43 protein-coding genes (1 of these 43 running past the window's edge) are annotated in these 57,671 nt (G+C 61.2%); 20 read left to right on the forward strand and 23 right to left on the reverse strand.

The window, feature by feature from the left end:
- Positions 1 to 488 precede the first annotated feature (488 nt).
- Together uvrD and H3Z84_RS08000 are read right to left on the reverse strand one after the other, a co-directional pair.
- Positions 489 to 2,654: a DNA helicase II gene (gene uvrD / locus H3Z84_RS07995; protein ID WP_199457095.1), complete on the reverse strand. Its 2,166-nt coding sequence runs from the start codon at positions 2,652 to 2,654 to the stop codon at positions 489 to 491.
- 297 nt (positions 2,655 to 2,951) lie between these two features.
- Positions 2,952 to 4,400 (reverse strand): NAD-dependent succinate-semialdehyde dehydrogenase, encoded by a 1,449-nt coding sequence (locus H3Z84_RS08000; protein ID WP_199457096.1) that lies wholly within the window; start codon positions 4,398 to 4,400, stop codon positions 2,952 to 2,954.
- 168 nt (positions 4,401 to 4,568) lie between these two features.
- On the opposite strand from H3Z84_RS08000, the gene H3Z84_RS08005 reads away from it, so the two are divergent.
- Positions 4,569 to 5,582 carry a histone deacetylase family protein gene (locus H3Z84_RS08005; RefSeq protein WP_199457097.1) on the forward strand — a complete coding sequence of 338 codons (1,014 nt, stop codon included), beginning with the start codon at positions 4,569 to 4,571 and terminating at the stop codon, positions 5,580 to 5,582.
- On the opposite strand, the gene thiI is transcribed toward H3Z84_RS08005, so the two are convergent.
- Positions 5,579 to 7,033 (reverse strand): tRNA uracil 4-sulfurtransferase ThiI, encoded by a 1,455-nt coding sequence (thiI, locus tag H3Z84_RS08010; RefSeq protein ID WP_199457098.1) that lies wholly within the window; start codon positions 7,031 to 7,033, stop codon positions 5,579 to 5,581. The genes H3Z84_RS08005 and thiI overlap by 4 nt on opposite strands.
- A gap of 121 nt (positions 7,034 to 7,154) precedes the next feature.
- On the opposite strand from thiI, the gene ppnN reads away from it, so the two are divergent.
- Positions 7,155 to 8,537 carry a nucleotide 5'-monophosphate nucleosidase PpnN gene (ppnN, locus tag H3Z84_RS08015; protein ID WP_022988538.1) on the forward strand — a complete coding sequence of 461 codons (1,383 nt, stop codon included), beginning with the start codon at positions 7,155 to 7,157 and terminating at the stop codon, positions 8,535 to 8,537.
- A gap of 20 nt (positions 8,538 to 8,557) precedes the next feature.
- On the opposite strand, the gene H3Z84_RS08020 is transcribed toward ppnN, so the two are convergent.
- Positions 8,558 to 8,890 (reverse strand): c-type cytochrome, encoded by a 333-nt coding sequence (locus H3Z84_RS08020; protein WP_022988539.1) that lies wholly within the window; start codon positions 8,888 to 8,890, stop codon positions 8,558 to 8,560.
- Between the two features lie 230 nt (positions 8,891 to 9,120).
- Between H3Z84_RS08020 and H3Z84_RS08025 the strand changes: the two genes are divergently transcribed.
- Positions 9,121 to 10,224 (forward strand): enoyl-CoA hydratase/isomerase family protein, encoded by a 1,104-nt coding sequence (locus tag H3Z84_RS08025; RefSeq protein ID WP_199457099.1) that lies wholly within the window; start codon positions 9,121 to 9,123, stop codon positions 10,222 to 10,224.
- A 15-nt stretch (positions 10,225 to 10,239) separates the two neighbouring features.
- Here the strand turns inward: H3Z84_RS08025 and H3Z84_RS08030 are convergent, their stop codons facing one another.
- A complete protein-coding gene (locus H3Z84_RS08030) occupies positions 10,240 to 10,821 on the reverse strand; it encodes an ankyrin repeat domain-containing protein (RefSeq protein ID WP_228285803.1) in 582 nt (193 codons plus the stop codon).
- Between the two features lie 67 nt (positions 10,822 to 10,888).
- Positions 10,889 to 13,021 (reverse strand): tRNA(Met) cytidine acetyltransferase TmcA, encoded by a 2,133-nt coding sequence (locus H3Z84_RS08035; protein WP_199457100.1) that lies wholly within the window; start codon positions 13,019 to 13,021, stop codon positions 10,889 to 10,891.
- A 298-nt stretch (positions 13,022 to 13,319) separates the two neighbouring features.
- On the opposite strand from H3Z84_RS08035, the gene H3Z84_RS08040 reads away from it, so the two are divergent.
- A complete protein-coding gene (locus H3Z84_RS08040) occupies positions 13,320 to 15,599 on the forward strand; it encodes an ATP-dependent helicase (RefSeq protein WP_199457101.1) in 2,280 nt (759 codons plus the stop codon).
- A gap of 166 nt (positions 15,600 to 15,765) precedes the next feature.
- On the forward strand, positions 15,766 to 16,953 hold the full coding sequence (locus tag H3Z84_RS08045; RefSeq protein WP_199457102.1) for an OmpA family protein: 1,188 nt from the start codon (positions 15,766 to 15,768) through the stop codon (positions 16,951 to 16,953).
- A 64-nt stretch (positions 16,954 to 17,017) separates the two neighbouring features.
- On the opposite strand, the gene H3Z84_RS08050 is transcribed toward H3Z84_RS08045, so the two are convergent.
- Entirely contained in the window at positions 17,018 to 18,259 is a 1,242-nt protein-coding gene (locus H3Z84_RS08050; RefSeq protein ID WP_199457103.1) for a methyltransferase, read from the reverse strand.
- Positions 18,260 to 18,351: 92 nt separating this feature from the next.
- On the opposite strand from H3Z84_RS08050, the gene H3Z84_RS08055 reads away from it, so the two are divergent.
- Entirely contained in the window at positions 18,352 to 18,723 is a 372-nt protein-coding gene (locus H3Z84_RS08055) for a TrmH family RNA methyltransferase (protein ID WP_323126976.1), read from the forward strand.
- A gap of 1 nt (position 18,724) precedes the next feature.
- On the opposite strand, the gene H3Z84_RS08060 is transcribed toward H3Z84_RS08055, so the two are convergent.
- On the reverse strand, positions 18,725 to 19,996 hold the full coding sequence (locus H3Z84_RS08060; protein ID WP_199457104.1) for a D-amino acid dehydrogenase: 1,272 nt from the start codon (positions 19,994 to 19,996) through the stop codon (positions 18,725 to 18,727).
- Positions 19,997 to 20,008: 12 nt separating this feature from the next.
- Positions 20,009 to 20,839 (reverse strand): polyphosphate kinase 2 family protein, encoded by an 831-nt coding sequence (locus tag H3Z84_RS08065; protein WP_199457105.1) that lies wholly within the window; start codon positions 20,837 to 20,839, stop codon positions 20,009 to 20,011.
- A gap of 117 nt (positions 20,840 to 20,956) precedes the next feature.
- Here H3Z84_RS08065 and H3Z84_RS08070 point away from each other — a divergent pair, with 117 nt between their 5' ends.
- Both H3Z84_RS08070 and H3Z84_RS08075 read left to right on the forward strand, forming a co-directional pair.
- Positions 20,957 to 21,766 carry a TatD family hydrolase gene (locus tag H3Z84_RS08070; RefSeq protein ID WP_199457106.1) on the forward strand — a complete coding sequence of 270 codons (810 nt, stop codon included), beginning with the start codon at positions 20,957 to 20,959 and terminating at the stop codon, positions 21,764 to 21,766.
- Positions 21,763 to 23,382, forward strand: a complete 1,620-nt coding sequence (locus H3Z84_RS08075; RefSeq protein ID WP_094624888.1) for a Na/Pi cotransporter family protein — start codon at positions 21,763 to 21,765, stop codon at positions 23,380 to 23,382. Before H3Z84_RS08070 ends, H3Z84_RS08075 begins: the two co-directional genes overlap by 4 nt.
- Here H3Z84_RS08075 and H3Z84_RS08080 read toward each other — a convergent pair.
- The 4 genes from H3Z84_RS08080 to acnA all read right to left on the reverse strand — a co-directional run bounded on the left by H3Z84_RS08080 (position 23,352) and on the right by acnA (position 30,029).
- The gene (locus H3Z84_RS08080; protein ID WP_323126977.1) at positions 23,352 to 25,646 is read right to left on the reverse strand and encodes a diguanylate cyclase domain-containing protein; all 2,295 of its coding nucleotides are present in this window, start codon (positions 25,644 to 25,646) and stop codon (positions 23,352 to 23,354) included. The two genes, H3Z84_RS08075 and H3Z84_RS08080, sit on opposite strands and share 31 nt — an antisense overlap.
- A gap of 259 nt (positions 25,647 to 25,905) precedes the next feature.
- Positions 25,906 to 26,814, reverse strand: a complete 909-nt coding sequence (locus H3Z84_RS08085; protein ID WP_199457107.1) for a lysine exporter LysO family protein — start codon at positions 26,812 to 26,814, stop codon at positions 25,906 to 25,908.
- A gap of 34 nt (positions 26,815 to 26,848) precedes the next feature.
- Entirely contained in the window at positions 26,849 to 27,166 is a 318-nt protein-coding gene (locus H3Z84_RS08090) for a DUF2288 domain-containing protein (protein ID WP_022988554.1), read from the reverse strand.
- Positions 27,167 to 27,266: 100 nt separating this feature from the next.
- Entirely contained in the window at positions 27,267 to 30,029 is a 2,763-nt protein-coding gene (acnA, locus tag H3Z84_RS08095; protein WP_199457108.1) for an aconitate hydratase AcnA, read from the reverse strand.
- A 215-nt stretch (positions 30,030 to 30,244) separates the two neighbouring features.
- Between acnA and H3Z84_RS08100 the strand changes: the two genes are divergently transcribed.
- The 6 genes from H3Z84_RS08100 to H3Z84_RS08125 all read left to right on the forward strand — a co-directional run bounded on the left by H3Z84_RS08100 (position 30,245) and on the right by H3Z84_RS08125 (position 42,594).
- Positions 30,245 to 33,145, forward strand: a complete 2,901-nt coding sequence (locus tag H3Z84_RS08100; RefSeq protein ID WP_199457109.1) for an MHYT domain-containing protein — start codon at positions 30,245 to 30,247, stop codon at positions 33,143 to 33,145.
- Positions 33,139 to 34,125: an HD-GYP domain-containing protein gene (locus H3Z84_RS08105; RefSeq protein WP_199457110.1), complete on the forward strand. Its 987-nt coding sequence runs from the start codon at positions 33,139 to 33,141 to the stop codon at positions 34,123 to 34,125. The genes H3Z84_RS08100 and H3Z84_RS08105 overlap by 7 nt, the downstream gene beginning before the upstream one ends.
- A gap of 398 nt (positions 34,126 to 34,523) precedes the next feature.
- The gene (locus H3Z84_RS08110; RefSeq protein ID WP_199457111.1) at positions 34,524 to 39,008 is read left to right on the forward strand and encodes an EAL domain-containing protein; all 4,485 of its coding nucleotides are present in this window, start codon (positions 34,524 to 34,526) and stop codon (positions 39,006 to 39,008) included.
- A complete protein-coding gene (locus H3Z84_RS08115) occupies positions 39,005 to 40,474 on the forward strand; it encodes a GAF domain-containing protein (RefSeq protein WP_199457112.1) in 1,470 nt (489 codons plus the stop codon). Before H3Z84_RS08110 ends, H3Z84_RS08115 begins: the two co-directional genes overlap by 4 nt.
- Positions 40,475 to 40,486: 12 nt before the next feature.
- Complete coding sequence (locus tag H3Z84_RS08120; protein ID WP_199457113.1) at positions 40,487 to 41,050, forward strand: biliverdin-producing heme oxygenase; 564 nt, start codon at positions 40,487 to 40,489, stop codon at positions 41,048 to 41,050.
- 89 nt (positions 41,051 to 41,139) lie between these two features.
- The gene (locus tag H3Z84_RS08125; protein WP_199457114.1) at positions 41,140 to 42,594 is read left to right on the forward strand and encodes a B-box zinc finger protein; all 1,455 of its coding nucleotides are present in this window, start codon (positions 41,140 to 41,142) and stop codon (positions 42,592 to 42,594) included.
- On the opposite strand, the gene H3Z84_RS08130 is transcribed toward H3Z84_RS08125, so the two are convergent.
- A complete protein-coding gene (locus tag H3Z84_RS08130) occupies positions 42,591 to 44,036 on the reverse strand; it encodes a rhomboid family intramembrane serine protease (RefSeq protein ID WP_199457115.1) in 1,446 nt (481 codons plus the stop codon). The genes H3Z84_RS08125 and H3Z84_RS08130 overlap by 4 nt on opposite strands.
- Before the next feature lie 232 nt (positions 44,037 to 44,268).
- Here H3Z84_RS08130 and H3Z84_RS08135 point away from each other — a divergent pair, with 232 nt between their 5' ends.
- Positions 44,269 to 44,709 carry an OmpA family protein gene (locus H3Z84_RS08135; protein ID WP_058342040.1) on the forward strand — a complete coding sequence of 147 codons (441 nt, stop codon included), beginning with the start codon at positions 44,269 to 44,271 and terminating at the stop codon, positions 44,707 to 44,709.
- A 64-nt stretch (positions 44,710 to 44,773) separates the two neighbouring features.
- Here the strand turns inward: H3Z84_RS08135 and H3Z84_RS08140 are convergent, their stop codons facing one another.
- The 5 genes from H3Z84_RS08140 to H3Z84_RS08160 all read right to left on the reverse strand — a co-directional run bounded on the left by H3Z84_RS08140 (position 44,774) and on the right by H3Z84_RS08160 (position 48,982).
- A complete protein-coding gene (locus tag H3Z84_RS08140; protein WP_022988559.1) occupies positions 44,774 to 45,175 on the reverse strand; it encodes an MAPEG family protein in 402 nt (133 codons plus the stop codon).
- Position 45,176: 1 nt separating this feature from the next.
- A complete protein-coding gene (locus H3Z84_RS08145) occupies positions 45,177 to 45,419 on the reverse strand; it encodes a GlsB/YeaQ/YmgE family stress response membrane protein (RefSeq protein ID WP_199457116.1) in 243 nt (80 codons plus the stop codon).
- Between the two features lie 63 nt (positions 45,420 to 45,482).
- Positions 45,483 to 46,202, reverse strand: coding sequence for a lysophospholipid acyltransferase family protein (locus H3Z84_RS08150; protein ID WP_199457117.1), 720 nt, complete (start codon positions 46,200 to 46,202; stop codon positions 45,483 to 45,485).
- Between the two features lie 48 nt (positions 46,203 to 46,250).
- Positions 46,251 to 46,835: a class GN sortase gene (locus tag H3Z84_RS08155; protein WP_227508352.1), complete on the reverse strand. Its 585-nt coding sequence runs from the start codon at positions 46,833 to 46,835 to the stop codon at positions 46,251 to 46,253.
- Complete coding sequence (locus tag H3Z84_RS08160; RefSeq protein ID WP_199457118.1) at positions 46,832 to 48,982, reverse strand: marine proteobacterial sortase target protein; 2,151 nt, start codon at positions 48,980 to 48,982, stop codon at positions 46,832 to 46,834. The genes H3Z84_RS08155 and H3Z84_RS08160 overlap by 4 nt, the downstream gene beginning before the upstream one ends.
- A 180-nt stretch (positions 48,983 to 49,162) precedes the next feature.
- On the opposite strand from H3Z84_RS08160, the gene pdsR reads away from it, so the two are divergent.
- The 3 genes from pdsR to H3Z84_RS08175 are packed head-to-tail and all read left to right on the forward strand — an operon-like array spanning position 49,163 to position 53,199.
- Positions 49,163 to 49,864: a proteobacterial dedicated sortase system response regulator gene (pdsR, locus tag H3Z84_RS08165; protein WP_199457119.1), complete on the forward strand. Its 702-nt coding sequence runs from the start codon at positions 49,163 to 49,165 to the stop codon at positions 49,862 to 49,864.
- A 3-nt stretch (positions 49,865 to 49,867) separates the two neighbouring features.
- Positions 49,868 to 51,877, forward strand: coding sequence for an ATP-binding protein (locus H3Z84_RS08170; protein ID WP_199457120.1), 2,010 nt, complete (start codon positions 49,868 to 49,870; stop codon positions 51,875 to 51,877).
- A 14-nt stretch (positions 51,878 to 51,891) separates the two neighbouring features.
- Entirely contained in the window at positions 51,892 to 53,199 is a 1,308-nt protein-coding gene (locus H3Z84_RS08175; protein WP_199457121.1) for a DUF3422 family protein, read from the forward strand.
- Between the two features lie 6 nt (positions 53,200 to 53,205).
- On the opposite strand, the gene H3Z84_RS08180 is transcribed toward H3Z84_RS08175, so the two are convergent.
- Positions 53,206 to 53,985 (reverse strand): ATP-binding protein, encoded by a 780-nt coding sequence (locus H3Z84_RS08180; RefSeq protein ID WP_199457122.1) that lies wholly within the window; start codon positions 53,983 to 53,985, stop codon positions 53,206 to 53,208.
- Between the two features lie 103 nt (positions 53,986 to 54,088).
- Between H3Z84_RS08180 and cysK the strand changes: the two genes are divergently transcribed.
- A complete protein-coding gene (cysK, locus tag H3Z84_RS08185; protein ID WP_199457123.1) occupies positions 54,089 to 55,060 on the forward strand; it encodes a cysteine synthase A in 972 nt (323 codons plus the stop codon).
- A gap of 63 nt (positions 55,061 to 55,123) precedes the next feature.
- Here the strand turns inward: cysK and H3Z84_RS08190 are convergent, their stop codons facing one another.
- The 3 genes from H3Z84_RS08190 to H3Z84_RS08200 form a co-directional block, all read right to left on the reverse strand.
- Positions 55,124 to 55,702 carry a porin family protein gene (locus tag H3Z84_RS08190; RefSeq protein WP_058342050.1) on the reverse strand — a complete coding sequence of 193 codons (579 nt, stop codon included), beginning with the start codon at positions 55,700 to 55,702 and terminating at the stop codon, positions 55,124 to 55,126.
- Between the two features lie 119 nt (positions 55,703 to 55,821).
- On the reverse strand, positions 55,822 to 56,127 hold the full coding sequence (locus tag H3Z84_RS08195) for a hypothetical protein (protein WP_199457124.1): 306 nt from the start codon (positions 56,125 to 56,127) through the stop codon (positions 55,822 to 55,824).
- A complete protein-coding gene (locus tag H3Z84_RS08200) occupies positions 56,124 to 57,035 on the reverse strand; it encodes an esterase/lipase family protein (protein ID WP_199457125.1) in 912 nt (303 codons plus the stop codon). Before H3Z84_RS08200 ends, H3Z84_RS08195 begins: the two co-directional genes overlap by 4 nt.
- Positions 57,036 to 57,260: 225 nt before the next feature.
- Between H3Z84_RS08200 and H3Z84_RS08205 the strand changes: the two genes are divergently transcribed.
- Positions 57,261 to 57,671: the 5' portion of an ATP-dependent zinc protease gene (locus H3Z84_RS08205; RefSeq protein ID WP_199457126.1), read on the forward strand. 183 nt of this gene lie beyond the right edge of the window; 411 of the gene's 594 nt are visible here — the first part of the coding sequence; its start codon is at positions 57,261 to 57,263; its stop codon lies beyond the right edge, outside the window.

Consider the following 57,671-nt stretch of genomic DNA (forward strand, 5'->3'; position numbering starts at 1 on the left):
ACGGATTCCGGCATGGTGAACACCGATTCCGGAAAATCACCAGAAAGTGTTCATCTTCGACCGGAATGACTGTTCACGTTGAACCAGAATAGGTGTTCATGTTCGTCCGGAATGGGTGTTCACGATGGGCCGGAATATGCAATCGGGGTGGGCCTTCCAAAAACCGCTCCTTACGGCACATCCCTATGGCGCTTCTGCTCCGCCATCCATGGCTCCGCACATTTTTGGAAGGCCCACCCCGATACCAGCCCCAAACCTCTCAGCTGGCTTTCAACGCAACCTCTTAGCCTTGCCTATGTAGCGTCTGCAAGCCGATTGGGATTTGAGAAACGCCGAAGCATGGCGGTGGGACGGTCTTTCCAAAAATTTGTGGAGCCATGGATGGCGGAACACAAGCGCCCATGGACGGCTAGAGCGCTTTTTGGAAAGACCGTCCCACCGTCATGCCACCACCGAGCCAGAAGGCTAGGGGTAAAAAGCACCGACGTCTAACAAGCCTCCAACGGCGCATAGGCCAGAACCAGCCACTTGGCGCCCTCGTCGAAGTTTACCTGCACACGGGTGTGGTGCCCGGTGCCCTCGGAGTTCATTACGATACCCTCGCCGAACTTCGGATGACGCACCCGCTGCCCCAGACTGAAACCCGATTGCTGCGCCGAATCCTGGCTGAACATGCTCTCATTGGGGCGGGACACCATCGCCGGCCGGGTCACCGTATTGCGTAACCGCACTTCCTGCAGGCAGTCACCCGGAATCTCCCGAACGAAGCGGGACAGCGCGTGGAATTTTTCCTGCCCGTACAAGCGGCGGGATTCGGCGTAAGTGAGCACCAGCTTTTTCATGGCACGGGTAATGCCCACGTAGGCCAGCCGGCGTTCTTCTTCCATACGCCCCGGCTCTTCCAGCGACATGCTGTGGGGGAACAAACCTTCTTCCACACCGGCCAGGAACACCAGCGGGAATTCCAGGCCCTTGGCGGAGTGCAGGGTCATCAGCTGGACGCTGTCTTCATGGGCATCGGCCTGGGCTTCGCCGGCATCCAGTGCCGCCTGGGCGATGAATTCTGCCAGCGGGTCGACGCCGTCTTCCACCTCGAAATCGGACAGCGCATTTACCAGCTCTTCCAGGTTCTCTACCCTTGCCTGACCTTTCTCGCCTTTTTCGCTGGCGTGGTAGTCCTTCAGGCCACTGGCTTCGATGGCCTGCTTCATCAGCCCCTGCAATGAGGCTTCGCCCACCATTGCAGACAGGCCGTTGATGATTTCCATAAACGACTGCAGCCCGGTTTTCGCCCGGCCTTTCACCTGCCCTGCTGCCAGCAGGCGTTCGGCAGATTCCCACAGGGAAATGCCCTGCTCTGTGGCGTATTCACGTAGCTCCGCCAGGCTCTTGGCGCCGATGCCGCGGGTCGGGATGTTCACCACCCGTTCGAAGGCGGCATCATCACGGTGGTACTGCACCAGGCGCAGGTAGGCGAGGGCGTTGCGGATTTCCTGGCGGTCGTAGAACCGCAGGCCACCATACACCCGGTAGGGAATGCCCTGGCGCATCAGGGCTTCTTCCAGTACCCGGGACTGGGCGTTGGAGCGGTACAGGATGGCGGATTCGCTGCGCAGGTTGCCGTCGTTGACCCAGGCGGTGATGGAGTCAGCGATGTAATTGGCTTCGTCCTGTTCGTTAAAGGCCGCGTACAGGCTGATCGGTTCGCCTTCGGGGCCGTCGGTCCACAGCTCTTTACCGAGGCGGCCCTGGTTGTTGGCGATCACCGCGTTGGCGGCCTTCAGGATCATCTGGGTGGAGCGGTAGTTTTGCTCCAGCCGCACCAGACGAGCGTTGGGGAAGTCCCGCTGGTACTGCTGGATGTTTTCGATCTTGGCACCACGCCAGCCGTAGATGGACTGGTCGTCGTCACCCACCACGGTGAGCGGCACGCGGTTGCTGGCCAGTACCTGAAGCCAGGCGTACTGGATGGTGTTGGTGTCCTGGAACTCGTCCACCAGGATGTGCTGGAAGCGCTGCTGGTAGTGACTCAGTAGCTCCGGCCGGTGCAGCCACAGCTCGTGGGAGCGCAGCAGCAGTTCGCCAAAGTCCACCAGGCCGCCCTGCTGGCAGAGTTTTTCGTACTGGCGGTAGATTTTCAGCATGGTGCTCGTGAAGTGGTCACCGGGGTTTTCCTGGATATGGTCCGCCCGCAGGCCTTCGTCTTTCTGGCTGTTGATAAACCACTGGGCCTGTTTCGGCGGCCACTGGCTTTCATCAATCTGGAACTCCCGCATCACCCGCTTGACCATGCGCAGCTGGTCGTCGCTGTCGAGGACCTGGAAGTTCTCCGGCAGGCCGGCGTCTTTCCAGTGCGAGCGCAGCAGGCGGTGGGCGATGCCATGGAAGGTGCCGAACCACAGTCCCCGGGAGGGGATGTTCATCATTTCTTCGATGCGGTAGCGCATTTCCTTGGCGGCTTTGTTGGTAAAGGTCACCGCCAGGATGCCGGTCGGCGGCACCCGATCCACAGTCATCAGCCAGGCAATCCGGTGCACCAGCACCCGCGTTTTGCCACTGCCCGCGCCGGCCAGTACCAGCAGGTGATCGTTCTGGGCGGTAACGGCCTCGCGCTGGGCATCGTTCAGGGGGTCAATAATGTGGGAAACGTCCATAGCACCTGGCTTTTTACTGGTTAAATAAACAGGCCTGAGAGTATAACAGGAGAAAAGCAGGTTTGTCGGGCAGGGATTGGCGCCTCTCTTTTGGAGTTAACGCTCAGGATCTTTGGAGTTAACGCACAGGAACGGGGACTTCTTCCCAGGACACGCTACGAGCACATCCCTGTGCGCTTGACTGTGGCCATCCATGGCCACAGACAGTCCTGGGAAGAAGTCCCCGTTCCTGCGCTGTCTGGCAACGAAGGGGCACCTCCCCCGTGCGACAACTCCAGGAGATGAGGGCTCAGGGCTTTAGAAGCCTCGTGGAACCGTCTGCGCTTCCACAAACTCAAACAAGCCTTCCAAGCCACCTTCCCGGCCAATACCAGACGCCTTCATACCACCAAACGGCGCTTCCGGAGTAGGCCCGGTGCCGGTGTTCCAGCCTACGTGGCCGAAACGCAGGCCGGCGGCTACGCGCTGGGCGCGCTCGGCATCGGCGGTGAAGACGTAGGAGGCCAGGCCGAATTCGGTGTCGTTGCCGGCTTCGATGACTTCTTCTTCGGTGCGGAACAGGGCCATGGGCACCAGCGGGCCGAAGGTTTCTTCCTGGTAGCAGGCCATGTTGCGGTCAACGCCCTGCACCACAGTAGGCGGGAAGAACAGGCCTTCACCCAACTCATCCGGCTGCTTGCCGGCAACCAGTTTGCCGCCTTTGGCCAGGGCATCCTCCAGGTGGCGCTTGACCTTGTCGAAGCCGGCTTTGTTGACCAACGGGCCGATGTCGACGCCATCGTTCATGCCGTCACCGACGGTCATTTTATTCACTCGCTCGGCGAGTTTTTCGCCGAAGGCGTCGGCCACTTTTTCATGGACGAAGATGCGGTTGGCGCAGACGCAGGTCTGGCCGCCACCACGGAATTTGTTGGCGATCAGGTTGTCGGCGGCGGCGTCCAGGTCGGCGTCGTCGAAGACGATATACGGGGCGTTGCCACCCAGTTCCAGGGACAGCTTTTTCACCTGCTCGGCGGTGTCGACGATCAGTTTTCGGCCCACTTCGGTGGAGCCGGTGAAGCTGAGCATGGGTACGTCTTTGTGTTCACACAGCACTTTGCCGATGACGCTGGCCTTGCCCATCACCAGGTTGACCATGCCATCGGGCAGGCCGAGCTTGTCCATGATGCTGAAGAAGGCAACCATGGTGAGCGGGGTTTCACTGGCCGGTTTGATGACCGAGGGGCAGCCGGCCGCCAGGGCCGCCGAGAGCTTCTTGGCGATCATGCCGATGGGGAAGTTCCAGGGCACAATCAGGCCGGTGACGCCGATGGGGCGGTAGTGAACCGTCCAGGTGCAGTCTTTCGGCTTTTCCGCAATGGTGTGGGCATCCAGCGCCTGGATATGTCTGGCGCAGTAATCGAAGAAGCCGGCGGCGTAGTCTACTTCGCCCTGGCCTTCTTTCCAGGGCTTGCCGTGCTCCATGCACAGGATGCGACCGATTTCCTCGCGGTTGTCCTTCAGGGCATCGCGGATGTCTTCCAGCCATTTGCGGCGGGTTTCAAGGGGATAGGGGTTGGTCAGCCGCAGGGCCTGCTTGCCGGCTTCGACCGCATCCAGTATGTCTTGCTCCGGCATCGAAGGCACTTTGGCAATCACCCCGCCCGTGGCCGGATTGTAGACATCAAAGGTGCTGTCACCGGCGCTGTCTGTCCAGCGCCCGCCAATGTAGCCGGTAAGATTCTGCAACAGTGGTGATTCGATCATCTCGACTCCTTTTCTGTGCCTGATCACGCCCGGTTGCGGGCCGGGATCCAGGGTTCGGGTTCTGCCTTCATAGTGGTAGCTGGGGGCCGGCCTGTAAAGTCAGCGGGGATTTTTTGACCCATCCCGGTCTCTGCCTATACTCGAGGGAGTGAATCAAGGAGGCCGGACATGAAAGCATTTTTCCATCCGTCACAGGATCTGCACATCCCGAAGACGTATTTCACCCGGGGCCAGATGCGCCAGCCCCAGGAGGTGCCGGATCGTACCGGTCAGATGGTGGAAGGCCTGAAAGCGCTGGGCATTCCAGTGTTCCAGCCTGCCGACCAGGGTGCGGCGCCAATCTCGAAGGTGCATGACCTGGGCTATCTGCGGTTCCTGGAATCCGCCCACCGGCGCTGGATGGAAATGGAAGACTGGGGCGACGAGGTGATGTCCAACATCTTCGTGCGCTCCCCCAATGCCCTGCGGGGTGTCCTGGCGGAAGCAGCCTGTTACCTGGCCGATGGCAGTTGTCCGATTGGCGAGAATACCTGGAAGGCCGCCTACTGGTCGGCCCAGACCGCTCTCGGGGCGGCCGATGCCCTGATTGCCGGCGAGCGCTATGCCTATGCCGTGTGCCGCCCGCCCGGCCACCACGCTCGCAAAGATGCCGCCGGGGGATTCTGCTACCTGAACAATGCCGCCATTGCCGCCGAACACCTGAAAAGCCGGTTCCCGCGTACGGTGATCCTGGATACCGATATGCACCACGGCCAGGGCATCCAGGAAATCTTCTACGATCGCAGCGATGTGCTGTATGTCTCCATCCATGGCGACCCCACCAACTTCTACCCGGTGGTGAGCGGCTTCGAGGACGAGCGCGGCGAAGGCGAAGGCTACGGTTACAACATCAACCTGCCCATGCCCCACGGCTCCAGCGAGGAGGATTTCTTTGCCCGCGTGGAGGAAGCACTGGCGGCCGTGCGGCTGTACCAGCCCGATGTGCTGATCCTGCCGCTGGGCTTCGATATCTACAAAAACGACCCGCAGGCCAAGGTGTCGGTGTCATCCGAGGGCTTCTGCCGGCTCAGCACCCACATCCGTCAGCTGGGGCTGCCGACGCTGATCGTACAGGAGGGGGGATATGACCTGGACGCCCTCAGCGAGAACGTCCAGCAGTTCTTCAGGGGGCTGGAAGGCTAGGCGCCCGGAGCGTAAACCTTCACGTTGTTAAGGCCTTCCGCCTTCAGGTGACCGGCGTGCATGCGGCTCATGGTGCCCCGGTCACAGTACAACAGGTACTGGCGGCCTGCCGGTAGCCCCGGCACCTGCTGGTTGAGCTCGTAGAACGGGATTTTCAGGATCTCGTTGTTGGTAAGCGTCAGCGGCGCCCGCTCTTCCTCGGAAGGGTGGCGCACGTCGATGATCACATCGTCTACCGCCGGGGTCTGCACCAGTTCCACCTCTTCCGGAGTCACCACGCTGTCCAGCAGTTCGCTCACCTTGGTGTGCTCGCTGTTGGCGATGGCGCTGGCCAGCACTTGCAGATCCATGTGGGTTTCTTCTTCCTCTACCCGGTGCAGCTTGGCGCGGGTGACCGGCTTGCTGGAAATCACGCCACAGTATTCCGGCATGTTGCGGGCAAAGGGCTCGGTACCGATGTCCCGGGCAATGCGGATGATTTCCTGCTTGTCCATGGCAATCAGCGGGCGCAGCACCACTTCATCGCTGGCGCGATCGACCACGTTCAGGTTGGTCAGGGTCTGGCTCGACACCTGGGCCACGGCATCGCCCATCACCAGGCCGGTGGCGGTGTAATCCCGGGCAATTTCGGCAGCGGCTTTCAGCATCATGCGCTTGAGCACCACGCCCCAGTGGCGATGGTTTACCGAACGCATGATTTCTGCCACCACGCCCTCGAAGGGCACCGAGATAAACTTCACATTGTGGGAGGCGCCGTAACGCTGCCACAGGTAGTGCACCACCTGGCGCACGCCCACCTCATGGGCAGTGCCGCCGAGGTTGAAGAACAGGAAATGGCTGCGGATACCGCGGCGCATCATCAGGTAAGCCGCTACCGACGAATCGTAGCCACCGGAGATCAATGTCATCACGGTTTCCACGGTACCCAGCGGATAGCCGCCCAAGCCCTCGTGACGGCGATGGGCAATGTGGAACTGGTCATCGTTCACTTCGATGCGCACTTCCACTTCCGGATTTTTCAGATCGACCCCACGGGCCTCGGAGGCTTGCATCAGCGCGCCGCCGACCAGTCGCTCCAGGTCAATCGAACGGAAATCGTGCTGGCCATGGCGCCGTGCACGTACTGCAAAGGTTTTGCCTTTCAGTCGACCGGCAAAGGCCTGTATGGCCTTGGCGCCCACGTCGTCCAGGTCCACAAACGGGTAAACCGCGATTTCCTGGATGGTGGAAATGCCGGAAATTCGGGTAAGCTCATCAATCACCGCGCCGGTCAGGCCCCGGCCTTCGGGCACCTCCACATCAACCCGGTCCCAGCTGCCATCCACCCGGATGTCGGCATCCAGCCGGGCCAGGAGTTTCCGGATATTCTGCCGCAACTGGCGCATTTGCTGCTGGCGAACGGGTTTGCTTTTGATGGCCACTTCAGCGGCAGGACGAATCAGTAATTTCATAAAAAAGGACTTTGATCGGAGGAACGTCGGGTAGCGTAAAAGGCGAAAAGCGCTTAGTGTACCCTTTCGCCTGAGTGGCTCAAAATCCGTCATTGCCGAAACAGCAGGAGTTCCAACACCGATGACCGAACCCACCATGAATGCCCTGGTCTCTCCGGAGGGCAGCCTCGAAATTCTCTCCACCCACGAGGTAAACCGGCTCAAGGACAAGAGTGAAGGTGGCTTGTACCGATTGTTCAGGCAATGCGCCCTGGCGGTGCTGAATACCGGCATGGAAACCGACGACTGCAAGGAACTGATGGAAGCCCACGGCGATTTCGATGTGCGACTGGTTCCCCAGCCCCGGGGCCTGAAGCTGGAGCTGATCAATGCCCCGGCGCACGCCTTTGTTGACGGCGAAATGCTGCGGGCCATCCGGGAACACCTGTTCTCGGTGTTGCGGGATATTGTCTACAGCCACTCGCTGCCCGACACCGTCTCCGGCTTCCGCAAGGATAATCCGGAAGACATTACCAACCTGGTGTTCCATATCCTGCGCAATGCCCGGGCCCTGGAGCCCGGCCGCCAGCCCGACATGGTGGTGTGCTGGGGTGGCCACTCCATCAGCCATGACGAGTACCAGTACAGCAAGGAAGTGGGGCACCAGCTGGGGCTTCGGGGAATGAGCATCTGCACCGGCTGCGGCCCGGGCGCCATGAAAGGCCCCATGAAAGGCGCGACCATTGCCCACGCCAAGCAGCGGATCAAGAACGGTCGTTACATTGGCATTACCGAACCGGGCATCATCGGGGCGGAAGCGCCCAACCCGATTGTCAACGAACTGGTGATCATGCCGGATATCGAAAAGCGCCTGGAAGCCTTTGTGCGCTGTGGCCACGGGGTGATCGTTTTCCCCGGTGGCGTGGGTACGGCCGAAGAGATTCTGTATCTTCTGGGCATTCTGCTACATCCGGACAACGCCGACCTGCCGTTCCCGGTGGTGTTTACCGGCCGCCGGGAAAACGCGGAATACTTCGAGATGATCGACAAGTTCATCCGCAATGCCCTGGGCGACGAAGCCGCCAGCAAGTACGACATCATCATTGATGACCCGGTACGGGTAGCCCAGACCATGAAGCAGGGCATCAAGGATGTGGAGACCTTCCGCCGTGCCATGCAGGATGCCTACTACTTCAACTGGATGCTGAAGATCGACCCGGTGTTCCAGTTACCGTTCGAGCCCAACCACAGCAATATGCGGGCGCTGGAATTACACAGGGATCAACCGGCACACCTGATTGCGGCGAATCTGCGCAAGGCGTTCAGCGGTATCGTGGCGGGAAATGTGAAGGAAAGCGGAATTCGGCAGATTCAGGAGAAGGGACCGTTTGAAATTGCCGGAGACCCGACACTGATCAAACCCCTTGAGGCCATGCTGGAGCAGTTTATTGCCCAGGACCGGATGAAACTGCCGGGATCATCCGCTTATCGGCCCAGTTACCGGATTGTCAGTGGTGCGGCCTGAGCCGCACCACTGCCGGGCAATTACTTGCCGCCAGCCGGCAGGCTTGCGTAGTAAGCCGCCAGGTTAGCGATGTCTTCATCGCTCAGGGCAGTTGCCTGGCCCTGCATGACCGGAGCCTGGCCACCCTGACGCTGACCAGCCTTGTAGGCTTTCAGGGCAGCAACCAGGTACTGCTCTTTCTGGCCTGCCAGGTTCGGGTAGATGGGCACCTGGGAGATACCGTTCTGGCCGTGGCATGCGGCACAAACGCCAGCCTTGGCCTTACCGGCTTCGGCGTCGGCTGCCATGGAAGCGGCAGGCGCAGCAGCACCCAGTGCGAACAGACCAGCAACTGCGAAGTGTTTCAGGTTCATAGAGTTCATCCTCTCATCGTTTTTACGTTTACAATTCAGTTTTTTATAAACCGGACCGTAAGTCAGACTTACTTTATAGCACAGCCATCCAAGGCCTCAAATGTGATAGGTCAAGGACATTAGTGCGACCATAGTGCTGTTTTACTCTTGTGCTGACTATAGGACAGTACGAACAAACCGCAAAAATACATTAATTAACAAAATCACTTGCCCACCGGAGATCACACCACATGTCTGTAGAGGTTCAGGAACTCGCCTGCCGCCAGGGCCACATCGGTCTGCTTACCCTGAATGCAGCCCAGACCCTCAACGCCCTGACCGAGGACATGGTCAACCAGGCCCAGGAAACCCTGGATCGCTGGGCCACAGACGACCGCATCTGCATGGTGGTGTTGCAAGGCAGCGGCGAACGGGCCTTCTGTGCCGGCGGTAACATCCGCAACCTGTACCAGGCCCTGAAAGGCGAAGGTGACACCTCTGCCCCGGAACGCTTCTTCACCCGGGAGTACCGGCTTGACTACAGCCTGCACCGTTTCCCGAAGCCGGTGGTGGGCCTGGCCCGGGGCATTGTGATGGGGGGCGGCCTGGGCCTGCTGTCGGCCTGCCGCTACCGGCTGGTCACACCCGATGTCACCCTGGCCATGCCGGAAATCAGCATCGGCCTGTTCCCGGATGTCGGTGCCAGCTGGTTCCTGAACCGTCTGCCGGGGCGCCTCGGGCTGTTTATGGGGCTGACCGGGGCCCGCCTGAACGTGGCCGACACCCTGCGGGTGGGGCTGGCAGACCTGGTGATTGATGCGGGCCAGATCGAAACCCTGCTGGCCCGCCTGCAGGATGAGCGCTGGACCGGCGAGGCCGCCGCCGATGACAACCGGCTGTTCCGCCTGCTGAACCAGGTGGAAGCCCTGGATTACCGGAGCCTGGCGCCGGGCCACCTGGAGCGGCACGAACAGACCATCGCCCGGCTGACCGCAGGCACCGAGCTGCCCGCCATCATCGAACAGATACTCGCCGCCGACATTGACGACCCCTGGTGGCAAAGCTGTGCGGAAAACCTGAAGAATGGCTGCCCGGTGACCGCCTGGCTGGTCTGGCACCAGCTGCGCAAGGGTCAGCAGATGTCACTGAAGGATATTTTCCGGATGGAACTGGCCATGGCACTGGAATGCACCCGCCGCCCCGACCTCGCCGAAGGCATCCGGGCATTGCTGGTGGACAAAGATAAAGCGCCGGTGTGGTCGTTCAAATCCGCCGGGGAGGTACCGGAAGAGGTGATCGAAAGGCATTTCGAGCCGGTTTGGGACGACCTGAACGACCCGATGCAGCTGGACTGACACCGGGCCGGGAAATCAGCGGGCCGCGCCCGCTTGCACCAGCAGCATTTCCAGGTCCTGGTTATTGCGGGCCCGGGCAATGTCGAGGGCCGTGGTGCCATCGGTGCGCCGGTAGTGCACATCAGCACCAGCGGCCAGCAGCATCTCGGCGGTCAGCAGGTCGCCGGCTTCCACCACTTTCATCAGCAGGGATTCGCCGTCCTGGCTGACATTGACGTTGGCTCCCGCCGCCAGCAAGGCCCGAACCACCGACAAATGCCCGTTTTCCGCCGCATGGATCACCGGCGTGTAACCGCTGTTGTCTTCGCTGTTCACATCGGCACCGGCCGCCAGCAGCAAGCGGACAATACGCCGGTTACCTTCCGCCGCTGCCAGCATCAGCGGGGTTTTGGAAGAACCTGCCCTTGGGTCTGGGTCCACGCCCTGCGACAGCATATCCAGCACCGCCCGGTCTTCATTGGCCGCAACCGCTGCCAGCAAATCCGCGCCGGTGGCCCCGGTATCGCCTACCTCGCCCGTGCTGCTGCAACCGGCCAGCAACGACAGCACCACCAAAACCACAAAATGAAAGCGACTGCCCGCACCCCTGCTCATCATTCGTACTCTCTTGTTTGATTTTTTCAGCTATTTTGCGGGCCGGGTGGTCATAATTAAATCGAAACGGTCACAACTCCGACACTTGTGCCGACCAGCGGGCCACGATTTGTCTCAGCCGCATTTCACCCTCCCCCTTGCCGGTGACCAGCCCAAGCGCCTGCAACTGCGGCCAGGCCCAACCCTGAAGCACCGCACGGCACCAGAGCCCGGCATCCTCCTGCCCGGCCAGCCAGGCCATCCAGCCAGGCCAGCTGCAGACTTCACGCAGCAGCGGCAAAGTCACTTCAAACCCCCGGTAGCCCTCTGCAAAGCTCCGCAAATCCTGCCAGTCGTCCGGCCCGGGCTCTGCCGTGGCAGGCAGGTCTGCGGCAAGCTGCGCCAGCAATTCCTGGGGCATGTCGGCCCAGTGCCGGGGAATCAGCACCTGCCAGTGCCTGGCAAACCGGCGGCGCAGGCGCTGCTCCAGGTCGCAGCCCGCCGGGGATACACCCTTGAACAGTTGCACCGGAAACTCGCCAGTAGAACGCTCCCGGGTCAGCCCGATACGCGCCAGGCGTAATCCACAACCTTGCCAGAACGACTGCAAACCCGCTTCGCCACCAAAACTGGTACCCAGCGAATCCAGCTCCTGGCTCCGGCAAAACTCTTCCGCCGCCGCCACCAGCGCCCGGCCCACGCCCAGCTGCCGGGCCGGCTCTGCCACGGCAATGCGCACCACCCGAAAACACCGCTGCTGCGCCGCCTCCGCAAAGCCACCATGGCTGGCCAGGGACTGCGCCAGCAAATGCCCCCGCAAACGGCGCTGGCCCATGGCCACCTGGGCGGCCAGGTCCTGATCCAGGCCGCCTTCCACACATCCCCAGAGCACACCCACGGTTTTGCCCTGCACCACCGCCCGCCAGCTGCTGGCGGCCGGATCGTCCAGCCACTGCCGCAAGTCCGCCGGCGTGGTGCGGTAATGGGCATCCACCAGCAAGCCGAAGGCCTCGGCAAGTTCCGCCTCGCTGGCCTGTGCCGGATTCCAGGGTTCGACAGACACTGCACCGGGTTTCGGCTTGCTGCTGTCCGGCCCCCGGGCACCCAGCAGAAACATCCGGAACAACACCCGCTCCAGGGGATCACCCTGCGCCCAGCGCACCGGCTGCTTCAGCTCCACCGATTGCCAGTGCGGCGCCTCCCGGTCCAGCACCTGCCGGAACCGGATCGCAAAGCCCCGCCCGGTGCCCTCATAGCCATGCACCGTGCTGGCAAACGCCACCCGCGGCCAGCCCAGCAAAACCTCCCGCAGCCAGCTAGCCGGCAAACCGGCGGCCTCATCCACCATCACCACCTCGGCCTCCGGCTTCTGCGCCAGCAACTCCGGCACCGGCAGAAAACGAATCGCCTGCCCGCCCGGCAGCACAAGCTCCGACTCCGACCGGCTCTCAACCCGGTCGCCCATAACCTCCGCCGCATGCCGGAAAAAACTCTGCAGATTGTCCACCGAAGGCGACGTCACCAACACCTGCTGCCGCCCCGCCAGCAACAACTCCGCCGCCGCCATCCCCAACGCCGCCGACTTCCCCCGGCCCCGGTCTGACGTCACCACCACCGGCCGCCGACGCCGCCCCAACCCGAAACGCACCAGCCGCGCCACCAGCTCCGACTGCTCCGGCGTCGACCCCGGCCTGAAAGCCAACCCGTCACCCCGGACATCCGGCAGCACCGGGCATTCATCAATACCCTGCCGAACCCGGACCACCGCACCGTCAGACGCCACAACCTCCGCCAACCGCGCCAAAAACCGATGCTCCCCCGCCCCATCCAGCCCCGTGCGCGAGTAATCCGGATCCTCAAACCCCGGCCAGTCCGCCAGCGGCGGCATCAACCAGAACAACAACCCACCGGCCCTCAACGTACCCGCCAACCCGGCAAACCCATCCGGCGGATTCCCCTGCCAGCCATCCCAAACCAACACCCCGGTCTCCCGCCCCAGCCACCGCTTGTACTGCGCTGCCGAGACGCCACGGACACCCGCACGCCCGGCATCCTCGTCACGACCAACCCACAGCGCCCCGGCGACATCAAAACCACCCAACCGCTCCTGCACCCAGCCCCGGGCCCACTCCTGTTCACCCTCCACCAGAACGAGGCGGCGTTGACCGGTATGGGCCAATTGAGCCGAAAAGGTTTGCCAGTTCTGTGTGATCGAGGAAGGCATAATCTGAAGGCAACTCCGATGGAGCGCTGCGCCGGGGGTGGCCTTCAAAAAATTTGCGGAGCCATGGATGGCGGAGCAGAAGCGCCACATGGGCTCAGCCGAGCTCTTATGAAGCGAAGCTTCATGCGAAAGCTGAGCGACCGCAATCTGTGATTGCGGGCCGGACCCCGTAGGGGTGCCGACAGGAGCGTTTTTTTGAAGGCCACCCCCGGCGCAGTGCGGGCATGAATGACAAAAGTCTCAGGCAATTATGCGGCACGGCTACTCCCGCTGCCAGCAGCCAAGTACAATACCCACCATGCCAAACCAGCCCCAAACGCCAGACACCAGCTACCTGCCAGACCACCTAACCGACGAACAGCGGGCCATCATCACCGCCGGCTACGAACACTCGGTAATCACCGCCGTGGCCGGCAGCGGCAAAACCTCCACCCTGGCCTGGCGCATACGCCACCTGCTGCAACAGGGCCACGACCCGGACCGCATGCTGGTACTCATGTTCAACCGCAGCGCCCGCATCGACTTCCAGCGCAAACTGCAGCAAGTGTGCCACCAGTCCGGCCTGGCCCTGCCGGAAATCCGCACCTATCACGCCATGGGCCTGCGGCTGTACAAACGCTTCGTGCGGGAAGGCTACCTGCCGGGATTCTCTGAAAAAATCCTCACCGAACAGGAAATCGGCTACCAGGCCTGGCTGCTCACCCGCCGGCTGGCACCGGAAGACCTGGCCGATGAAATACGCCGCAACAAGAAAGACTATGTGGAAACCGCCACCGGCTTTATCGACCTGGTCAAAACCTGCCTGTCGCCGGCAGAAATCGTATTCGAAGAACTGGGCTACTCGGAAAAACACAAATACCTGATCGACCTGTTCCACTGCTTTGAGCAATGGCGCAAAAGCCAGAGCCGCATCAGCTACGCCGACATGCTGTACGAACCGGTCATGGCTATTCACCAGAACCCGCCATTGCAGCGCCTCGTCGGAAATAAAATGGACCTGATCCTGGTGGACGAATACCAGGACACCAACGAAATCCAGCACTTGCTGCTGCGCTACGTGGCCGGCGACCGCGCCCGGGTGACCGTGGTCGGCGACCCGGACCAGACCATCTACGAATTCCGCGGCGCCAAGCCTGAATTTATCCTGCGCCGGTTCAGCGACGAGTTCGAAAGCCCCCTGGAACAGACCCTGAGCTACACCTTCCGGTACGGCCACCAGGTCGCCTTGCTGGCCAACCACCTGATTTGCCACAACACCGGCCGCAAAGATGTGCTGTGCCACTCCCACTCATCTACTCCGGCTACGGAGGTAAACCTGCACCGGGCAGACAACGACAGCGACCAGATCCTGAAAATTCTGCAGCAACAAAGCCCGGAGCAAACCAGCCAGACCGCCATCCTGTTCCGGGTCTGGAGCCAGAGTGTGCCGATCGAGCTGAAACTGCTGGCCCGGCAGATCCCCTATCGCATCGACAGCGGCAAAGGGGCCCTGTTCAGCCGGGAAGTGCAGGCCATTATCGCCCTGCTGATGGTGGTCAGCGGCCGCCTGCACCAGCTGCCCGACAGCGACCGGCTGGACCTGGCCCGGCAACTGCTGCGCTTTCCCCACGTCGGCCTGAAAGAGCCGGAGCTGGAAAACCTGGCGCAGTTCCTCGCCGGCTTCGACAGCGACTGGCACGAACGCCTGCTGGCCATGGACTTCAACGCCCTGGCCCCCATGGCCGCGCGCAAGCTGAAAAAACTGGGCGAAGTGTTGATGCAGCTGCGCAACTACAAGGGCCCCGTGGCCGGGCTGATCAGCGTCTACGCCGACCATACCGATCTGTATGAAGGCATTCGCAGCCTCGCCCTGACCCACGACAGCGCCGAAGAGCGCATCGACACCATCCAGGGCTTCCGCGACTACCTGAAAAGCCTGGATGTTGACGCCACCGGTGCGCTGGACCATCTCAAGGCCCTGAAACAGCAGGCCGGCGAGCAGCGTGAACAAGGTGTACTGTTATCCACCATCCACCGCACCAAGGGCCTGGAGTGGCCGGTGGTCATCATTCCCGGCCTGCAGGAAAAGTACCTGCCCTACAGCCCCCGCCCGCAGGACGATGCCCGAGCCCTGCTGGAGAGTGAACGGCGGCTGCTCTACGTGGGCATGACCCGTTGCCGGGAGCAGCTGCACCTGATTACCCGCCCCGACAGCAGCCACCCGCACCTGGATGGTGATCAGGGCCCCAGCCGCTTCGTGGCAGAATTCTGCTTCCCCCTGGCCCGGGAGCTGGGGCAGGTTCTCGATGCAGGTAACCCCGCCTCCGGCCAGCCCATAACGCTCCGGCATCCCCTCACCCCGGTCAGCCTGCGCTATGCCGAAAGGGCCAAAATCACCCTGGATGGCCAGGCGCCAGCCAGCACCCCGGACACGTCACAACCCGTATGGCACCAGCCCCGGCTCATTCACGCCATCTTTGGCGCCGGCCGCGTAACCGGGGAAGACGAAAGCTCATTCGAGGTGCGCTTTGATAATGGCGACACCCTGAATTTCAGCAAGAAAAGCGCCCACCTGTACTTCACCCCGGTAACAGACTGATCCATAAGTGGAATCCCCTGCGTACAAATCCTGACCCCGGTACGGGTGTAATTTTTTGTATTTTTTGGCTTACTAATCTAGATTCCAGATTAGGCTTTGTATCTAGGGATTTGTCTGCGTTCCTGATGAGAGAACGGGAACATAAAAATGAAACAGGAGGTTCTGCATGAACATCGTGCGCCCGGTCGCTTTGGCCGTATTAGCTTCATCCCTGTCTGCGCCAGCCCTGGCCGCCGACAAGCAATCCATTTACCTGAACCCGTTCGCCGGTTACCAACTGTTTGACGACAAGCGTGACCTGAGCGAAACCGACACCTACGGCGTTGGTATTGAATATCGGTTCAAACCCCACTGGGCGGTAGAAGCGGTTTACTCACGCGCTGATGCAGACCGCAAGTACGTAAACGGCGATTCCGAGTTCGAAGAACTGCGCCTGGACGGCCTGTATTACTTCCGTGGCCAGGATTCTGCCTGGAACCCGTACCTGGCCTTCGGTGCCGGCCATGCTGATTTCGGTGACGGCCCGGTATTTACCGCTGGCACCAACCATGACGAAACCCGTGTAAACGTGGGCGCCGGTGTGCGTTACAACATCAGCGACATGATTTCCCTGCGCGGTGACCTGCGCGAGTTCCACGGCATCGACGAAAGCACCTTCGACACCATGGTGTCTCTGGGCCTGAGTCTGGCCTTCCACCACACCACCACCGAGCCCAAACCGGCGGATGCGGACAACGACGGTGTGCCCGATTCCCGTGACCAGTGCGCCAACACCCCGGCCGGTGCCCAGGTAGACAGCCGCGGCTGTGAACTGGATGCCGACAACGATGGCGTTGCCGACAGCAAGGATCAGTGCCCGAACACCCCGGCTGGCGCTGAAGTAAACAGCCGTGGTTGTGAGCTGGACAGCGACAACGATGGCGTGGTGAACAGCAAGGACCAGTGCCCGAACACGGCCGCTGGTACTGAAGTGGATGAAACCGGCTGCGAAGGTGTCACCGAGACCATCGAAACCATCGAGCTGCGGGTTCAGTTCCCCACCAACAGTTCCGTGATTGACGCCACCTACGACGCCGAAATCCGCAAGGCTGCGGACTTCATGGAAGAGTACCCGGAAACTACCGTTGAGATTGCCGGACACTCCGACAGCATTGGTGATGCCGAGTACAACCGCGCCCTGTCCCAGCGCCGTGCCGAAGCCGTGGCTGATCGCCTGACTTCCGTACTGGGTGTGGATCCGGACCGTGTAACTGCAGTTGGTTACGGTGAAGTCGAGCCGATTGCCAGCAACGACACTGCAGCTGGCCGTGCCCAGAACCGCCGTGTAGAAGCCCGCATCCAGGTTCGTCGCTAAGACCAACCGGACGGGTAGTGAATAAGTAAGGCGCCTTCGGGCGCCTTACTTGTTTCAACCGCAGTCATTCCACCCGAACCGCATCCACCAGCAGGTTTCTGGGCGTCAGTTCCCGTGCACAGAAACGGCCCAGGCGCACCCTGTAGCCCTGCTCCTCCAGAAACACCGCGTAATCCAGCACCATCCAGAGCTCCAGTGGCCGGCGGAACAGATGCCGCAGTAACTCGTGGCGCTGAACCTGCAACGCCCGCTGTTCACCCCGCGTCGACCAGTGCTGCCAGTCCAGGTTATCCGGCAAGTCCAGCTGTTTCTTGCCCGCAGCCCAGCGGCAGAAGCCTTCGAAGTCACCGTTATTCAGGGACGGCGGATGGGAAGGCACCGGCAGATAGCTGTCTGCTGCCCGCAGATGGCGCTGAAGGGCATCAAAGCCCAGCCGCCATGCCGTCACTCGGGCCGTCTGCTCCCGCACCCTTGCGGGCGCTGTGACCGTTTCCCGCACGGCCAGGCGCAGGGTGTTACGGCCTGGCCTCAGGGCGGGTGCGTGGTTTCGGCTGCCTTGTGCCAGGGGTTGATACGGCTCCTGGGCCGTCAGGTGATAACAGCAGGGGGAAAAACTCAGTCTCGGCGTACCGGCCGCCGCGCCGCGCTTCAGCAGTTGCCGGTGCAGGTCGCCACAGGCATGCAGCGCCACGCCATGCACTCCCGCAGGCCAGTTCAGGGAATCGGCCATCACATCCTGGTGGTGCAACTGCACCGGATCGCCGTAATGCCGGGCCAGCCGGTTGCCGTCCTGAACCAGTTCATCATTCCACTCGAAGCCCCGCACGCGCGCCGCCCCCCGGGCCGCCAGCGTTCGTGCCAGGTGGCCTTTGCCACAGCACCAATCCAGCACAGGCTGTTGCAGCGGCAGCACCGCGGCGGCAAAGGCACCGGCCTGCAAACGCTTGCGACCGGGCATATCCACGGCCTGCAGCTCCGACAGTGCCGACCGGGCCCCGCTGTCGGGAGGTGACAGTTCCGGCAGCTCTACCAGGGGCCCGTAGTCAGCAAGGCCCGGCACAAACCGGGCAGCTTCGACGGCAAACGCCGCCAGGTTTTCTTCAAAGGCTTCGCAGGCGTCCAGCGTCAGCGTGTCCAGCCAGTGTGCAAGCTCCGGATAACGTTCGCACCAGGCCGGTTCCGGCTCCATAAACGGTGCCGGTTGCCACAACTCCTGGTGCCGGACCAGCCAGTCATTCACCTGCTGCCAGTGGCTGTAAAAAGATCTCGCTGGCTGGTGTAAACTCGCCGCCGGAGGTAACGTCATGAAACTGGCCTTTGTACTGGTTGAACCAAAAGTTCCGGAAAACGTAGGCGCGGCTGCCCGGGCCCTGGGTACTGGCCAACAAGGGCGCGGCAGTGGCTACCGCGGCCCTGGTGTTCGGGCGGGAAGACCGGGGCCTGTCGAACGACGAACTGGCCCTGTGTGACCTGCTGACCGGCTTCCCCATGGCGGTCAGTTATCCGTCACTGAACCTGGCCCAGTCGGTGATGCTCTACGCCTGGGAACTATCGGGGCTCGCCGCTGCCGGCACCGACAGCCCTGCCGAAGAAACGGAAGCCGCCGGTCTTGGCGCCCTGCGTACCCGGCTGGAAACCCTGTTGCCGAAACTGGATGCCCCAGCCGATGAAAAGCTGTCGCAATGGGTGTTCGAGCGCCTGCCCCTGCTGTCGGAGCGGGATATCGGCTTTGTGCACACCCTGTGCGGCAACATCGAGCGCAAGCTCTGAGCTATTCTGAAAACCGCCCGGGCCGGAAGGCGTCCAGTTGCACCGCCGGCTCCTCGCCATCAATTACCTGGGCAATCACCGCCGCGCTGCCTGCCGACAGGGTCCAGCCGAAGGTACCGTGCCCGGTATTCAGGAACAGGTTGTCCCTGGGGCCCCGCCCGATAATGGCGGGGCCGTCCGGCGTCATCGGCCGGAACCCGGTCCAGGTTTCGGCGTCATCCAGGTTCGCGCACCCCGGAAAGCGCGACTGCACGGATTTTTTAATGGTGGCAATGCGGGCCCCGGGGATATCCCGGTTGAAGTCCGCCAGCTCCACAAACCCGGTGGCCCGCAAGCGGTTACCCAGCCGGGTGGAAACCACCTTGAAGTTGTCATCGTGAATGGTGCTCACCGGCGCCCGGCCAGGCTCGCTGAGTGGCACGGTAATGCTGTAACCCTTGACCGGGTATATCGGCAGCTTCAGCCCCAACGGCCGCACCAGCTCCGGCGACCAGCAGCCCGCAGACACCACGAAGGCATCCCCCTCAACAATCTCAGTACGGCCATCAGCCCGACGGATCTGCACGCCATTCACCCGCTGCTGGTCCGCCAGCAGGTGTTCCACTGACACTTCATAGCGGAATTCGGCCCCCAGCTCCTGGCAGGCCCGGGCCAGTTCCTGGCTGAACAGGTGGCAGTCACCGGTTCCGTCAGTGTCGTAGCGAATGGCACCGTACAGGGGGCCGCCGCCGGTCATGCCCGGCTCCACCTGCCGCACCTGCTCCGGGGTCAGCAGGCTTGAGGCAATGCCCATGCCGGCCAGCAATTCATGCAGCTTGCGGTAGTCTTCCATAGCGCCGGGCGTGCTGGCCAGGTGCAGCAGGCCCTGATGGGCACCGTCAAAGGCCAGCTTGTGTTCCTGTTCCAGGGCCAGGAAACGTTCCCGGCTGTAGATACCAAGGCGCAACATGGCCCGCTTGTTCAGCCCGAATAACCCCGGCGACCAGGCGTAGCGCAGGGTGGCAAACATGAACCGCAAGGCATCCAGTGACGGCGGCAGGCCCAGTTTCAGCGGGCCGTCCTGTTGCAACAGCCATGGCAGGGACTTGAACACCATGGAGGGGTCCGCCCAGGGATACACCACCCCGTAGGAGCGCTGGGCCGCATTGCCCTTGCTGGTTTCGTTACCCGCCACCGGGTGCCGTTCCAGTACCGTTACCCTGTGGCCCCGCCGTATCAGCTCCCGGGCAGTGGTTACACCCACCACACCGCCGCCTATCACCACAATGTGCATGACTTGCCTCCGTTAACTCACGCCATTCTCGGCCAGCAACTGCCGATACTCTTCCAGCACCTCCGGATGTTCCGCCGGATACTCCGGTGCCAGCTGCTTTAACACTTCCGCCACCAGTGCCGCCACGATAGCACGGGCCACCGGCTTGCTGTCGCCGGGCACAACAAACCAGGGTGCATCGCCGGTATGGGTTGCCGCCAGCGCCTGCTCGGCATACTCCCGGTATGTGGCCCGCTGCTTCCAGCCTTCGATATCGGAATGATCGAATTTCCAGCGTTTCCTGGGCTTGTCCAGGCGCTTCAGCAACCGCCGTTTGTGCTCATCTTCCGACAGGTTGAGCCAGACTTTCACAATACAGGTGCCTTCAGACACCAGGTGCCGTTCGAAGTCACAGACTGCCTGGTACCGGGCCGGCCAGTTGTAGGTGTCTTCGGCCCGCACCGGCCACACCCGTTCGCCAATCACCGCTTCATGGTGGCTGCGGTTGAAGGCCACCATCTGGCCATAGGCCGGCAGGTAAGGCGTCACCCGCCACAGAAAATCATGGGCGGCCTCGGCCCCGGTTGGCCGGCTGAACGACCAGGCATGAAAGCCGGCAGGGTCTGCATAGGTGGCGAGTGTGCGGATCAGGCTGTCCTTGCCACTGGTATCCGGGCCATGGACCACCAGCAACAGCGCCTGCTTGCGGTTGGCCCAGAGCCTGCGCTGGTATTCCCCGATGTCTTCCAGGCTGGCCTCAAGCGATGGCACATCAGCGCTGTCATCCAGCTCTGTGGGGTAATGCCCCAGCCCCGGTTGTTTCGGGTTCAGAAACCAGGAACGGGCAAAGGCCGTGTACTTCATCAAGGAAACTCCCTAGGCCTGCCGGGCAGGTCAAGCTGTATGCAAACTGTTAAACTCAGGGTATCAACTTTCAGGATAGCAGCCAGCCCTGTGCTGCGATGGAGCCAGAACCCGGATATGAGCAAAAAACGTCGCGAGATTCCCGTTTTCGATCACCCGATCATTGAGACCCACTGCCACCTGGACTATCTGAAAGACCAGCCCCTGGCGGATATTCTCGATCACAGCCGGAACGTCAACATCGAAAAGGTCATCACCATCGCGGTGTCGCCGGACAACCTGGCGGCAGTGCGGGAACTGAGCCAGGCTGCCGACTGGGTGTACGGCACCCAGGGTGTCCACCCCCATGAAGCCGAGAGCTACACCGATGCGGTGGAAGCCGAAATCCGCCAGCACGCGGGCGACAGCAAGGTCGTCGCCATTGGCGAGATCGGCCTGGATTATTACTACGACAACGCCGACCGCGAAGTGCAGCGGGAAGTGTTCCGCCGCCAGCTGCAAATTGCCTGCGACACCAATCGCCCGGTGGTGATTCACAGCCGGGATGCCGATGACGACACCATCGCCATCCTCAAGGAATTCGAAAACACCCTGGAACGGCGCGGCGTCATTCACAGCTTTACCTCCGGCCCTGGCCTGGCGCAATACGCCCTGGACCAGGGCTGGTGTCTGGGCTTTAACGGCATCACCACCTTCAACAAGGCGGAGAACGTGCGGGACATCGTGCGCATGACACCCATCGAGCAGATTCTGCTGGAAACCGATGCCCCGTTCCTGACGCCGGTGCCCTACCGCGGGCGGGAGAACGCGCCCTTCTACCTGCCGTTCGTGGCGGAAAAAATCGCCGAGGTTAAAGAACTACCGCTCGGGCAGGTTGTGAGCCAGACTTATCAAAACAGTCTCAGGGTGTTTTTCCCGCAACCATGATCTCATCCGTTTTTCAGGTACTCGGCGGGCTGGCGTTGTTCATGCTGGCCATGGAAATGATGACCAACGGCCTGAAAAACGCCGCCGGCCATTCCCTGCGCCACCTGCTCGGCCACTGGACGCGCACCCCGATGCGAGGGCTGATGGCCGGCTTTGTGATTACCGGTATTGTGCAGCACTCCGGCGCGGTCACCGTGGCCACCATCGGCTTTGTTAACGCCGGCTTGCTGTCCCTGAAACACTCCCTGGGGGTGATCTTCGGCTCCAACATCGGCACCACCATGACCGGTTGGCTGGTGAGCCTGGTGGGCTTCGGTTTCAAAATCGAAGCCATTGCACTGCCCCTGCTGGCGGCGGGCGTGGGATTCCGCACCATCAGCCGCACGCCCCGAAACCAGTTTCTGGGAGAGGCCCTGGCCGGCTTTGCGCTGTTTTTCCTGGGCCTGTCGATTCTGAAAACCGCACTGGAATCCGCCGCCGGCGGCCTTACCAGCGGCGACATCATCAGCCCGGACTACGGCCTGCCAGCGTTCTTCATGATTGGCCTGATCGCCACCGTTCTGACCCAGTCCTCCAGTGCCTCGCTGGCCATTGTGCTGACTGCAGCTGCCGGTGGACTGATCCCGCTCGATAATGCCGCAGCAGCCGTGGTGGGTGCCAACCTGGGGTCTACCTCCACCGCTGCGCTGTCGGCCCTGAAAGCCACCGCCAACGCCCGGCGCCTGGCCATCGGCCATATTCTGTTCAACGTGGTGACCGGCATCATCGCCCTGCTGATCCTGCCGGTGATGCTCTGGATGGTCGCCACACTGACCGACCTGCTGGACCTGGAAGCCAACCCGGCAGTGTCGCTGGCCCTGTTCCACACCCTGTTCAACGTGTTGGGCGCCGCGGTAATGCTGCCGTTTATCACACCCTTTGCCCGTTTTCTGGGCCGGCTGTTCCGCAGCAAGGAAGAAGACAATGCCGAACCCCGGCACCTGGATGACACCCTGATCACCACCCCGGAACTGGCGATCGGTGCCGTGGACCAGGAGATGAAACGGCTGATCGGCCATACCCGGGGCCTGCTGAGGGTATGCCTGGACCGGGAAGGCCTGAATGTCGCCCAGATCCGCCCGAAAATGGAGGCCATCAAGTCCCTGAACAGCGCCATTACCGACTATATCGGGCGGTTGCGGGCGGAGAAAATGCAGGTCTCCATTGTCGATGCCCTGACGATCAGCGTTCGCACCTGTCGCTACCTGGCCGAAGCCACCGACCTGGCAGACCGGTTGCTGACCCTCAGGGAACTGGCAGACCGCACCGAATTTGCCGGTTCCAAACAGGCCTACAGCGACTATCTGGACACCCTGCGGGCACTGGTGGCGTCGGAAGAACCGGCTCCGGAATTGCTGGCGAAAACCGAACAGGTTTATCACAGCCTGAAGAACGACACCCTGCAGAAAATTGTCTGGCAGCGGCTGGCCACCACCCTCGGGGACCGGATGCTGGATACCCTCAGCTCGGTACGCCGGCTGAGCGACCAGTGGGCCAAGTCACTCTACTGGCGCGCCGGCACCGATATCCTGAACGGCTACCACCATCAGGAGCCGGTGCCGGAAAACCCGCAATAACCGTTACGGCCCGTGTTCTTGGCCTGGTACATGGCCTGGTCGGCCTGGCGCAGCAGCTGGTCGCCGTCGAGCTCCACAGGCTGGGGATACAGGGTGTAGCCGACACTGGCAGAGACTTCCACCATGTGGTCAGCCACCCAGACCGGCTCGGCAACCGCCGTCAGCAGCCTGTCCATCAGGTTTTCAATAGCATCCACATCGGCCACGTTCACTACGATGGCCGCAAACTCGTCGCCACCCAGCCGTGCCAGGGTATCTTCTTCCCGCAGCACCGTGCGCAGTCGCCGGGCCACTTCCACCAGTAACTGGTCACCGGCGTCATGGCCGAAGGCATCATTCACCGGTTTGAATTTATCCAGGTCGATATAAAGCACCGCCAACCGGTACTCCTGCCGCCGGGCCTGGGCCATGGCCTGCTGCAGGCGCTCGGCAAACAGCACCCGGTTGGGCAGGTTGGTGAGGGCGTCATAGTGCGCCATGGTGCGAAGCTTCTTCTCGGTTTCCTTGAGCCGGGTGATATCACTGAACACACCCACGAAATGGCTTTGCTCGCCCTGGTCATCCACCACGCTGCTCAGGGTCAGGCTCAGGATCAGCCGCCGGCCATCCCGGTTACGGCTGGCGAACTCGCCGCTCCATACTCCGTGTTTGCGGGCAGCCACCAGTATCGAGCTGCCTTCATCCACCGGCAGCGGTGGCAGGCGGCCTATTGCGGTGTTGCGGTCCCAGCCGGTAATCAGGAAGTAGGCCTCGTTGGTGTCGATGACCACACCATGGGCATCGGTGATAAAGATCGCTTCCCGGGCATTTTCAAACACCTTCAGGGCCAGCCGCTGGCGTTCTTCGGCCTGTTTCCGCCGGGTGATGTTGTACCAGGAACACAGCACCGAAGGTGTGTCGTCATCATTTTCGTAGACCGGGGCCAGGGTCATGTCCACCCACACGTGGCTGCCATCCTCCCGGCAGAAGAGCCATTCGGATTGCGCCACATCTCCTACCTGAACCCGCTGCAGCAGTCCCGCCAGCTTTCGGGCGGAGTCCTGGCCATCCGGCTGGCTCTCCGGGGAAAACCGCTCCAGGGGCTGGCCCAGCATGTCGGCGGCGGAGCGGCACTCCAGCAGCTCCACTGCGGCCCGGTTACAGTCACTCAGGGCCCGGCCACGGATCATCAGCATGGGCTGGGGCCAGCTTGCCACCAGCTCCTGAAGCCGGCGGCTTTCCCGGGACAGCTGGCGCTTCTTGCGGCCCAGCCAGATGCTGGTAGCCAGCAATAACAGCACCAACACGGTTACCACCGCTACCCATAGCCGGTACTGATGGAGTACATCCAGCCAGGTTACCTGGGGGACCTGGTCGTAAGGCGGCAGGCGCAGGCTGCGAGTCAGGTGTTCCACCGACTGGTAATCGGCCGGGGGCGCGAAGGAAGCCAGGCCTGCGGCCACGGCAGCCGGGTCGTCCGGTTCCAGGGCAAACAGGGCGGAGGCAATCTGGCGAATGGTGCGGGAATCCACATGGGGCAGCGACACCAGTGGCCATTCCGGATACAGGCGGGTTGAAAGCCGGAACGGATAGCCCCGGAGGTTCTGGGCGTTGATCACCTTCAGCGCGGTTTCCAGCCCCGGGTCTTCCTGCAGAAGTTCTTCCAGAACACCGGTGCGGATAAAGCCGATGTCGGTGTCTCCCGCCAGCACAGCCCGAACCACCCGGTCATGGTTACCCAGATAGATGATCCGGTTATCCCGCCGGATATCCAGGCCTGCCGACTGCAGCTCCAGGGCCTGGGCCTGGTAGCCTCCCAGATAGTGAAGGCCCGGGGTAGCAATGCTTTTGCCGCGCAAGTCTTCCAGAGTTTGAATATCGCTGCGCCCGGCTCGGGCGATGATCACACCGCCAATGCTGCCGGTAGTGATGCCGTTCCAGTCGCGCTGCAGGGTAGCCAGTACGCCGGTCAGGCTGCGCTCGCTGCGGATCATCAGGAAGTGGGCCGGATTGGTCAGGAAAAAATCAATGCGGTTGGAGGCAACCGCACGGTCCATTTCTTCCTGGGCCAGCACACGGATGGTGATATCCCTGCCGGTCTCCCGGCTCAGATAGTCCGCCAGCGGCTGATACTTTGCCATCACCAGGGGGTCGGGGCGGTATCCCAGCACCCCCAGCGTCACGCTATCCGCTTCTGCCGCCACCGGGAGCGGCGCCAGAACCAGCAGCACCAACAGCGCAATCGCCCGCCCCGGATTACCTGCAAGAACCGATAACCAACTCACTCTGCCCGCCTTGGCAGAAACTGCTGGCTGGCGATCCGTTCGTGTTCCGGGTGCTTGTCCATCAGTCCTTCCCGTTCCAGAAGCCCGGCCAGGCGTAGGGCCGTTGTTTCAATTGTTCCGTTCTTGGCGAGAGCTGGAGGAAGCGACGGCGGTGCATGAAAGGCTCCGAATAACACAATGTGTCGGATAGTAATACAGATGTCCTGCAGCCGCCTACCCGCAAGGGCCATCGGACCCAACCAGAACCCTGTTATTCAGCTTAGCCGAAAGACAGGAACACGCCCATCAACACCGGAGACAGAAACGACAGCAGGAAACCGGAGGCAATGGCCACCGGCACACAGGCCAGGCCGCCACTGCTGCGGATAACCGGCAAAGTAAAGTCCATCGCGGTGGCGCCGCCGTAACCGATGGCCATGGCCGGGCGAGCGGTGATCACCAGCGGAATCAACGCCAGGGCAATGATTTCCCGCAGCACGTCGTTCAGAAACGCCACGCCACCCCAGGCCGGGCCCAGGGCATCGCCAATGACAATGCCGGACAGGGAATACCAGCCGAAACCCGACGCCAGCGCCAGGGCCTGGTGCCAGGGCACCTGCAATACCGGAATCAACACCAGGCCCGCCACCAGGGAGCTTGCCACCAGCGCCAGGGCAATGCCCAGCCCCTGACGGTTCATCAGCAACTTGCGCAGGGAAAGGCCGGCATTACGTAATTGCAGGCCAATCAGAAACAGCAGAAACATCAAGGCACCGGTGGCCACATCGTCCACCAGCGGCAGCTCCGGAAACAGGAAATAACCCAGCAAAGCCCCCACAAGCACCGCCAACAGGGGTTTCAGCCCGGCCAGGAACAGGCGCCGGTAGCCCGGCCGGCCCTCGCCGGTTTGTTCCCCGGTATCCAGTGGCGCCCAGCGATGAAACAGCCACAGCCCCAGCATGTTCACTACCAGTAACACCAGTACCAGCGCGCTGACCTGTCCCGCCATGGTGCCCAGTTGCCCCAACAGCCCTTCCATCTGCCCAAGGCTCAGGCCCAGCAGTGCCAGAATGAAATACACCAGCCCTTCCACGGTGTAGTGAATCACCGTCATCAACCGGCGATTGGACAGGGCAAAGGCAAAGCCCAGAAATAATGGGGCAAGAATCAGCAAAGCGCCGGTGAGCATGGCAACCTCGGAAAAGAACGGCTAAGGGAAAGGATCAGTGCAGGCTGGCGCCCGAGCGATCCTGCACCAGTACCCAGGGCGCAATGACCACGGCCCAGAGTTCCGCGTTGCGGTCGTACCAGCCGCGCGCCAGGTCCGGTGCCACTTCACCCACCTGCCCGGAGGTCATCCACTGTTCGAACTGCGCCTTGTTGTCGGCGGTCAGTTCTGCGGCTACGTCCAGCAAGTCCAGCTCCGGCGCAACCCGCACAACTTGCCCGCGGGCGTAGTAGGTCTGCAGCTCGTGCCAGTGAATTCGGGAGGTTTCGAGGTTGAGTTTGGCTTTGATGTCGTCGCGTGGGGAGTCAGCCATGGCACCTTGTCTTCATTCAGGGATTAAGAAAAGGCCGCCAGCTTACCTGAAAATGCGGGGCAGGACACGGGGCCAGCCGGGCTGGCCCCGCAGGATGGCATCAGGCGGTGCGAAGCATCTCCCGCACCACATAGTGCAGGATACCGCCATGCTGGAAGTACACCGCCTCATTCGCGGTGTCGATCCGCGATTTGAGTTCACAGCTCTCGGTGGAGCCGTCCTTGTACTTCACGGTCATCTTCAGGGTCTGGCCCGGCTTGATCTCGCCGGACAGGCCTTCGATGCTGATGGTTTCCTCACCGGTGAGTTTCAGGCTCTTGCGATCCGTACCCTCCGGGAACTGCAGCGGCATCACCCCCATGCCGATCAGGTTGGAACGGTGAATACGCTCATAGGATTCCGCCACCACGGCTTTCACGCCCAGCAGGCGGGTACCCTTGGCGGCCCAGTCGCGGCTGGAGCCGGTGCCGTATTCCTTGCCGGCAATCACCACCAGTGGCGTGCCCTGCTCCTTGTACTTCATGGCGGCATCGTAGATGGCCATTTGCTCACCGGTGGGCACGAATTTGGTGAAGCCGCCTTCCACGCCGTCAAGCATCTCGTTGCGGATGCGCACGTTGGCGAAGGTGCCGCGCATCATAACCTCGTGGTTGCCCCGGCGGGAGCCGTAGGAGTTGAAGTCTTTCGGCTCAACACCATGTTCCTGCAGGTATTTACCGGCAGGAGTGTCCGGTTTGAAGGAACCTGCCGGGGAGATGTGGTCTGTGGTCACCGAATCCCCCAGCAGGGCCAGGATGTTGGCATCCTTGATATTCTCGATGGGCTCGGGCTTCTCGCCCATGCCTTCGAAGAAGGGTGGATGCTGAATGTAGGTGGATTTGTCACTCCACTCGTACACCTTGCTTTCCGGCACCTTGATAGACTTCCAGATGTCGTCGCCCTCGAAGACCTCGCCGTACTCCTTGCGGAACATGTCGGTCTTCACCTTCTCGACCGCCTCGGCGATTTCCGCCTGGCTCGGCCACAGGTCTTTCAGATACACCGGATTGCCGTCTTTGTCGGTACCCAGCGGGTCCCTGGTCAGATCCAGCCGCACGTTGCCCGCCAGGGCATAGGCCACCACCAGTGGCGGTGACGCCAACCAGTTGGTTTTCACCAGCGGGTGCACCCGGCCTTCGAAGTTGCGGTTACCAGACAACACCGAGGCGACGGTCAGATCCCCATCGGTAATGGCTTTCTCGACTTCATCCGGCAGCGGGCCGGAGTTACCGATGCAGGTGGTGCAGCCATATCCCACCAGGTTGAAACCCAGCTGGTCCAGGTCGTCCTGCAGGCCGGCCACTTTCAGGTAGTCGGTGACCACCTTGGAGCCCGGCGCCAGCGAGGTTTTCACCCAGGGCTTGATTTTCAACCCCTTCGCCACGGCCTTTTTGGCAATCGAGCCAGCCGCCATCATCACGCTGGGGTTGGACGTATTGGTGCAGGAGGTAATGGCCGCAATCACCACGGCACCCGGGTCCAGCCGACACTGCTCACCGTTCATTTCCAGCGGCTGGCTGGCGCGGTGTTCGAAATAGGCGCTCTGGGCGCCCACGGCGGTGCCGCCCCCTTCCGATTCCAGCTTGGCCTCACGGCTCTCCGCCGGGCCTTCGGCGGTTTCCATCAGCAGCTCGAACGAGGCCTTCAAGTTTTTCAGGGCCACCCGGTCCTGGGGCCGTTTCGGGCCGGCCAGGCTGGCTTCCACCTCGCCCATATCCAGTTCCAGGGTGTCGGTGTACACCGGCTCATGGCCAGGTTCCCGCCACAGGCCCTGGGCCTTGGCGTAATTTTCGACCAGTTCCAGCAGTTCCTCGTCGCGGCCGGTCAGGCGCATATAGGTGATGGTCTGCTCATCCACCGGGAAGAAGCCACAGGTAGCCCCGTATTCCGGCGCCATGTTGGCGATGGTGGCCCGGTCTGCCACGGGCATGTCTTTCAGGCCATCACCGTAAAATTCCACAAACTTACCCACCACGCCCTTCTTGCGCAGCATTTCAGTGACGGTCAACACCAGATCGGTGGCGGTGATGCCTTCCCGCAGCTTGCCGGTGATCTTGAAACCAATCACCTCCGGAATCAGCATGGAGACCGGCTGGCCCAGCATGGCCGCTTCCGCTTCGATGCCGCCCACACCCCAGCCGAGTATGCCCAGACCGTTGATCATGGTGGTGTGGGAATCGGTGCCCACCAGCGTGTCCGGGTAGGCGATAGTTTTACCGTCCACCTCCTTCTGCCACACCGTTTTGCCCAGATATTCCAGATTCACCTGATGGCAGATGCCGGTGCCCGGCGGTACCACCCGGAAGTTGTCAAAGGCCTGCTGGCCCCAACGCAGGAACTCATAACGCTCCTGGTTGCGCTCCATCTCTATGGCGACGTTTTCCTTGAAGGCCGACGGGTTACCATACTTGTCCACCATCACCGAGTGGTCGATCACCAGATCCACCGGCGATAAAGGATTGATCAGGGCGGGGTCTTTACCAGCGTTCTTCACGGCCTCGCGCATGGCCGCCAGGTCCACGACCCCGGGTACCCCGGTAAAGTCCTGCATCAACACCCGGGCCGGACGGAACTGGATTTCGGTATCCGAGCCGCGGTCTTTCAACCATTGCACCATGGCATCAATGTGGGAGCGGTCGACCGTCGTGTCATCTTCGTTGCGCAGCAGGTTCTCCATCAACACTTTCAACGAGAACGGCAGGCGGTTGAGGTCGCCCAGGGTGTCCGCCGCCTTCGGCAAACTGTAGTAGTGGTAGGTCTGGCCACCCGCGTTCAGGGTGGAGAGGGTATTCAGGCTGTCTTTACTCAGGGATGAACTCGACATGCGATGCCTCCTCTTCGGAAATCTCCTTTAACTATTGCATCGAATGGCGAGAGTTCAACTGCAGTCCCGTGAATGTTCCGCATTACCCCGGTGAATACTGTCAGTATCATCCGTGACCTGGCGTATACAAGTTACACAAAAAGACGATACTTAAGCCAATCCCGTACTGATACCGTACATACCTCAAATCTCTTCAGCTTTTACAGGAATCTCGCTTGCTGGCGCTTGATCATTTCTTTGTTCTGAATCCCGAGGCTGACAAACTGGTGTCGGGCCGATACGACTATGGCCTGGTGATGTTGTCTCTGCTGATCGCTGTGGGCGCTTCCTACCTGGGGCTAACCCTGGCTGCCGCTGCGCGCCGCAGCAACACCCTTTACATGCAGCGCCTGCACCTGTTCAGCGGTTCTGCCTCTCTGGGCTTTGGCATCTGGTCCATGCATTTTATCGGCATGCTGGCCTTTGAAATGCCCACCCATGTGCACTATCACCCCTGGATTACCGCGCTTTCCGCCGCTCCGAGCCTGTTTGCCTCCTGGGTAGCGCTCAGCCTCCTGGCCCGGCACGACCTGACCGGGCAGCGACTGATCGGTGGTGGCGTGGTGGTCGGGGCCGGAATCGGTGCCATGCACTATCTGGGCATGGCCGCTATGGAGATCGGGCCGGCACTTCGCTACGACCCAACGTTATTCGCACTGTCGATTGTGGTGGCGGTGATGCTAGGCACCCTGGCGCTGTGGATCAGCTTCGGACTGCGCCACAGAACGCGCCTGCGCGGGTACAAGCGCCGTTTACTCGCCGGTACCGTGATGGGGCTGGCCATCGCCGGCATGCATTACACTGCGATGGAAGCCGCCCGGTTTATCGGCCAGCCCGCCCCGGATTTTCTGCCCGGGAGCAACAGCCACACCATTCTGGCACTGACCATTGCATTCGTAACGGTAACGCTCAGCCTGCTCGCCTCCGGGGTCAACGCGGTAGCCCGTTATCGCGCCCTGATGAGGCGCAGTCAGGAAACCGCCAGCGAACTGCGCACCATTGTCGATGCCGCCGTAGATGGCATTATCAAAATTTCCGATCGGGGCATTGTGCTCTCCTTTAACGAATCCGCTGAACGCATCTTCGGTTACCGCGCTGATGAAGTCGTGGGCAAGAATGTCAGCATGCTGATGCCGAACCCCCATCGTGATGCCCATGACGGTTATCTGAAAAACTATTTGCGCACCGGGGAACGCAAAATCATCGGTTCCGGCCGGGAAGTCTGGGCTTTGCATAAAGACGGCCACCAGATTCCGGTTCGGCTAGGCATTGGGGAATCCCGGCTGGGCGGCATAAGCACTTTCGTAGGCTTCATCACTGACATTTCCGAACGCCATCGAATGGAAACCGATCTGCGCCGGGCGAAAGAGGAAGCTGAGCAGGCTGCCGCCGCCAAAAGCGCGTTTCTGGCCAACATGAGCCATGAAATCCGCACCCCGATGAACGCCATTATCGGCTTCACCGACCTGGTACTGGACACACCACTGGATGAAACTCAAGCACGGCATCTTGGCGTGGTGAAAACCTCGGCCCGGTCTCTGCTTAACCTGCTCAACGATATTCTGGACACCGCCAAACTGGACGGTGGTCATACCGAACTCGAACTGCAAGATTTCAACCTGCGCCGCCTCTGTGACCAGGTGATTGCCACCCAATCCCTGAATGCCAGGCGCAAAGGGCTGTATCTGACACTGGATTACCAGGCCGGAGAATACTATCAGGGCGATCCCTTGCGCATTCAGCAAGTGGTGCTGAATCTGTTAAGCAATGCCGTAAAATTCACCCAGACAGGCGGCGTCACCCTGCAGGTTCGGGAACCGGCTGCGCGCAAGGTCGTTATCCGGGTTGAGGATACCGGCATTGGCATTTCTGCCGATCGCATCGACAGGATTTTCGAACCGTTTACCCAGGCCGATTCCAGCATGACCCGTCGCTTTGGTGGCACTGGCCTGGGCACGACCATTGCCCGACAACTGGTGGAACTGATGGGTGGCACCATCAGCGTGACCAGCAGCCCGGGCGAGGGCTCGGTTTTCCAGGTAGAACTGCCCCTGCCTACCGGCCTGGCCGTGGACGAGGATACGCTGGCAGACCAGGAAATCGCGCTGCCACCCTTGCGCATTCTGGTTGCCGATGATGTGCCACAAAACCTGGAACTGCTGAGAACTTTGCTGCTTCACCGCAAACATGACGTCACCACGGCCGCCAACGGCCAAGAAGCGGTCGACCTCTACCTTAACCAGGCCTTCGATCTGATTCTGATGGACGTGCAGATGCCCGGCATGAATGGTCACGAAGCCACCCGGGCCATTCGGCAACAAGAGGCCGCCGCCCAACGCCGCTACACACCCGTGATCGCCCTGACCGCCAGCGTGCTGGAAGACGACCGCAGGCAGGCCCTGGAGGCGGGCATGGACGGCTTCGCCATCAAACCACTCAATCTGCCGGAACTCACCGGCGAAATGGCCCGGGTGCTGGGTATTGAGACCACCGAAACCACCAACGCCAGCCATGTCGCCGATGACAGCGTGCTGGATGCCGCAACGGTCAAGCAGCTCTGGCCGGATACCCGAAAACACCAACAGGCAGCCAAACACCTGTTGCAGGCAGCCGAGAACCAGCCCCGCGCCATCCGTCTAAGCTCCGACAACCCTGCGGCAGATGCCCACCGTGTTCGAGGCATTGCCGGTAATCTGGGTTTTCACCAGCTGGCGGCAACCCTCGCCAATCTGGAAACTCGACTGAAATCGGACAAACCGGTGCCGGAGGCCCTGTGGCAGGAATTCCAGGCCGATTTTGATCGGGCACAGCAGTGGCTGACCGAACAGCCTGGGGATTCTGAGATGCCCTCCGAAAGCGGGACAGAGCCTCATGCCATAGACTCGAAAACGCTGGCACAAGTGATCGAACGCCTGAGCCAGGGCGAGATTCCGGAGCGTGCTATCGAACAGTTAAAGCCAGGACTGCCCAGGGAGATCACCGATGCGATGAACGAGGCTCTCGATAACTTCGAACCACAGAAAGCTGCCGAACTTCTGATGACTTTTCGCGATACCCTGGAGGCCTCGCAATGCTGACCGACACCAAGACCCTGTTGCTGGTGGACGACGAGCCCGCCAACCTTCAGGTACTGCGTAACATACTTTCCGACCAATACCGGTTACTGTTCGCCAAAGATGGCGAGCGGGCGCTGGAACTGTCACGCAGCGAGAAACCGGATCTTGTTCTACTGGATGTGATGATGCCGGGCATGTCCGGTTACGAGGTGTGCAACGCTCTGAAAGCCGGCCAGGACACCCGCGCTATTCCGGTCATCTTTGTCACCGCCTTGTCCGATGCCGATGATGAGGCCCGGGGCTTCGAGCGGGGTGCTGTGGACTACATCACCAAACCGGTGAATGCAGCGATTGTAAAGGCCAGAGTCAAAAATCATCTGTCCCTGGTGCGTATGGACGAGCTGATAGAGACCCGGCTGGCCGTCGTTCAGCGGCTGGGGCGAGCGGCAGAATACAAGGACAATGAAACCGGCCTGCACGTTATCCGCATGAGCCATTTCTCACGGCTGATTGCACTGGAGGCCGGCCTCGGCGAAGCCTGGTCTGACACCCTGCTCAATGCCGCCCCGATGCACGATATCGGCAAGATCGGCATTCCGGACGCCATTCTCCAGAAACCTGGCAAGCTGGAGCCAGATGAATGGGCCATCATGCAACGCCACGCGGAAATCGGGGCGGAGATCATCGGAGAAGACGGCTCAGATCTGCTCAACATGGCGCGGGAAGTGGCCATGAATCACCACGAGAAATGGGACGGCAGCGGCTACCCGAAAGGCCTGAAAGGAAGCACCATTCCCATCTCTGCCCGGATCGTGGCCCTGGCTGATGTCTTCGACGCTCTCACCAGCGAGCGCCCTTACAAGAAAGCATGGTCGATAGAACAGGCAACGGATTTGATTCGCGAGCAAAGCGGCAAGCATTTCGACCCCGAGTTGGTCGAAGCCTTCTTCCGCTGCCTGCCGGCGATACTTGAGGTGCGCCAGCGTTGGCAGGAATCCTGATCGCGTCTCAGAGGAGCGCGGCCATGTCCGCCTCTCAACTGTGAACACAGCGGGTGCGGCTCGGGATGTGCTCGACATACATTGCCTCCTCGTGGAGTTTGTCTGGTAACACTCTATCCACTAACTATTGCACCGATAAGTGAGACTTCAACCGGCGCCGATGAATGTTCGACATTTCCTTGGTGAATAGTCACTTGCGTTGACACGGCCGGCAATCTGAACAATGCTGGTCTATGGTTTCAACCCAACGTTACCCGACACCACAGGCGGCAACTTGACCAAGGTACCTTCCGTTAACCTGCCAGCCCTGAACCTGGCAGGATTAACCGCTATCAACACAACACCTTAAAATGAACTAATCTGTGATCAAAACAGACACTTTCAGGACTCTTTGATCTTTGATCCCGACAAACGACTACCTGACTCGAGCGCCCGTTGTTGGTATCGGCGCCTCAGCAGGCGGCCTTGAGGCAACCACCCAGGTTCTCAGAAACCTCGGGCCGGAATTGCCTTTCGCCTATGTTGTTCTGCAACACGTCTCGCCCACCCACAAAAGCCTGCTGCCGGAAATCCTGGGGCGGGAAACCCGACTGACAGTCCGTACCATGGAACACGGCGGGGCACCCGAGGCCGGCGTGGTGTACGTCGTGCCGCCCAACAGCAACGCGGCCATCCATGAAGGCCGGTTTGTCCTGGTGCCGGCAAAGCCGGAGGTATTCCCGAAACCTTCAATCAACGATTTCTTCATTTCGCTGGCTGCGGAATTCGAGGAAGCCGCCATCGGCCTTATACTGTCCGGCACCGGATCAGACGGCACTGCCGGCCTGCGGGCCATAATGGCCGCCGGCGGCATGACACTGGTGCAGGACCCCGCCACGGCAAAATACGATGGCATGCCCCGGTCCGCCATTGAAGCCGGTGTTGCAGACCGGGTGCTGAAGCCGGAAGACGTGGGCAGCGAGCTCGGCAAGCTGGCCACGGTCCAGAAACTGATTGCCTCGAGTGACGAAGAACACCGCATTCCCGACACCCTGCTGGAACTGCTGCAGGAGCGCAAAGGCGTGGATTTTTCCGGCTACAAATCCGGCACCCTTTCCAGGCGAATGCGCAGAAGAATGGTGGCAACCGGCAACACCACCCCCGATGAATACACTGCGCTTGTAACCGGGACGCCGGAAGAGCTGGATGTGCTGGCCCGGGACATCCTGATCTCCGTTACAGCATTTTTCCGTGACATCACCGCGTTCGACACCTTGCGCAGCCATGTGGAAGAGCTGTGCCGGAAGTCGGTCGATGCCCGGTCAGAGATCCGGGTCTGGGTGGCCGGGTGTGCGACCGGGGAAGAAGCCTATTCCGTTGCCATGCTGTTTGAAGAGGCCTTGTCCGGCGAAGAGACGCCGCCACCGGTTCAAATCTTCGCGACTGATATCGATGAAGATGCTCTTGCCTTTGCCCGCCGGGGGCTCTATCCGGCGGCGGCCCTGGACGCCCTGGGACCGGAGCGGCTGGAACGGTTTTTCCGCCCCTACAACAACGCCTTTGAAGTGGGCAAACGCCTGCGGGATATGGTGGTGTTTGCCCGCCACAACCTGGTCAGCGATCCCCCCTTCCTCCGCATGGACCTCATTACCTGCCGGAACGTGCTGATCTATTTTGACGGCGACCTGCAAAACCGGGTTCTGAAACGCTTCCATTTTGCCCTGAAGAAACAGGGGCTGCTGTTTCTGGGCCGCAGCGAAAGCGTGACTCACTCCGAAAGCATTTTCCTGCCACTGGACCGTAAGGAGCGGCTGTTCCGCAAAAAAAACGGCAACCCGGCCACCCAGACAGCGACCAGCCCGCCGGTCGCCATGGCACTTCAACACCGCAGGCAGCGGGACCAGGAAATAGAGCACCTTCTGGATGGCGTGGTTACCCACCTGAATGCCACCGTTGCCCTGTGTGATGCCAGCGGCAATATCATCCACACCGCAGGCGATGTGGAACGGTTTTTCCAGTTCCCCCGGGGCCGAACCCAGATCCACGTTGCCGAAGTCATTGTCGAGCCGTTCCAGGCCGAGTTGATGTCGATGCTGCATCAGCTCAACCGGCGCTCGCAGGTTTATCTCGGCCGCAGCCGGGAGTTCGGCGAAGATGTCTGGAGATTATCCGTCCGCCCCATTCCCGGACGCGACGACGCGCATATTCTGGTGCTGCTGGAACCGGCCCTCAAGGCAAGGCACTCCGGTACCAGCCACCTGCAGGCTAATAATGAAAATTCCGAAGACGAACTGACCGCAACCCGGGAGCACCTGCAATCGCTGATCGAGGAGCTGGCCACTGCAAACGAGGAAATGCAGTCCCTGAACGAGGAGGCCCAGGCGTCCAACGAGGAACTGCAGGCCACCAACGAAGAACTCGAAGCGGCCAACGAGGAGCTACAGGCCACCAACGAAGAGCTGATGAGCCTGAACGAAGAGCTCAACGTTAAGTCCGCCGAGCTTCTTGCCCTGAACGAAGAATACACCCACGTTTACGATGCCATCGAATTTCCCATCATGGTGTTCGATGACAACCTGCGCCTGCGCCGTTTCAACGCCGCCGCCAGCCGCTACTTCGGTCTGCGCTCTACCGCCTTGCAACAACACGTCAGCCGGGTACGCCTGCCCGAAGAACTACGGTCACTGGAAGACTGTCTGGAATATGCAGCCAAACAGGCCGAGCCCCGGGAAAAACTGATTATTCACCATACCCGCCAGTTACAACTGGTGGTTACACCGGGGCTGGGCTCAGGCCGCCATGCGGAGTTGCTGGTGGCCACGCTGGTGGATGTGACCGAGATTCGCGAAACCGAGTCGGAGCTCAGGCAATACCGGGTACAGCTGGATACGCTGATGGAAAACACCATCGTGCACCTGGCCACCAAGGATCTTTCCGGCAAATACCAGTACGCCAACCCTGCCTTTATCCAGGCCTATGGTCTTGGGGATACGGAAATAGAGGGCAAGAACGACTTCGAGCTGTTTCCGGAATCCTTTGCCGGGGCCTGCTGGACCAATGACCTTGAAGCCATGCGCACCGGAAAGGTCATCGTGGCAGAACATACCTTGCCGGGCTCGCCGGACAAGGTTTTCAAGACTGTACATCAGGTACTCCGGGACGAAAACGGCCACCCGAACCTGATCATCAACGAGTCGGAAGACATCACCGAATGGAAGGCCGCCGCGCAGCAACTCCAGATATCCGCCAAGGTCTTCGAACACGCGGGCGAAGCTATTGTGGTCACCGACAGGGATACGGTTATCACAACCATTAACCAGGCGTTTACCCGCATCACCGGGTACACCGAGCAGGAAGCCATCGGCCGGAAAATCGGCGACCTGGTGAAGTCCGGCAAAACCCCGAAATCCCTGTACGCAAAAATGTGGCATGCGTTGGAGCAGGACAGCTTCTGGCAAGGGGAGATCACCAATCGCCGTAAGAACGGCGAGATCTTCCCGCAATGGCTGACCATCAACCGGGTAGACCAGGGCCGTGACAGCGACCACTTTGTTGCCGTGTTCTCGGACATCACCGAGCTTAAGCAAAGCCAGGAAAAGGCGGAATACCTGGCCACTCACGATGCCCTGACTGGCCTGCCCAACCGTGCCCTGTTCCAGGACCGGCTGGACCTGGCCATTGCACAGGCACAACGCCAAGATTCCATGGCTGCACTGATTTTCATAGACCTGGACAACTTCAAGAACATCAACGACACCCTGGGCCACGACATTGGTGATGAGCTGTTGATCGAAGTGTCCACAAGGCTCGGCCATCTTGTTCGGGACATGGATACGGTTGCTCGCCTGGGCGGTGATGAGTTTACCGTGATTCTGCCCGATACCGACTTCAACGGCGCCGAGCGGGCAGCTGACCGGATCATCCAGGCAATGCGGGAACCGGTCATCATCCGGGGAAAATCCCTGTTTGTCTCGGCCAGTATTGGCGTGGCTTTCTACCCGGAAGACGGAGAAAGCGCCCAGAGCCTGATCAAGGCAGCCGATACCGCCATGTACCGCGCCAAGGAAAACGGCCGCGACCGGTTCGAGCTGTTCAAGGCTGAGCTGCAAGCGCAGATGCAGAAACAGGCAGACCTGGAGGATGCGCTTCGCACAGCACTGGGCAGCAACCAGCTGCGCCTGGTGTTCCAGCCCAAGTTTACCGCAGATGCCGAATGCCGGATTGTCGGGGCCGAGGCTCTGTTACGCTGGCAACACCCAGAACTGGGCAACATTCCGCCGGCCGAATTCATTCCGGTAGCGGAAACGTCCGGCCTGATTCGTGACATCGACCGTAAAGTCATGCAATTGGCCATCCAGGCCGTCTCCGGTTGGCGAGCGCAAGGCCTGGACCCGGTACCGGTCGCCGTCAACGTATCCGGCCGGAGTTTTCAGGACGAGCACTTCCCCCATACGCTGATCCAGCGCCTTGATCGTTATCGCGTACCGCCGTCCATGATTCAGCTGGAAATGACGGAAAGAACACTGGTTGACCAGAGCGTGACGGCATTGGGTAACATAGAAAACCTGCGCCTGGCGGGTATCCGGTTATCCGTTGACGACTTCGGTACCGGCTATTCATCCCTCAGTTATCTCAAGCGCTTGCCGTTGGCGGAACTGAAAATCGACAAGAGTTTTATTGACGGTGTCGGCGGGCTCGACAAAAACGATGAGGCAATTGCCCGCGCCATACTGGCCATGGCATCGGCGCTGAATCTGCACACGGTTGCCGAAGGCGTAGAAACCGAACAACAGCAGCAATGGCTGGCCGAAAACGGCTGCGACTATATCCAGGGTTACCTGTGTGCACGGCCCATGGAACACGACGACTACAGCAATTTGCTAATGACTGGTAAACACCCATGACGGTAACTGGCGGTTTTATTGAGCAGTGCGAGCAGGAACAACTGCACCTGTCCGGCGCCATCCAGAGCCACGGTGCCCTGCTGGTGGCCAGCGAGGCCAACATCATCAGCCATGCCTCCGCCAACATCACGGACTGGCTGCCGGACGATCAGGGCATCAGCGTTGGCCAGCCACTGCCGGATGGCTTGTCAGCACTGGCACAGCGGCTGAAACCGGAACCGGGCAGCCGGCTGCGTTTCGTGAATGCCCCGGTAGACGGGTGCCATTGCTCGATGATCCTTACCCGCAGCAAAGACCAATCGGTTGTGTTCGAGTTATTGCCGGTTGAAGGCAGCGACCCGGAACAGGCCTCTGCCGGCCGACTCCACCATTTCCGGGAGTTCGCCAGTAACGATGAGATTCAGCGGGCACGGGAGCAGTTAACCGAAAAGGTGCTCCAGGCCAGCGGTTTCGATCGCGTTCTGTATTACCGTTTCCGCCAGGATGGAACCGGCGAGGTACTGGCCGAATCTGTCGGGCCTGCCGCACAGGGGCAATATCTGGGCCTGAGATTCCCCGCCAGCGATATTCCGAAAATTGCCCGGGACCTGTACAGGCAGTCGCCTTGGCGCACCATCCCCGACGCCACTGCCGGCAACATCGGGATCTTTGGGCGTGAGGACACCCCGCCCGACCTGAGCTATGTTGATCTGCGCAGCGTGTCGCCGGTACACCGGGCCTATATGCACAACATGGGGGTTGTCGGCTCTGCTTCGTTTCCGGTGATGGTTGCCGGAGAACTGGTGGCCCTGATTTCCTGCCATGCCAGCCGCCCCCTGCGCCTTAGCCTGCCCACACTGAACATGCTGAACGACCAGGTAACCTCCTATGCCCTGGCGTTGAAGGAATTCCGGACACGGGAGCGCATGAACCTGTTGAGTGCCGTCAGGTCCCGGACCGACTACTTGAAACACCGGATAACAGAAGCTGGCGGCCTGGTGCAAAACTGGGACGGTATCAGCGAGCGCCTTCTGGGAGAGTTCGAGGCCGATGGCGTTGTCCTTGAAACCGGGCAGGAGCTGCTCCAGGCAGGCTTGCAGGCGGAGCCGGAAACCCTGGAAGCCCTGGTTGCATGGCTTTGCAGCGAGACGAATGAAAGAACCCTCAAACTGTCCGATCACCTGCAGGCTGATTGCCCTGACATGCCCCTGTCAGAAGTAGCCGGTGCCATGGCCTTGCGCTTCCGGCGGGCTGACGGCCTGGATGGCTACTGCATGTTCCTGTGCAAGGAAGAAACACAGGAAATTGCCTGGGGCGGCCGCCCCGACAAACCACCGGAAGACAGTCAGGGGTCGCTTGGAATTACGCCCAGGCGTTCCTTTGAACGCTGGCTGGAAACCCGGATGGGGCATTCCGGCCCCTGGCCGGAACTGGCCCAGCTCAAACTCTACAAATTCCGGGAGCTGCTCGTTGAACTGCTGCACTGATAACACCGGCCAATGACCACGCTCCGTCAATTTTTGCAGCAGGGCACGGCCCGGGCTCACCAACAGCTGGATTCGCGCCCGGAACTCAAGCGCCTGCTCAGGCCGGGGCTTTGCATGGATGCCTATCTCGAGAGCCTTCAGGCTCTCGGGCTCGCATTCGGGCAAGCTGAAGAGGTGCTGGCAGAACAACCACCGATGCCGGAATTACCGCGCTACCAGCCGCGGGCCGCAGCCATTAACCGCGACTTGCAGGTACTGGACGGGCAAATCCCGGGGGCAGGGGCCCGGACCGGGCTATTGCCGCCAACCCGAACCACTGGAACCGGACTGGGTATCCGCTATGTACTGGATGGCTCATCCCAGGGCTCCGGGTTTATTTACCCGAAACTGTGCCGCCACCTTCCCGAGCTGGGCGCCCCGGAATGCAGCCATTACTGGCAGGTTCAGCAGACAGCCGGGCGATACTGGCCCGAGCTTTGTGCCCTGCTCAACCAACCCCACCCGGACAACCTCTGCGAGCAGGCACTCGAAGGAGCCCTGTGGACGTTCACCGTGTTTGAACGCGCCTTCCGGTGACCATGCCGGAACGTGAACACAATGGCTGCGACCCCCTGCCAGTTCTGTCATCATTAGCGCCTGTTTTCTGACGGACCAGGATCCTCTCCGTGAAGCACGATTGTCATTACCACCCGGGCGAGCCTGCCAAGTGGCATTGCGGTGAATGCCAGATGCACTATTGCACCCGCTGTATGCCCGATGCCGACACCCGGCAGCGCCGGGCCCTTTGCCCCCGCTGCAGCAAGGCCATGCGTTATCTGGGCGCCGCCACCGAAGTGGTCCCTTTCTGGCAACGGGTAGGCGCGTTTTTCCGCTACCCGTTCCATACCGACCCGCTGATCGTCATCGCCATCTGCACCCTGGTGCCGCTGATTGCACCACCCAACCTGATCGGCCTGCTGATCTGGATTGTGCTGGCACTGGCGCTGTTCAAGTACACCTACGCGGTGATCAACCACACCGCCGAAGGCCACCTCAAGCCACCACCCGTGGCCGTCGCCTTTACCGGTAGCGGGTTCAATATCGTGATTCTGCAGCTACTGGTGTTTGTTCTGATGGGCGGCCTTGTGGGCGCCGCCGCCATGATCGGCGGGCCGATCCTGATGATGCTGGCACTGGCCTTTGCGGTACTGGCCCTGCCCGCCAGCATCATGGTGCTGGCCATGGAGCGGTCGGTGGGTGCCGCAGTAAACCCCATGAACCTGGCGGTACTGATCTCCCGAATCGGCACCCCCTACTTCCTGCTTTATGGCTACCTGATTCTGCTGACCCTGGCCTCCGGTGCAGCCCAGGACTTTGCCGTTAACCACTTCCCCATGTGGGTAGCGCAACCGCTGGCGGGCTTTCTGAACAGTACCTTCACCCTGATCCTGTTCCACATGCTCGGTTACCTGCTGTTCCAGTACCAGGAAGAACTGGGCTTTGCGTCAGACTTGCAGGATGAGGAAGGTATAACCGAAAACCACCAGCGGGATCGCAGCAGCCGGTTTGATGCCGACCTGGACATGAACCTGAAAGACGGCAACTACGACCGGGTACACAGCATGCTGCTGGACGCCCTGAAGAATGACCGGGATAACCCGGTGCGCATTGGCCAGCTATACCAGCTGCTGACCGCCCGGAACGATACCCGGGAGCTGTACCGGTTCCACCCCAGAATCATGGCCTGGCTGGCCGCGCGACAGGATGGTGACGGGCTGAACCGGCTGGTAGAAACCCTGCAAACGCTGGAGCCCGGCTTCAAGCTCGAAGACCCGGAACTGGCAGTAACCTGTGCCACCACCCTGTATCACCGGGGCCACCCGAAAACGGCTATCCGCCTGCTGCAGGACTTCCACAAACGCTTCCCGAACAGTGACCAGCTGGCACCCGCCTACCTGATTGTGGCCCAGGCCCTGGCCAATGGCCTTCAGCAATGGGAGAAGGCCAGCGCCTTCCTGGCGTTTATCCAGAAGCGATGCGCCGGCCATCCGGTGCACCAGGATATTGAGGTGTGGCTGGAACAGGCCCGGAACCACCAGCCCCTGAAGGGCCCGAAAGCCAGCTTTCAGGTGCCGGACTAGCCCCTTAACAACTGCCGGTAATGCCGAGCCTTGGGTTCCATCTGCAGCTTTTCGAACTCGGCCAGCAGTAACCGGCAGGCTTCCTGCACCATATCCGGCTCAGCCTTAAGGCGCATGCGTTCGAAGGCCTTTTCAGCGGCTTTCAGGTCGTGGTTTTTCAGGCTGGTGAACAGCACCCGGTTATGGTCTTCCACCGCCAGCGGGTGATGGGCTTCGCCCTTGCTGAGGTACTCGTTCCAGACTTCCAGCATCTGTTCTGGCTGCCGCCGGTTCATGGCATCGGCCATCAGGGTTCGGGCCAGGTCCCGGTATTCCGGCAGGTCCGGGCGCAACTTGGCCAGCTGGTACAGGTGCTCCAGCAATACCGTTCTGTCCGGATAGTTTTCCCTTAAAGCCTCGAACTGGCGCCGGGCCAGGTCGAATTCCATACGGCCAACACTGGCCATGGCCTGGGCATATCCTCGGGTAAACTGCTCGTCTTGCTGCTCCGGTTCCGGCTCGAAGAACTCTTCTTTTACCTGCAACCAGCTCTTGCCCAACAGCCAGACCAGCGCAGCCCCCGCCAGCAGGCCGCCGGCGTGGGCCATGTAGGCAATACCGGTAGCTCCGGCGAACCAGTAATCGTAGATCTCCTTGCCCAGCCACACCGGCAGCATGGCAATGGCCGGCGCCCGGAAGTAGTTGAAGTACACACCAAGGAAGTAGAAAAACCGGATTTTCTGCAAGCCATAGATGGCCACGTACATACCCATCAGCCCGGATATGGAACCGGATGCGCCCACCAGCGGGATCTGGCTGCCCATGGAAAACCCGGTAAATACCAACCCGGACAGGGCCCCGCACACCAGGTAGGCCACCAGGAATTTGCCCGGGCCCAGCGCCCGCTCCACGGTAAAACCGAGCAGGAACAGAAACAGCAGGTTGCCGATGATGTGGCCCCAGCCCCCGTGCAGGAACTGGTAGGTGATCAGGGTATACAGCGACAAGTCAGACGGCACCAGCCCCAGCTGGAAGGCGCTCATGTGGCTGATCCACTGCTCCTCGATGGCCCCGCGCTGCTCCGACCACTGGTTGCGCTCGGCTACCGACCAGATCAGGTCCCGGTTGTCTTGCAGGTACTGGTAATAATCCCGGTCAAACAGCAGGGTAACGGCCTGCCAGCCTTGTTCACCCTGCTCCCTCAGGGCCTGGAATTCCTGCAGCTCCAGCACACTCTGCTGGTCGCCTTCGAAGCGGATTTCCCGCTGCAGGTAGTCTTCGTAGGCGGGGGCTTCCAGTGCCAGCAGGTTGCCATCGAGGTACTGCTCGATGGCTGCGTCCAGCTTGCGGTCGTCTGCTCCCTGATAGAACAGGAACACCATGACACAGGCCATCATCAGGCCCAGGGTTACCCAGGGCGGGCGTTTCCAATTGATGGCGTTTTCGGCGGGGATAATCAGCATGGGCGGTCACAATTCATCATAATCTGTCCCTGAAAAGCTGTTTTTTACCACAGCGGGGCCTTCTTTTCGCGGTGTAATGTCATCACCAGGTCACACAAATGCCATTCAATCGGTGACCAACAACCCCGTCAGGGGCTATCGACCATTAGCCAATTGTTGTTATTGCTCTATAACTGAATAGTGAAACGGCAATAACAAGAAGAACCTGACACTGGACTCAAGGATACTGCACATGACCGTACTCGTTCTGGACAACCCCGAAATGCTCGCCCGGGCCGCCCTGCTCTCCGGTGTAATGGCAGATTCGCTGGGGACAGAAGCCGGCCGCCCTCACCGCACCCGGTTCCACTATGGTTTTAACAAGCATGTGCCTGACGCCGGCGATGCTGCCATTATGCGCCAGCATGCCGCCTACCTGAAAAACCACCCCGGTGTACGGGTCAGAATCCACGGCCATACCGACAACTTTGGTTCACCCGAGTACAACCGCTTCCTGGCCAGGCTGCGTGCCAACGCTGTAGCCCGGTTGCTGATTCAGGAGGGCGTGCCGCAAAGTGCTATCCTGATGACCACCTGGGGCGCCGAACGCCCCCTGACCCGGCCGGAAGACCACGCAGCCAACCGGCGGGTGGAACTGGAGTATCTTACCGTGGATATGGCCCAGGCCCTCTGAAACGTCACGCGCCGTAAACAGAAACGGGGCCTCGAGGGCCCCGTTCCTTAGACAGCTATCCGGCTCAGCCGTATACCTGCCAGACATTCCACAGCAGCAACAACGCCGCCACCAGGATCGCCAGCCAGGTCAGCAGAATACCGATCATACGGGCCTTGTGAGGGCCACCTTTGCCATTGATCATGCCCCAGGCATGCAGGATTCGCCCGACCACTAATGCCATGCCGGTCCAGTAGATCAGGCCGCTGGCGACACCGTTCAACTCGGCAATGGCCAGCATGATCAGGCCAACCGGCGCGTATTCCACCAGGTTGGCGTGGGCGCGCACCGCCGCTTCAAACTCCGGGTCGTCATTCACCCCCAGACCCATGCGGTACTTGAGCCGGTACTTCACCACCTGGCCCGAGAGCACCAGCAACAACAGGCCGATAACGGCCGCGAAGACTGCGGTTACGGGTACGATCATGTCAGCCCTGCTTGATTTTGTTGACCACGGCCAGCAGCAACACAGCACCCACCGTGGCTGTCACCAGCTCACCGACCATGCTCTTTACCGCCAGGCCCAGCATGCTGAACAGCACACCGCCAATCACCGAGCCGACAATACCGATACCGATATTGGCCAATACGCCGAAGCCTTTGCCCTTCATGATCAGGCCTGCCAGCCAGCCGGCCAGGCCACCGATAATCAGAAACCAGAGAAAGCTCATTTATCCACTCCTCTTATGTGGTGTTCAATCCTGCCAGAAGACTGCCCTGTTTCGGGCAGGCATTCAAGCAGTTCCGGGGCGGTGGCCGAGGGCTGTGATGGCGTCTGCCATTTGCTGGTGACACCGGGCCATCAGCTCCGGCACATCGTCACGGGTCAGGCCGGTGGTTTCTACCGGCGGCAGGATATGTACCGGCACCGGTTTCCGGCGGCCGGCCCAGCCACGGGTTTGGCTGTGATACTCGCCGACACACACCATGGTGATGGGGGCTCCGGCGGCAATGGCCGTGTGGAAAGCGCCTTTCTTGAAACTGCCGAGGCCCCGGCCACGGCTACGGGTGCCTTCAGGAAACACCCAGATGCTTTTGCGGTCTTTGTGAATAGCATCACTGGTAGCCTGCATGGCTGCAACGGCTTTATGGGAGCGGCCGCGATTGAGGATGATGTTGCCGCCGAGCCAGAACACCTGGCCGAAGAACGGCAACCAGACCAGTGAGGACTTACCCACCGCCACGGTACGCGGCGGCAGCAGGTCGCCCACCACGAACAGGTCGTCGTTCTGCTGGTGGTTGGCGATGATTACCGTGGGCCGGTCTTGCGGCATGTTTTCGGCGCCATACAAAGGGCGCTTCATACCCAGCAGACAGCGCCCCACACGGGCCAGTGTCCAGGCCAGCAAACGGTTGTTATCCGGGTTGAAAGGCCGTGCGATGTAGCCAATCAGGGCCAGCATGCAAATCAGCGGAACACTCAGCCAGGCCAGGATTTTTCTTGCGACTGCCATACAGCTTTACCGTTACTCGAAATTTTGGCGCACAAGTGTACGCCAAAATCAGAGGGCGGCAACAGTATCCTTTTGTACCGGTCTGTTAACCGGTTTTGCCTCCACCACGAAACGCAGCGGGCCGTTGGCATCGAGCGCATCAAACGGGTAACAGGTTACCAGCAGCAGGGTATCCGGGCCGAAGGTGCTGGTATCGATGGACTCTGTTCTGCTGTCCACCACCCGGGTTCCGGTTACCTGATACTGCTGCCACTGCTGGTCCTGGCCCTGCAGCTGCACCCGGTGGCCCTGCTCAAGGTGCTCCAGGGGCCGGAAATGGGTATCCCGGTGGCCAGCCAGAATCACCGGCCCCTGCTCCCCGGTGACCATCCGCCCCGGGCCAAATGCCAGGCTTTCTCCGTGCAGGCCCTCCAGCACAATCATCGACACCCCCAGCTCCGGCAACTCCAGCCTGGCCACCGGCCAGGTATCGGCCCAGGGCCAGGGCCGGGCTTCCACTTGCCGCGCCTGGGTTTCGGCCCAGGCCAGTGCCAGCAGCTCCTGGGCTACCAGCGCCTTGAACGGAATCCACAGGCCGAACATCAACACGGTGGCGGAGGCACCAAACAACAGCAATAGCAGGCGGTTCATCATGCCGGCCTCCGGTTCAGCAGCAACATGGCCAGTGCCAGCATCAATCCGGACAGGCCCAGTGCCGCCAGCAACGGCCAGGCGGTGGCAGTTTGCGGGTAACGCAACATGCCCTCCCGGCTACCTGCTGGCAGCAAGGTGGGAACCGCCTCGGTGTCCAGCTTCGCCTCCGCCGGTCGGGCCGGTTGCTCCTCGACCGCCACAAAACTGGTGAACGGCGACATCACCCCGTGCTGCACCGACAACGCCACGATTGCCGGCTCATCCGGCGCCTCACCCTGCAGGCGGGCGGCATCCATCAGCTCGTCTATCCGGCCCCGGGCCCACTGGCGGTTCAGGCCGCTGGCCGGGGCGGCATTGCCCAAATCAAGCCGGGTGTTCCAGGGCCGGCCGCCGGGCAAGCGGCCAGAGACCTCCAGCTCACCACCGGCGGGCACACCGCGTACCACCTGCACCAGCGGGCTACCCTGAAACAGGTCTCCGGGCCTGGCCGGCACCGTTTCCACCGGATTGCCACCGGTGGGCCAGCGCACGGTCAGATCACTCATCACCGGGGCTTCCATGGCCGCAAACAGGCCGTTCAGGGCGCGATTCACCTCACCGGTATTGTGCACCGCGGTGAACTCGCCACGGCCCCAGCGGGCCGCTTCGCGCAGAAAGTGCATATTGGGGGCCGAGCCGATTCCCACGGTGAACAACCTTCGTTCATCAAGGCCGGTACGAATCCGCTCGAACAAGGCCGATTCATTACCTACGGCACCATCGGTGATAAACACCATCTGCTGCACCAGTCCTTCTGCCGGCGCTTGTTCCATCGCCATCGCCAGTGACAGCGCCCCCGCCATTTCCGTGCCGCCGTTGGCGTTCAGACCTTCCACATACCGCCTCGCACGGGCCAGGTAATGGCCCTCGGCCGGCACCGGGCGGGCAAACAGGCTGTGGGCCTGGGAATTGAACTGAATAACGTTGAAATAGTCCCCCGGGCGCAGGCTATCCAGTCCTTTCAGCAGCGCTGAACGGGCCTGGACAATGGACTCTCCTGCCATGGACCCGGAGGTATCAATCACAAACAACAGCTCCCGGCGCAACACCGGGCCGGTGGCGTCCGGGGGCAATATCATCGCCATCAGAAAATCCTCACCCTGCCACTGCTGGTGAAACACCGCCGCAGCCGGTTCCCGGCTGGTTAACGGCCGCCAGCGCACAATCAGGTCACGATCCATCAGCACTTCCCGGGCTTCCGGGCGCACCACCACCCGGCCGCCGTCGGCCTCGGTCACCAGGCTGTGACTGGGGCTGGTTACCCCGGCCAGCGGGAATCCACTGTCGATGGCCAGCTCAATCCGGGCCCGGTGGCTGCGCTCATCCACATCAGCCGCCCGCACCGTGAACGGGCTGATCTCCGCAGCATCCGGCACTTGCGTGGTGGCCGTGGCCCAGCCCGCCTGCCACTGCGTTGCTGTCTCGACAACCAGTTCACCCGGCATGTAACGGGGCGTGAGCGTGGTGGGCAGGCGCAACTCGAACTCGCCGTGGCGATAGCTCACCGGTTGCTGGTAGCGAACCTCCACCCGGACGGTTTCCCCGGGCGGGATGTTGGCCACCCGGCTGGTAAACAGATTGGGGCGCTGCTGCTCCAGCGTGGCGGCGTGCTGGCCGGCAGACTTCGCTTTCTCATAGGTTTCCCGGGCCTTGGCCCGGGGCTCGATACGCCCGACAATCCGGCGTTCACCCACGGTCATAGTCAACCCAAATACGGCGGCCTGTTCCGGTAACGGAAACACGAAAATGCCTTCGTGCCATGAATCACTGGTATTGCGGAATTCCCGGGTAAGCGTGGTCTCCGCCAGCAGGCCGGACACCCGCACCTGAAACTCACTGTCCAGAACCAGTGCCGGCTGCTGCCGGTTGCCCTGGCTGTCGACAAAGTAAAGCTGGCCGGCTTCCTCAGCTTGCCCGGCTTGCCGGTCACTGGCCTCGGCATACAGCGGGTGGACAAACAGCATCAGCAGAACCGCCAGCCACAGGCTCACACCTTCGGCACAGCGCAGCCACAGGCGTTTGTTGATCAGCGGGCGAGCGGTGCGGATAGTTTGTGGATAAAGGTCGGCCCGCACGGCCGGGTTGGCAAGCAGCGATAGCAACATCATCACGTCATCCTTTTAGTGGAAGTTGGTGATGCCATTGCAACAGCCGGAACGGGCGCCGCCGTGGCAGAAACGGGCAGGCTGGCTACAAATAATGATGAATTATGGCAATCGGGCCGGCATAACTTGTACCAACCCTTGAGCGTGGTTTAATGGCAGCACATTCCGGTGAAACACACAGCCATGAAAAAACACATTGTTCTGATTGAAGACGAGGCCGGTATCCGCGACAACTACCGGGCCGCATTTGAACGCCGGGGCTACCGGGTATCCGCCTATGGTGACCGGCCCTCCGCCTGGCAGGTGCTGCGCCAGAGCCTGCCAGACCTGGCTATTATCGATGTAGGCTTGGGCGACGAACCGGAAGGCGGCTTTACCCTGTGCCAGGATTTGCGGGCCCTGTCGGCCACCCTGCCGATTATTTTCCTGACCGCCCGGGACAGCGACATCGACTCGGTACACGGCCTGCGCCTTGGCGCCGACGACTACGTAACCAAGGACATGAGCCTGGACCACCTGCTGGCCCGCATCACCGCCCTGCTGCGCCGGGCCGAGGCCTGGGCCGAAGCCCTGCAGAAGCCGGACGAAGTGATTCACCGGGGCCGGATGACCATGAATGTAGACCGCATGACCGTCGCCTGGAACGACCAGCCGGTGGACCTGACAGTGACTGAATTCTGGATGCTGCACGCACTGGTCCAGCACCCCGGCCATGTCCGCACCCGGGACCAGCTGATGGAAGCCGCCAGCACCGTGCTGGACGACAACACGGTGACTTCCCACATCAAACGCATCCGGCGCAAATTTATTCAGCTGGACGAAACCTTTGATGGCATCCAGACCGCCTACGGCATGGGCTACCGCTGGAATGCCCGTGAGGTGTAACCCTTGAGCCTGAAGCGCCAGCTGTTCCTGGCCAGCCTGCTGATGCTGCTGATCCCCTGGGCCGGCCTCAGTTTTGTGCTGGAGCTGGACGCGGCCCTGCGCCAGCAAACCCTGCAGCAGCTGCAAACCCAGAGCACCCGGCTGACCGAGCTGGCCGACGACCTGCTGCTGGGGCAGCCGGCCATTGCCGGCGACCCGGTGGTGTATGCCCGCCCCGTGCAGACGCCAGGCGACACCTTTGTCTGGCCCAGCTATGAAGACCAGGACCACCGGCAACCCTGGCAAAGCGCCGCAACCAGCGACAACGAGCCACAACTGCGCTGGCAGGCAGCGGCCGACGATCGTTACCTATACCTGTTAACGGATGTTCAGCAACACTCACTGACACCCTTCAACCCGGCCCGGCCAGAGCAGCCCTATGACCGCTTCGAGCTCTGGCTGCAGGCCCCCGCCAGCGACCTGGAACAACCCGCCGACCCACGCATCTGGCACATAAAACCGGATGAAGTACGGGCCACCAACGCCCGTGAACCGGAGCGCCGGGATTACCGGGTGCATGCCACCTGGCGTATCCGCACCAACAGCTGGCAGCTGGAAGTGCGAATGCCCCTGCCCGCCCAGGGCAGCCGCCTGGGCTTTCGGGTGGCCCGCAGCGATACCGGAGCAACTCTGGCCGGAACCGGAACCGGGGCCGAGCCCCTGCCGGCACTGATCTATCCTCACCGGGTTCTGGAGCGGGCCCTGGGCCGGCAACTGGGGCCGGGACAGCAGGTCACCATCACCGAGCCTGCCGGCTGGATAACCGCCACTACCAGCCGGGAGGGCCGGAACAATGCCGATTTCGAGAACCTGTCGCCCGGGCAAATCCTGGATACCGCCATCCTGAACAGCCTGCGCGCACTGGTACGCTGGTATCAGCCAGAACCGCTGATACTGACCGGCTCCGACTTCCAGCTGAACAGCCGCCAGGTACCCGACAACGGGCTGGTAAAACACCCGGACGATTCCCTGTGGCTGGCCACGGCACACCCCCTGTTCGATGGCCGGTCACTGCTGCTGGAGCAATCCCTGGACCAGCTGCTGAGTGTTTCCGGCTCGGCCCTCGGCAGTGTACTGGCCCGCTCCCTGCTGATCATCCTGGCGCTGATGCTGGTGTTGCTGGGCTATGCCAGCTGGTTGTCGTGGCGCATAACCCGCCTGCAGCGGCTGGTGAGTGCCAGTGTGGATGACGATGGCCGCATCCTCGGCCCGGTGCCTGTGCCAAGATCCGGCGATGAGCTGGGCCAGTTGCAGCAGCACTTCGGCCAGATGGTCGACCGCCTGCAAAGCTATAACCGGTACCTGGAAAGTTTTTCCCGCCGGCTGTCCCACGAGCTGAAAACCCCGGTGGCGGTGGTGCGCTCCTCGCTGGAGAACCTGGCCCACAGCCAGTCGGAAACCGAGCGCCGGGAATACCTGGAGCGGGCTTCCGCCGCCACCGAACGCCTGCGCCGCATTCTCACGAGCATGAGCGAAGCAGCCCGGCTGGAACAGAGCTTTGACCAGGCCGACAAAGAACCCTTTGACCTGGCCGAGGTCGCCAGCCAGGCCTGTGCTGCCTACCAACAGCTGGATGACCGGCACCGGATTCACTATCAGGGACCGCCCAATGGCTGCCCCCTGCTGGGCAACCCGGAAATGCTGGTACAAATGCTCGACAAGCTGGTGGATAACGCCCGGGATTTCACCCCGGAACAGGGCAACATCGAGGCACGCCTGCAACATCGAACAGACCACTACCAGCTGGATATCTTCAACGAAGGCTCACAGCTGCCGGAAACCGCCGGTGTGAATATCTTCGGTGCCTTTGTCACCCGAAGGGAAGGCAAGGCCGAAGGCCACCTGGGCCAGGGCCTGCTGATTGTCCGACTGATTGCCGACTACCATGGTGGTAAGGTGGAAGCCTTCAACCAGCACCATAACGGAATTGACGGCGTGTGCTTCCGCGTTATCATCCCTGTACAACCAGCATAACCAAGGACAGCTCCGTGACCTCCCAGCCACGCCCCCTGGATTTCCACCCGCTCCGGGCCGATCTGTACCAGGAACTCCATTCCCGCCCGTTCCAGGTGCTGCCTTCACGCGCCCGGGTTACCCAGATCGCCCTGCTGACCACCCCGGCCCAGCGGCAAAGCCAGTTCCGCCACCTGCAGAACCTGCACCGGTTGCTGGGCGAACACTGGCCGGAGCAGGAAGTCAGTTGCTACGAACAGGATTTCGGCCCGCTGCGCATCCGCCGGGAAGTGCACATGGAGTTCACCACCTACACCTTCACCAACCTGCGGGACTTCGATGCCGATCCGTTTGCCGAAACCGGCATCAGCCTGCTGCCGGACGGCTGGCTGAACGAACTCGAAGGCACGGTGGTAGGGGCCTTCCATGTGGAAGTACGGCCATCGTCTGAAAGCGCTCGCAACGAGCTGGCGTTCATGCGTAAACACTTTGAAGGCATGCGCCTGGTGGGCAGCAGTCCGCAGGAAGGGGCTGCGCGGATTCTGGGCACCTTCCAGTTGCACAGCGACCAGTTCGGGCGGTTTATGGTGCTTAACCACAGCATGTCAGACAGCCAGCTGGGCCGGTTGGTGCAGCGCCTGATGGAAATCGAAACCTACCGGCTGATGTCGCTTCTCGCCCTGCCCCTGGCCCGGGAAATCACCCCGGCCCTGAACGACATGGATCAGCAACTGGTAAACATCACCCAGTCACTGGCCGACAACGAAACCCTGGACGAACAAAAGATCCTGGCGGAGCTGACCAACATTGCCTCGCGCATTGAAGCTTTCCGGGCCCATTCCACCTTCCGCTTTTCCGCCACCCGGGCCTACCACCGGCTGGTACTGACCCGGCTGGAAGAACTGCGGGAAGACGAAGTGTCCGGACACCTCACCCTCACCGAGTTCATGACCCGGCGGCTGACCCCGGCGGTGAAAACCTGTGAGGCCGTGGGTGAACGCCTGGAAGACCTGTCACGCCGGGTAGACCGGGCCTCGGACATGATGCGCACCCGGGTGGAACTGGCCATCCAGAGCCAGAACCAGCAACTGCTCAGCTCCATGGACCGGCGCTCGCGCATCCAGCTGATGATGCAGCACACCGTGGAAGGCTTCTCGGTGGTGGCCATTTCCTACTACCTGATCGGCCTGCTGAAGCTGGCACTGGATACCCTGCGCGAGGCCGGCGTAGCCTTTAATCACTCGCTGGTGCTGGGCGTTGCCATTCCGGTGGTGATGGTGCTGGTGTTCATCGGCATCCGCATGATTCACCACCGGTTTATCAAGATGGCCCGCCGGCAGTAGCCGGCCTCAGGTGAACCGGGGGTCGCCGGCAAACTGGCGGAAAAACTGCTGGGCGGTGCGGCCGTTGCGTACGCCCTTGCCGGTGGCAAAGCGCACCGCTTCGATATGCAGTTGCTCCCGGTCTGCCACTTGCGGGAACAGGGCATCCACCGCCTGCAGGTAGATATCCTGGGAGAAGGGATAGAACGACAGCTGCAGGCCAAAGCGGTCGGCCAGCGACACCTGCTCCTCGATAGCCTCCGCCGGATGCAACTCGCCATCCCGCACTTCGCTTTTCACATTGTCGCTCATGAACTCCGGCATCAGGTGCCGGCGGTTGGAGGTGGCATACACCCGCACATTCTCCGGCGGTAACTCCAGCGAGCCTTCCAGCACGCTCTTCAGCGCCTTGTAACCGGACTCCCCCACATCGAACGACAGGTCATCGCAGAAGATCACAAACCGGTACGGCAGGTCACAGATGTCATCGACAATTTCCGGCAGGTTTACCAGGTCGTCTTTGTCCACCTCGATCATCCGCAGCCCCTGATCCCGGTAACGGTTCAGCAAGGCCTTGATCAGCGACGACTTGCCGGTACCCCGGGAACCCCACAACAGTGCGTTATTGGACGGCTCGCCCGCCAGGAAGCGCTCGGTGTTGCGGGCCAGGGCCTGTTTTTGCCGCGCGATGCCGGTGAGATCGTCCCAGCTGATCGGATCCAGCCGGCGAATGGCCCGCAGGCCTGAGCGATGGCGGCGCCAGACCGCAGCCGGACTCTGTGCCCAGTCGAAGGGGGTTTCGTTCATAACCTTACTCCGTTTGGTTCTGAATATGCCCGCTCACAGTCTGGCCTTGGCCAGACCTGTAGGGGTAGGATCTGCAGATCTTATCAGACACCAGGAGCAAACCATGGCACGCATCTATAACGACAATTCCCTTTCCATCGGCAACACCCCCTTGGTAAGACTGAACCGGGTGAACGACGGCGCCACGATCTGGGCCAAGATTGAAGGCCGCAACCCGGCCTATTCCGTCAAGTGCCGCATTGGCGCCGCCATGATCTGGGATGCGGAAAAACGCGGCGTTCTGAAGCCCGGCATGACTATCGTTGAACCCACCAGCGGCAACACCGGTATTGCCCTGGCCTACGTGGCAGCCGCCCGGGGTTACAAACTGGTACTGACCATGCCTGCCTCCATGAGCCTGGAACGCCGCAAGGTGCTGAAAGCCCTGGGCGCAGACCTGGTACTGACCGAACCCGCCAAGGGCATGGCCGGCGCCATTGCCAGGGCGGAAGAACTGGTGGCGGCAGCCCCGGACAACCACTTCCTGCCCCAGCAGTTCGAGAACCCGGCCAACCCGCGCATCCATGAAGACACCACCGGCCCGGAAATCTGGAACGACACCGACGGCGAAGTGGACATCTTTGTTTCCGGCGTGGGCACCGGTGGCACCCTGACCGGTGTTTCCCGCTACCTCAAACAGACCAAGGGCAAGGCTGTGACCACCGTAGCCGTGGAACCCACCGATTCGCCGATCATCACCCAGGTGCGCAACGGCCAGGACCCCAAACCGGCCCCCCATAAAATCCAGGGCATCGGCGCCGGCTTTATTCCGGGCAACCTGGATATGGACCTGGTGGACCAGGTTGAAGCCATCAGCAACGAAGACGCCATGGCCATGGCACACCGGATGATGAAAGAAGAAGGGATTCTGTGCGGCATCTCCTGCGGAGCTGCAGTAGCGGCAGCCGTCCGGGTAAGCAAACAGCCGGAGCACCAGGGCAAGAACATTGTGGTGATCCTGCCGGATTCCGCCGAGCGCTACCTGTCTACGGCGCTGTTTGCCGACACCTTTGGTGAGCTGGAAAACCAGCAGTAATCCAGGTCCCTTAAACTCAACAAGCGCAGCCTCGCCGGGCTGCGCTTGTTGGTTTCAGGCGGCTCAGAACTGGAACTTCAGGCCCACCCGGCCAGTATCGAAGTCCGGGCCGTCATTAGTCACCTGGCCGTTGAAGTCGTCTTCATCGATATCCACGTTGTAGCGGTTGTATTCGGCGAACGCTGTCAGCTGCTCGGTCACCCGGAAATCCACACCGGCACCGACATACGGGTTTACTTCATCGTAGGTTTCACTTTCATCGAAAGCGTCTACATCAAACGCCGAGGCAAAGGCACCTGCCTTGGCATACACACCGAAACTGTTGGTCAGCGGCAGGCGGCCAATGGCACTCAGGCCGGCACCTTTAAGCTTGCCCTCTACCTCGTCATCACCGAAGTTGCCGAAATCGATGTACTCGGCCTCCAGGGCGAAGAATTCGTTGAACTGGTAACCCAAGGCAGCACCCAGCAAGTCGTTCTCATCCTCGAACTCGCCACCGTGGGACTTGTAGCCCCCGTAGCTACCGCTGATGTAGGGGCCGGATTGATCACGGCTGACGCTGTCCTGCGCCCAGACGGCCGGGGCGGTGAATACAGCAGCACTCAGAACGGTGGCACACGCAAAACTGGCTTTGTAGCTCATAACGCGTTTTCCTCTGTGGTCAGGTTTCCATTCGTCGAAACGAACAACCGGGACGACTCGTTCCCGATTGCGTGAACCTACCCTACCGGGGAAATTTCGCGTTTTGGGTTAAAACCGTACTAAGGATTATTCACATTCAGGTCATGTTTCCGGGCATGCCCCGCAGCGGCCCTGGCTGCCAGCCCGGCGGCTGCCCGCCCGGCCAGCGACACGCCGGTATAGCTCAGGCGGGATATTTCGTGGTGGCAGACACGCACGATGCGACTGCTGTGCCGGGTTGCGGGAATGGCTTCCAGCACCCGAAAGCTCTCATCCGCCACCGAAAGGTGAATCCGTTGCAGCTTGACCGCTCCGTGTTGCACGCCATGGGCCAGCAGGTCTGCCACGCCGAGCCACCAATGGGCATTGCTATGGGTTAGTTTCATACCAGCCACTCCTCAAGTTGCCGTGCTACGGCTGAATGATGGGCCAGGCGGATGTGATCCACCCCCGGAAAATTCGCTGTGCCGGTCAGCTGCCAGCCCGGCTGCCTGGCACCCCGGGCGCTGGCCTCATGCACCAGCGCATCGCCAAACAAGGCATTCACCAGGTGCTCTTCACCCCTGGCCAGCAGGCCGCTGATCACATAATGCCGGGCGCCGGCTAACAGCGGCTGGTGCGCCGTGCCCGGTTCAAACACCTCGCCCCGTGACAGGTTGCGAATGCCTTCACTGCGCAGGTCGATCACCTCGCCCACCACCTTCAGGTAATCCCGGGGCACCCGGTTGAGCCAGCCGGCGGCCTTGTGGGCACCGACTGCCAGCCAGGAACCGTCGTGGGGCGAGCCGATGTACACGCAGTCCGGGTTCAGCCGGACCCAGCTATCATCATTTTCCGCCCCGTAATGACAGGCACTGCGAATCAGCAGGCCGCCCATACTGTGGCCAAGCAGGACAAGGCGTGTTACCGGTACCGGCCAGTTGCTGACCAGCCGCTCCAGCAGCGCGGCCAGGTCCTGGCCATTGCGATAGATGGGCCGACCGGAATTGAAACGGAGCTTGAGGGCCGAAGCATCCCCTAACCGTTCAGCCAGCCCGGTGCCATAGTGCTTGCCTGGCTGGCCCGGAAAATCCCATACTGATTCCAGCTCCATTAAGCCATGGATGGACAGGCACAGCACACTGCCCGGCGCAGCGGGCCGGGGGTTCAGAAGATCCAGCGGCTCGCCGTCGGCAAACACCGTCATCGGCACCGCCAGTGCGTTGCCCCGGTGCTCCAGCCAGTCACCCAGAAAGCCGCTGGCGATGGCTGAAATGTGTTGCTGGACTCGCCCAGCGGAAGGAACAGACACCATGGTTATCTCCCGTGTATCCTTCCAGTGTACGCCCTTGGCGGTGCTTTGCACTGGCCATTTTCGGGCCAGAATGCGGCCCCGGGGCAAACCAGAGTGCCGTGGCTCAACGTTTGTTAATCTGCCCGAAAGGGCGACAGACACCTGATCCTGCTAGTCTTTGTGCCCGTACCACCCAAACCGGCCGTGCGCGCCTGTTGTCCACTGAGCAGCCAGAGGAAGTAGCCTATGCGATTTGCCATCATCGCCCTGACGAGCCTGTTGTTCTCAGCCAGCCCGGCCCTTGCCGAGCCCCAACCAGAAAGCTCTGCCGAACCGGAAGTGCTCGGTTTCATTGAATGGGTGGTGATGGGCGAAACCGGCATCCGGCTGAAAGCGCGCCTGGACACAGGCGCCAAGACCTCGTCGCTGCATGCAGTGAACGTGGAATCTTTCGAGAAAGACAACGAGGAATGGGTGCGCTTCCAGCTCCCGCTGGGCGATCATGAAGACCAGCCCAGCGAAGGTGAGCTGGAACACGACGAAGTCATCCTGGAATTCGAGCGGCCGGTTTACCGCACGGTGCTGATCAAGCGCAAAGGTGCGCCCTCCCAGCGCCGGCATGTGGTGAAAATGGAATTCTGCATCGCCGGCAAGATG

The sequence above is a fragment of the Marinobacter sp. bablab_jr003 genome, assembly GCF_016464245.1.
GTDB classification, from domain to species: domain Bacteria; phylum Pseudomonadota; class Gammaproteobacteria; order Pseudomonadales; family Oleiphilaceae; genus Marinobacter; species Marinobacter vinifirmus.

Bases quoted from the DNA above. Each gene is read 5' to 3' on its own strand.
- H3Z84_RS08060 (WP_199457104.1), bottom strand. From the start codon at position 19,996: ATGCACATTGTGGTGATAGGCGGCGGTGTGGTGGGTGTAACCACTGCC.
- H3Z84_RS08085 (WP_199457107.1), bottom strand. From the start codon at position 26,814: ATGCTCACCGGCGCTTTGCTGATTCTTGCCCCATTATTTCTGGGCTTT.
- H3Z84_RS08180 (WP_199457122.1), bottom strand. From the start codon at position 53,985: ATGAACGAAACCCCCTTCGACTGGGCACAGAGTCCGGCTGCGGTCTGG.
- ppnN (WP_022988538.1), top strand. From the start codon at position 7,155: ATGACCGAACCCACCATGAATGCCCTGGTCTCTCCGGAGGGCAGCCTC.
- H3Z84_RS08045 (WP_199457102.1), top strand. From the start codon at position 15,766: ATGAACATCGTGCGCCCGGTCGCTTTGGCCGTATTAGCTTCATCCCTG.
- H3Z84_RS08130 (WP_199457115.1), bottom strand. From the start codon at position 44,036: ATGCTGATTATCCCCGCCGAAAACGCCATCAATTGGAAACGCCCGCCC.
- H3Z84_RS08135 (WP_058342040.1), top strand. From the start codon at position 44,269: ATGACCGTACTCGTTCTGGACAACCCCGAAATGCTCGCCCGGGCCGCC.
- H3Z84_RS08190 (WP_058342050.1), bottom strand. From the start codon at position 55,702: ATGAGCTACAAAGCCAGTTTTGCGTGTGCCACCGTTCTGAGTGCTGCT.
- H3Z84_RS08155 (WP_227508352.1), bottom strand. From the start codon at position 46,835: ATGATGAACCGCCTGCTATTGCTGTTGTTTGGTGCCTCCGCCACCGTG.
- H3Z84_RS08035 (WP_199457100.1), bottom strand. From the start codon at position 13,021: ATGCCTTCCTCGATCACACAGAACTGGCAAACCTTTTCGGCTCAATTG.
- H3Z84_RS08105 (WP_199457110.1), top strand. From the start codon at position 33,139: ATGCTGACCGACACCAAGACCCTGTTGCTGGTGGACGACGAGCCCGCC.
- H3Z84_RS08020 (WP_022988539.1), bottom strand. From the start codon at position 8,890: ATGAACCTGAAACACTTCGCAGTTGCTGGTCTGTTCGCACTGGGTGCT.
- H3Z84_RS08075 (WP_094624888.1), top strand. From the start codon at position 21,763: ATGATCTCATCCGTTTTTCAGGTACTCGGCGGGCTGGCGTTGTTCATG.
- H3Z84_RS08090 (WP_022988554.1), bottom strand. From the start codon at position 27,166: ATGGCTGACTCCCCACGCGACGACATCAAAGCCAAACTCAACCTCGAA.
- H3Z84_RS08025 (WP_199457099.1), top strand. From the start codon at position 9,121: ATGTCTGTAGAGGTTCAGGAACTCGCCTGCCGCCAGGGCCACATCGGT.
- H3Z84_RS08040 (WP_199457101.1), top strand. From the start codon at position 13,320: ATGCCAAACCAGCCCCAAACGCCAGACACCAGCTACCTGCCAGACCAC.
- H3Z84_RS08120 (WP_199457113.1), top strand. From the start codon at position 40,487: ATGACCACGCTCCGTCAATTTTTGCAGCAGGGCACGGCCCGGGCTCAC.
- H3Z84_RS08115 (WP_199457112.1), top strand. From the start codon at position 39,005: ATGACGGTAACTGGCGGTTTTATTGAGCAGTGCGAGCAGGAACAACTG.
- H3Z84_RS08150 (WP_199457117.1), bottom strand. From the start codon at position 46,202: ATGGCAGTCGCAAGAAAAATCCTGGCCTGGCTGAGTGTTCCGCTGATT.
- thiI (WP_199457098.1), bottom strand. From the start codon at position 7,033: ATGAAATTACTGATTCGTCCTGCCGCTGAAGTGGCCATCAAAAGCAAA.
- H3Z84_RS08030 (WP_228285803.1), bottom strand. From the start codon at position 10,821: ATGATGAGCAGGGGTGCGGGCAGTCGCTTTCATTTTGTGGTTTTGGTG.
- pdsR (WP_199457119.1), top strand. From the start codon at position 49,163: ATGAAAAAACACATTGTTCTGATTGAAGACGAGGCCGGTATCCGCGAC.
- H3Z84_RS08145 (WP_199457116.1), bottom strand. From the start codon at position 45,419: ATGAGCTTTCTCTGGTTTCTGATTATCGGTGGCCTGGCCGGCTGGCTG.
- uvrD (WP_199457095.1), bottom strand. From the start codon at position 2,654: ATGGACGTTTCCCACATTATTGACCCCCTGAACGATGCCCAGCGCGAG.
- acnA (WP_199457108.1), bottom strand. From the start codon at position 30,029: ATGTCGAGTTCATCCCTGAGTAAAGACAGCCTGAATACCCTCTCCACC.
- H3Z84_RS08140 (WP_022988559.1), bottom strand. From the start codon at position 45,175: ATGATCGTACCCGTAACCGCAGTCTTCGCGGCCGTTATCGGCCTGTTG.
- H3Z84_RS08195 (WP_199457124.1), bottom strand. From the start codon at position 56,127: ATGAAACTAACCCATAGCAATGCCCATTGGTGGCTCGGCGTGGCAGAC.
- H3Z84_RS08200 (WP_199457125.1), bottom strand. From the start codon at position 57,035: ATGGTGTCTGTTCCTTCCGCTGGGCGAGTCCAGCAACACATTTCAGCC.
- H3Z84_RS08065 (WP_199457105.1), bottom strand. From the start codon at position 20,839: ATGAAGTACACGGCCTTTGCCCGTTCCTGGTTTCTGAACCCGAAACAA.
- H3Z84_RS08000 (WP_199457096.1), bottom strand. From the start codon at position 4,400: ATGATCGAATCACCACTGTTGCAGAATCTTACCGGCTACATTGGCGGG.
- H3Z84_RS08160 (WP_199457118.1), bottom strand. From the start codon at position 48,982: ATGATGTTGCTATCGCTGCTTGCCAACCCGGCCGTGCGGGCCGACCTT.
- H3Z84_RS08005 (WP_199457097.1), top strand. From the start codon at position 4,569: ATGAAAGCATTTTTCCATCCGTCACAGGATCTGCACATCCCGAAGACG.
- H3Z84_RS08070 (WP_199457106.1), top strand. From the start codon at position 20,957: ATGAGCAAAAAACGTCGCGAGATTCCCGTTTTCGATCACCCGATCATT.
- cysK (WP_199457123.1), top strand. From the start codon at position 54,089: ATGGCACGCATCTATAACGACAATTCCCTTTCCATCGGCAACACCCCC.
- H3Z84_RS08050 (WP_199457103.1), bottom strand. From the start codon at position 18,259: ATGACGTTACCTCCGGCGGCGAGTTTACACCAGCCAGCGAGATCTTTT.